We start from the raw sequence: 42,850 nt of genomic DNA, 5'->3' as shown, positions 1-42,850 counted from the left end.
CGGGGCGCCTAAGATCAAAAGCAGATCAAGATCAAGATCAAGAGCGACTCGCTTCGCATCGTAGTTACCGTCGGCTGCTACAACGTACAAAATTGTGTAGATACCTATGCTGCGATAGCGGTAGCTCAGTCAACAACGATGTTGAATGTGCCACCCTCTTCGCAGGCAAGCCAGCTCCCACATTTGCATTCATATTGCTTGTTAGACAGCGTCTCTAGGCAACATCAACCCCAGCGGCAGCCGCACTCGTGCTTCCAACCCACCGCCTTCCCGGTTGCGCAACTCAACATTGCCGCCATGCATCGACGCAATCCGCCGCACAATCGCCAACCCCAACCCGGTGCCCTTGCCACCTCGGGCTCGGTCGCCACGGGTGAAGGGGTTGAAGATACCTTCCAATTCCGCCGGATCGATTCCTGTGCCACGGTCCATCACACTCAGCACCACGTAAGGGGCGGCACTGTCGCCGGAGACGTACGCGGCCACTTCCACATCGGAACCGGCATGGTGCAAGGCGTTGCCAATCAAGTTGTTCAGCAGGCGCTTCATCGACACCCGGCGTAAGGCGAACGGCTGGATCGGCTCCAGGCGCGTGCGCACCTGCTCACCGTTCTGGTTATAGGGCGCAACCACTTCACGCACGAGGTCGGTGAGGTCGACCTCCTCGACCACCTCATCGCGCCCGTCACGGATGAACGCCAGGAACTGGTCCAGGATGGCGTCCATGTCTTCGATGTCGCGCACCATGTCATCGGTGAGGTCGGTATGGTCACCCATCAGTTCCAGGGACAAACGCAATCGCGTCAGCGGCGTGCGCAAGTCATGGGACACGCCCGCCAGCATCAACTCGCGCTCGCGCCCAGCTTGTTCGACGTCTTCCGCCATCTGGTTGAATGCGCCGTACACCTCGGTCATCTCACTGGGCGTGTCGCTGACCGGCAGGCGCACACTGCGCCCCTGGCCCAGTTGGCGAGCGGCAAACACCAGGCGTTTGAGGGGTTGGTTGAGCTGGCGGACGAAAATCCACGCAGACGCCGTTGAGAGCAAGCCAATGGCCAAGAACCAACCCAACACGTTCCAAATTTTTTGCCCGCGCAGCGGGTGCGGATAAAGCGGAACCTTGATCCACGCATCCCCCAGGCTGGGCGCTCGCACCCACAGCGCAGGCGAAACATGCATACGCAGGCGCACCTCGGTGTCGGCGCCCAATTCGGCCTGCATCTGGCGCTGGTAAATCTCGCTGTAGGGCCAATGTTGCTCGCCTTCAGGCACACCGGCGCCGTCAACCCGAGTCAGGGTCGATGCCTTGGCTACCTTTTCGCGGTTCTCAGGGTCTACCGCCCAATAACCACGCAACGTCAGGGCGACGCCATGGCTGTACTGCCGGTCTACCAGCACGTCTTCGTTCATCAGCAGATAAACCAGCGTGAGTGCCTTGGAAAACAGAACGACAATAAGCACCAGCCAGAGGGTGCGGGAGAAGAAACTTTGTGGGAACCACAGCGGGGTTTTCATAGATGAAAGCTGCACACCTTGCAGGAACGAGCGGTGCTCGCAGAATTGCAGACGCCGGGCATCCCGTCGACCTTCATGGGGTCAAACGCCAGGATACCCGCCCCTGCAAATCATCGGTCACTTGGTTGCGGTGCCATCCGGCACAAACACATAACCCACACCCCACACGGTCTGGATATAGCGCGGCTTGGACGGGTCTGGCTCGATCATCCGGCGCAGTCGGGAAATCTGCACATCAATGGAGCGCTCCAGGGCGTCCCATTCCCGGCCACGGGCCAGGTTCATCAGCTTGTCACGGGTCAGCGGCTGGCGAGCGTTCATCACCAAGGCCTTGAGCACTGCGAATTCACCTGTGGTGAGCATGTGCACTTCTTCACCGCGCTTGAGCTCACGGGTGGCCAGCGACAGTTCGTAGTCGCCAAAGGTGACGCTTTCGTCTTCGCTGCCCGGTGCGCCCGGTACCGCCGGTGCCTGGCGACGCAACACGGCCTTGACCCGCGCCATCAGCTCATCGGGGTTGAACGGTTTGGCCAGGTAGTCATCAGCACCCAGTTCCAGGCCTTTGATACGGCTCAGCTCATCGCCCTTGGCGGTGAGCATGATGATCGGGATCTGGTTGTTCGCACCGCGCAGGCGCTTGCACGCGGTAAGGCCGTCTTCGCCGGGCAGCATCAGGTCGAGTACGACCAGGTTGAAGACTTCACGCCCTAACAGGCGATCCATCTGCTCGGTGTTCGGCACCGCGCGGGCACGATAGCCCTTGGAGTTGAAAAAACGCTCCAGCAGGCTGCTCAGCCCCGGATCGTCATCAACGATGAGAATTTTTTCGCCTTCAGCAGTTTGTGCGGTGCTGCTCATTGGATGCTCCTCTTATCTCGGCGCGCATTATGGCGTAGCTGCCGTTATACGCACCGTGTGCATTGTTAGCAGATTTTTCATCTACTGCCAGCGAACCCACGCCCTACAACCTGCGGCGCAGTAGCCCCCAAGGGCAGAACGCTGGTTATAATGCGGCGCCTGCGTGCAGAGCAACGTCAGATCGTTACCGTTTACTGCCGGGCTTTTTTTACCCGCTTGTCGTGAATTTTTCGATTTCGAGGGTCAATAGCCAGCCTCTTGACCCAGGCAGCGGCGCCAGTCGGGCCGCTCAACCAGCCTCGCCGTGCCTTGTTTAACGGGCCGGCGCGCTGATTTTAAGAATTTCAGGTGGTTTTATGGACAGCATCAACAGCCGCATCGCCGAGGAACTCGGCGTACGCCCACAACAGGTCGAAGCGGCCGTCGCTCTACTGGATGAAGGCTCCACGGTGCCTTTCATCGCCCGTTACCGAAAAGAAGTGACCGGCAGCCTCGACGACACCCAACTGCGTCACCTGGAAGAGCGCCTGCGCTACCTGCGAGAACTCGACGAACGGCGTATCAGCATCCTCGCCAGCATCGAGGAACAGGGCAAGTTGACCCCGCAACTGGAACGCGACATCAAGCTCGCCGACACCAAGACCCGCCTCGAAGACCTTTACCTGCCGTACAAACAGAAACGTCGCACAAAGGGCCAGATCGCCCTGGAAGCCGGCCTGGGTGACTTGGCCGATGGCCTGTTCAACGACCCGTCGCTGACGCCAGAAACCGAAGCCGCACGCTTTATCGATGCTGAAAAAGGCGTCGCCGACGTCAAGGCCGCCCTCGAAGGCGCCAAGTACATCCTGATGGAGCGCTTCGCCGAAAACGCCAGCCTCCTGGAAAAACTGCGCACCTACCTCAAGCAAGAAGCCATCCTCAGCGCCCGCGTCATCGCCGGTAAAGAGGAAGAAGGCGCCAAGTTCCGCGACTATTTCGAACACGACGAGCCGCTCAAAAGCATGCCGTCCCACCGCGCCCTGGCGATTTTCCGCGGCCGCAACGAAGGCATTCTCAGCTCCGCATTGAAAGTCGGTGACGAGCTGCCGGGCACCATGCACCCGTGCGAAGGCATGATCGGTCAACAATTCGGCATCCAGAACCAGAACCGCCCGGCTGACAAGTGGCTTGGCGAAGTGGTGCGCTGGACCTGGAAGGTCAAGCTCTATACCCACCTGGAAACCGACCTGCTCGGCGAGTTGCGCGACGGCGCCGAAACCGAGGCGATCAATGTGTTCGCCCACAACCTGCACGACCTGCTGTTGGCCGCACCGGCCGGCCCACGTGCCACCCTGGGCCTCGACCCGGGCCTGCGCACCGGTTGCAAGGTCGCGGTGGTCGATGCCACCGGCAAGCTGCTGGACCACGCCACCGTGTACCCGCACGTTCCGCACAACAAGTGGGACCAGACCCTGGCTATCCTGGCCGCCCTGTGCGCCAAGCACGCGGTGGACCTGATCGCCATCGGCAACGGCACCGCCAGCCGCGAAACCGACAAGCTGGCCGCCGAGCTGATCAAAAAATACCCAGCCATGAAGATGACCAAGGTCATGGTCTCCGAAGCAGGCGCTTCGGTGTACTCGGCGTCGGAGTTGGCCTCCAAGGAATTCCCAGACCTCGACGTGTCGATCCGTGGCGCGGTGTCCATCGCCCGTCGCCTGCAAGACCCGCTGGCCGAACTGGTGAAGATCGACCCTAAATCCATCGGCGTCGGCCAGTACCAGCACGACGTGTCGCAGCTGAAACTGGCACGCGGCCTGGATGCGGTGGTGGAAGACTGCGTAAACGCCGTGGGCGTGGATGTGAACACCGCATCCGTGGCGCTGCTGGCGCGGATCTCCGGCCTCAACGCCACCCTGGCACAGAACATCGTCAGTCACCGCGACGAAAACGGCGCGTTCAAAACCCGCGCCGCGCTGAAAAAGGTCGCACGCCTGGGTGAAAAAACTTTTGAACAGGCTGCTGGTTTCCTGCGCGTAATGAACGGCGACAACCCGCTGGACGCCTCTGCGGTTCACCCGGAAGCCTACCCGCTGGTGCAACGCATTGCCGCCGAGACCGACCGCGATATCCGTTCGTTGATCGGCGATGCCGCGTTCCTCAAGCGCCTGGACCCGAAGAAGTACACCGACGAAACCTTCGGTGTGCCGACCATCACCGATATCCTGCAAGAGCTGGAGAAACCAGGTCGCGACCCGCGCCCCGAGTTCAAGACCGCCGAGTTCCAGGACGGCGTCGAAGACCTCAAGGACCTGCAACCCGGCATGATCCTCGAAGGCGTTGTAACCAACGTGACCAACTTCGGCGCATTCGTGGACATCGGTGTGCATCAGGACGGTTTGGTGCATATCTCCGCGCTTTCGGAGAAGTTCATCAAGGACCCACGTGAAGCGGTGAAAGCTGGTGACGTGGTCAAGGTCAAGGTCATGGAAGTCGATATCCCGCGTAAACGCGTGGGCCTGTCGATGCGCATGAGCGACACCCCCGGCGAGAAAATCGACGGTGCCCGTGGCGCTCGCCCAGGTTCGGCGCCGCGCCAGTCGCAGAACAACGCGCCGCGCAAGGAAACCGCGACTGCCGCGCCGAGCAACAACGCCATGGCGTCGCTGTTTGCCAACGCTAAACAGCTGAAGAAGCGCTGATGCAGATCCCGGCCGGTTTGACCCAGAGCGCCTTCAGCGAACTGATCGGCTGCCGCCTGCAACGCCTGGAAGAGGGCGTTGCCGAGGTGGCCCTGACCCTGGAGCCGCACCTGCGCAACCGCGCGGGCAAGCTCCATGGCGGGGCGATTTTCAGCCTGGTGGACATCACCATGGGCCTGGCATGCTCCAGCGCCCATGGTTTTGACCAGCAGAGCGCCACCATCGAATGCAAGATCAACTATATCCGCGCTGTGGAAGACGGTGAGGTGCTGTGCACCAGCCGGGTGATCCACACCGGTCGCCGCACCCTGGTGGTCGAGGCCGAGGTGTACCAAGGCGAAAGACTTGTCGCAAAAGCGCAGGGCACGTTCGCTGTCCTATAGCTCCCCACCCCCGATTTGAGTTAATTTCGGCGCTGCGATAACAGCGTCGGAATTTTCTCGCTGCGCTGTAGCCCAATTCATGGAGTGAAGTCGGCAAATTCAGAGCGGGTCAAATCGACTCAAAACCAGGCGATCACGCCAGTTTCAACTTCACCCTTGTAGACCGTCCTGCCCACCCCCATATTGGGGCGACTGACGCGTGAAGGAATCCAACTTGAGCGAACTTCTCAACCGCCGCCTGGCCCTGCTCGGCAAGCGCGAACACCTCTCCCTGCTAGAGCAATGCTTGCACGGCATCGAGCGCGAATGCCTGCGTGTCACCAACGAAGGTCGCCTGGCGCAAACGCCGCACCCCGAAGCCTTGGGCGCCGCGCTGACCAATGAACAGATCACCACCGACTACTCGGAATCGCTGCTGGAGTTCATCACCCCAGCCCTGCCGAACCCGGCCGATACTCTGAGCAGCCTGGACAAGATCCATCGCTTTGCCTACTCCAAGCTGGGCAACGAATACCTGTGGAGCCCCTCGATGCCGTGCCCGTTGCCGGCCGAGGAAGATATTCCGATTGCCTACTACGGCACCTCCAATATCGGCCAGCTCAAGTACGTGTACCGCAAGGGCCTGGCCCTGCGTTACGGCAAGACCATGCAGTGCATTGCGGGCATCCACTACAACTTTTCCCTGCCGGAACAGCTGTGGCCGTTGCTCAAGGAAACAGAAGGATTTGTCGGCACTGACCGTGACTATCAGTCCACGGCCTACATCGCGCTGATCCGTAATTTCCGGCGCTACAGCTGGCTGTTGATGTACCTGTTCGGTGCCTCGCCCGCCCTGGACGCCGGCTTCCTGCGCGGGCGCTCGCATCAGCTTGAAGTCCTCGATGCCGACACCCTGTACCTGCCCTACGCCACCAGCCTGCGCATGAGCGACCTGGGTTACCAGAGCAACGCCCAGGCCGGCCTGACGCCGTGCTACAACGATTTGGCCAGCTACACCGACAGCCTGCGCGAAGCGGTGGCAACACCCTACGCGCCGTACGTTGAAGTCGGCACGCACAAGGATGGCGAGTGGGTGCAACTGAACACCAACATCCTGCAGATCGAAAACGAGTACTACTCCAACATCCGCCCCAAGCGTGTGACCTACACCGGCGAGCGGCCGATCCAGGCGCTGATGGCCCGTGGTATTCAGTACATCGAAGTGCGCTGCCTGGACATCAACCCGTTCCTGCCGATGGGTATCGACCTGCCGGAATCACGTTTCCTCGACGCGTTCCTGCTGTACTGCGCACTGAACGACAGCCCGCTGTTCGCCAACAACGAGTGCGGCAACGCCACCTCCAACTTCCTCAGCGTGGTCAAGGAAGGCCGCCGTCCGGGCTTGCAATTGCAGCGTGACGGCCAGCCGGTGGACATGAAAGAGTGGGCGGCAGAGTTGCTGGAGAAGATTGCCCCGCTGGCCGCCCTGCTCGATCAGAGCCATGGCATCACCGAACACAGCGAGGCACTGGACGACCAGTTGGCCAAGGTCAAGGACCCGTCCCTGACCCCCTCGGCCCAGGTGTTGGCAGCCATGGCTGAGCGCAAGGAAAGCTTTGCGCAGTTCTCCCTGCATCAAAGCGAAGTGCATGCCGAGTACTTTCGCAAGGAGCCTTTGGCGGCTGACGAACAAGCGCGCTTTGAAGAGCTGGCCCGTGTGTCGCTGGCGCAACAGGCGGAGCTGGAGCAGAACGAAGTGGGCGATTTCGACGTGTTTGTCGGCTCGTACCAGGCAAGTATCCTCGCCATCAGCAACTAACCTAAGGCTCGCTCCCCTGGGGAGCTGGCTTGTGTGGGAGCTGGCTTGCCTGCGATAGCGGTGGGTCAGCAACCCACCTGTTGACTGATACACCGCTATCGCAGGCAAGCCAGCTCCCACATTATTCTGCCAGCCTGAAAACAGGCTTCGCCATTTACCCTCATAAGCTAATTCGAAAAAGTTATTTATTTTAGAATTCTTAGATCATTTAGTCTCCTCTCACGCCGACCCTCGGCCGCCTGATTGAGGAGCTTCCCCTTGAAACTGCTGACCCCTCTGCGCCTGTTGGCCGCATTGTCCCTGGCCGGTGCCAGCCTGTTTGCCCAGGCGGCGGATGTGACCATTGCGTACCAGACCACCGTGGACCCGGCCAAAGTCGCCCAAGCCGACGGCGCCTATGAAAAGGCGACCAACGCCAAGATCGACTGGCGCAAATTCGACAATGGCGCCGACATTATCGCCGCCATCGCTTCCGGCGACGTACAGATCGGCTACCTCGGTTCCAGCCCGCTGACCGCCGCAATCACCCGCAAAGTCCCGGTGCAAACCTTCCTCGTCGCCACCCAGATCGGCGGCGCCGAAGCCCTGGTGGCGCGTAACGGTTCGGGGATCAACAGCCCTCAGGACCTGATCGGCAAAAAGATCGCCGTGCCCTTCGTTTCCACCGGCCACTACAGCCTGCTCGCCGCGCTGAAACACTGGAACATCGACCCGGCCAAAGTCACCATCCTCAACCTCGCCCCGCCGGCCATCATCGCCGCCTGGAAGCGCGGTGATATCGACGCCACCTACGTGTGGGACCCAGCTCTGGGCGTGGCCAAGGAAACCGGCAAGGTGCTGATCACCTCCGGGGAGCTGGCCAAGTTCGGCGCGCCGACGTTCGATGCCTGGATCGTGCGCAAGGATTTTGCCGAGAAGCACCCGGAGATCGTTACCGCTTTCGCCAAGGTCACTCTGGATGCCTACGCCGCCTACCGAAAAGACCCACAAGCCTGGCTCGCCCATTCCGGCAACGTCGACAAGCTGGTGAAACTCTCCGGTGCCAAGGCCAGCGATATCCCGTTGCTGCTGCAAGGCAACGTCTACCCGCTCGCTGCCGACCAGGTCACCCTGCTGGGCGCACCGACCATCAAGGCCGTCACCAATACCGCTGCGTTCCTCAAGGAGCAGGGCAAGGTCGATGCCGTGCTGCCGGACTACGCCCCTTACGTCAGCGCCCAGTTCATTACCAACTGACCCAGGAGTTCACTGCGATGGCCTTGCTACAGCTGGAGCGCATCAGCGCACAGTACCCAGGCGCCCCGGAACCGGTACTGTCCGATATTTCACTGGAACTAGGGCCCCAGCAATTGCTGGTTGCCCTGGGCCCGTCCGGCAGTGGCAAGACGTCGTTGTTGAACCTGATTGCCGGCTTCGTCGAACCCTCTGCCGGGCGTATCACCCTCGATGGCGTGCCGGTCAAAGGCCCCAGCGCCGAACGCGGCGTGGTGTTCCAGGACGACGCCCTGCTGCCCTGGCAGGACGTGTTGGCCAATGTGGCTTTCGGCCTGGAACTGGCCGGCGTACCCAAGGCGCAGCGCGACGTGCGCGCCCGTGAAATGCTCGCACTGGTGGACCTGGCCGGTTTCGACAGCCGCCGCATCTGGCAACTCTCCGGCGGCCAGAAGCAACGCGTCGGCCTGGCGCGTGCGTTGGCGGCCGACCCGCGCGTATTGCTGATGGACGAACCCTTCGGCGCCCTGGATGCCTTCACCCGTGAACAAATGCAGGAGTTGCTGCTGCAAGTGTGGCGGCGCACGGCCAAGCCGGTGTTCCTGATTACCCACGACATCGAAGAGGCGGTGTTTCTCGCCACCGACCTGATCTTGCTCGCGCCCAACCCCGGCCAGATCGTTGAGCGGTTGCAGCTGGACTTCGGTCATCGGTATGCCGCCGGAGAATCGGCCCGCGCCATCAAGTCCGACCCACGCTTTATCGAAACCCGCGAACACGTGCTGGGCAAAGTGTTCTCCCAACGGCAGGTGTACGCATGAGCAGCTACGAACTTCCCGCCACGGCCACCGAGCCTGCGACACATGCCGTGATCCCGCTGCGCCGGCGCCTGAGCACGCGCTGGATCAGCCTGCTGACCCTGGTGGCCTTGCTCGCCCTCTGGTGGGCCGTCACCGCCACCGGTTTGATCGAGCCCCTGTTCCTGCCGCCACCGTCGGCCGTGCTGCAAAAAGGCTGGCTGTTGGCGACCACCGGTTATATGGATTCCACCTTGTGGCAGCACCTGGGCGCGAGCCTCAGCCGCATCGGCCTGGGCCTGGGCTTTGCGGTACTGTCCGCCGTGCCGGTGGGGATCGCCATCGGTGCCAACCGTATTGCCCGTGGCATTCTCGATCCGCTGATCGAGTTCTACCGGCCGATTCCGCCCCTGGCCTACCTGCCGTTGATCGTGATCTGGTGCGGCATTGGCGAGCTGTCCAAGGTGCTGCTGATCTACCTCGCTATCTTCGCCCCGATTGCCATCGCCACCGCCACGGGCGTGCGCACCGTCGACCCGGCCAAATTGCGCGCGGCGCAGTCGTTGGGCGCCACCCGCGCGCAACTGATTCGCCATGTGATCCTGCCCAGCGCCCTGCCCGATATCCTCACCGGTGTGCGTATCGGCCTGGGTGTGGGCTGGTCGACCCTGGTGGCGGCCGAGTTGATTGCCGCCACCAGCGGCCTGGGGTTCATGGTGCAGTCGGCGGCGCAGTTTCTGGTCACTGATGTGGTGGTGCTGGGCATCCTGGTGATCGCCCTGATCGCCTTCGCCATGGAAATGGGCCTGCGCGCCCTGCAGCGTAAATTAGTGCCCTGGCATGGCCAGGCACACTGAGTGAAGAACCCACAATGAGCAGCCTGACCGTTACCCCATTAAGCACCGCCCTGGGCGCCCAGATCAGTGGCGTCGATATCACCCAGCCGCTGAACCCCGAACAGCGCGACGCGATTGAACAGGCGTTGCTCGACTATTCGGTGTTGTTCTTCCGTGACCAGCCGATCACGCCCCAACAACAGGCACGGTTCGCGGCGAACTTCGGCGACCTGCACATCCACCCGATCTACCCCAACGTGCCGGAACAGCCTGAAGTGCTGATCCTCGACACCGCCGTCACCGACGTGAGAGATAACGCGGTCTGGCATACCGACGTGACCTTCCTGCCCACGCCTGCCCTGGGCGCAGTGCTCAGCGCCAAGCTGCTGCCAGCCTTCGGCGGCGATACCTTGTGGGCCAGTGGGATTGCGGCGTATGAGGCGCTGTCCGAGCCGTTGAAGCGCTTGCTCGATAGGCTCACCGCCACACACGATTTCACCAAGTCGTTCCCGCTGGAACGCTTTGGCAACACCGCCGAAGACCTCGTGCGCTGGGAGGCAACACGCAAGAAAAACCCGCCGCTATCGCACCCAGTCGTGCGCACGCATCCGGTAAGTGGGCGTAAATCGCTGTTCGTCAGCGACGGTTTCACCACCCGAATCAATGAACTGGAACCGGCCGAAAGCGAGGCGATTCTCAAGCTGCTGTTCGCCCACGCCACCCGCCCGGAATTCACCATTCGCTGGCGCTGGCAGGAGAATGACGTGGCGTTCTGGGATAACCGCGTTACCCAGCATTACGCCGTGGATGACTACCGGCCGCAGCGGCGGGTGATGCACCGGGCGACGATTCTTGGGGATGTGCCGTTCTAACGCCAAGCACGATATATCCATCAATGAAAATAAAAATGTGGGAGCGGACTTGCTCGCGAATGCGGTGATTCAGTCACCTATTTACTGACTGACACTCCGCTTTCGCGAGCAAGCCCGCTCCCACATTTTGGTCGCTGGGCGGTAGGTTATTCGGCGGTGGACGGCTTCTCCCACAAGTTGATGCCACCTTCCTGCGCAAACCGATCAATCTCCGCCAGCTCTTCGGCACTGAAGCTCAAGTTCTTCAACGCCCCGACGTTCTCGATAATCTGCTCCGGCCGGCTCGCGCCGATCAGCGCACTGGTCACCCGTGGGTCGCGCAATGTCCACGCCAGCGCCAACTGGGCCAGGCTCTGGCCACGGCGCTTGGCGATTTCATTCAGGCCGCGTACATGGGCGATGTTAGCCTCGGACAGGTGCTGGGCCTGCAACGAGCCACCACCCGGACGGTTCACCCGCGCATCGGCCGGTACGCCGTTGAGGTATTTATCGGTCAACAAACCCTGGGCCAGCGGCGTGAAGGCGATCACCCCGGCGCCGAGTGCTTCAGTGGTGTCCAGCAGGTCTTTTTCCACCCAACGGTTGAGCAGGTTATAGGCCGGCTGGTGGATCAACAGCGGCACTTTCCACTCGTTGAGCAAGGCTGCGATTTCGCGGGTTTTTACCCCGGAGTAAGACGAGATACCGATGTACAACGCCTTGCCTTGTTGCACGGCGGTGGCCAGGGCGCTCGCGGTCTCTTCCAGGGGCGTGTCGGGGTCGAAGCGGTGGGAATAGAAGATATCCACATAGTCGACGCCCAGGCGTTGCAGGCTCTGGTCCAGGCTCGCCAATACGTATTTACGCGAACCGCCACCCTGGCCGTAAGGGCCGGGCCACATGTCCCAACCGGCTTTGCTGGAGATGATCAGTTCGTCGCGATAGTGCTTGAAGTCTTCGCGCAGCAAGCGACCGAAATTGATCTCGGCGCTGCCGTAGGGCGGGCCGTAGTTGTTGGCCAGGTCGAAGTGGTTGATGCCCAGGTCGAACGCCGTGCGCAGCAACGCGCGCTGGGTGTCGATCGGGGTACTGTCGCCAAAGTTGTGCCACAACCCCAGGGACAGTGCTGGCAGCACCAATCCACTGCGGCCTACGCGGCGATAAGGAATAGATTCATAGCGGTTTTCGGCAGCAATGTACGTCATCGAATCCTCTCTTGATCTAGGGCAAATAAGGCCCGGGAATAGGCATATTCCCGGGCCTTATAAGCAGCTGAATCGCTTAAGTCTGCCTCTTCCTTTTACAGCAAAGGCCTACTTGAGAGGAACGCTATCAGCGCACCATGTGCAGAAACTGCAGGTGCCGCTCGTACTGGTCGAGGATGTCATTGATGATCTGCTCCTTGGTGTAGCCCACCAGGTCATAGTCCTGGCTGCCTTCACTCAAGTGCACTTCGGCCCGATAGTAGCGGCGGTTGTTAATCTCTTTCTTGCCGATGCCGCCCAGGGCGAACGACGGCGTGAAGTAGCCGCGCATCTGTACCTGGTAGATGAACGGACGTTCTTCACCATGGCCGATCTCCAAGCTGACACTGTCGTTGGAAGGGTCGGGCTGTGTCACCACCGTAAGGCCCTTCTCGACAAACACTGCGGTCACTTCTTCAATTGCCGGGCGCACCGTGGTGTCGAGGAAACGGTAGACCTCATCGCGGGATGGGAAATGCACCGCCTGGCTCAAACGCTGGCGCCAGCCGCCTCGGCCTTTGCGTGAAGCGGAAATCGGCGCCAGGGAATGCAACTGCGCGATCTGCTTTTGCGACTCCAGGTAGAACGCCTTGTGCAGCCCCCACATCATCAATAGCAGGATCAGCGAGAACGGCAGCGAGGTCAGCACCACCGCAGACTTGAGCGAGTCGATACTGCCGGCGAACAGCAAGGCACTGGTGACCAAGGCGGTCATCGCGCCCCAGAACACACGCAGCCACTTCGGCCCGTCTTCGTCAGCATTGCCGCCTTTGGACGAGAGAGTGGACAGCACCACCGTGCCTGAGTCCGCCGAGGTCACGAAGAACACAAAGCTGATGAACACCGTGACCGCGATCACGGTCTTGCTCCACGGGTAGGTTTCCAGCAGCAGGTAGAGGCTCATCGATGGCTCATCGATCGCCGACTGGCCCAGTGCGGCCATGCCATGGTTGAGCACCTGGTCGATGGCGCTGTTACCGAAGATCGACATCCACGCCAGGGTGAAGCCCAGCGGAATCAGCAGCACGCCAAACACGAATTCGCGGATGGTGCGGCCACGGGAAATACGCGCGATAAACAGGCCCACAAACGGCGACCATGCAATCCACCAGGCCCAATAGAACACCGTCCAGCCGCCCAGCCAGTCGCTCGGCTCGTTGTAGGCGTACACATCAAAACTCTTGGTGGGCAGCGCCCCCAAATAGTCACCGATGTTCTGGATCAAGGTGTTGAGCAGGTGCTGGGTAGGCCCGGCGAACAACACGAACAGCAGCAGCGCACAGGCCAGCAGCATGTTGATGTCGGACATCACCCGCACGCCCTTGTCGACGCCGGCCACGGCCACGATGATCGCCGCGCCCATCATCAGGGTGATCAGGCCCACCTGGATCCACTGGGTATGGGCAATGCCAAACAGGTAGTCCAGGCCAGAATTGAGGTGCAGTACGCCAAAGCCCATGTCGGCGCCAAGGCCGAACACCGTGGCAATGATGCCAAAGCCATCCACGGCGTAACCGATAGGGCCATTGATGCGCTTGCCGATCAGCGGGTACAGCGCCGAGCGCAACGCCAGCGGCAGGTTATGCCGATAGGCGAAATACGCCAGAGCCATGCCGACAAACGCGAACACGCCCCAGCCATGCAGGCCCCAGTGCAGGAACAGCACCTGCATGGCCTGGCGCGCCGCATCGGCGTTCATTGCTTCGCCCTGGGGCGGCTGCACCAAGTGCGTCAGCGGCTCCGAGACACAAAAGAAAAACAGCGTGATGCTGATCCCGGCGGCGAACAACATGCCGGCCCAGGACAGGTAACTGAATTCGGGCTCGTCGTGGTCGGCACCGAGTTTTATCTTGCCGTAGCCCGATAGCGCGGTGACCACCACGAAGACCAGATACAGGGTCATCGCCAGCATGTAGTACCAGCCGACCGTGTTGGCCGCCCAGTTTTGCGCCGCCAGCAGCCAGGCACCGGCCTGTTGCGGGATAGCGATGACCGTGATGCCAAACAGCAGGATGACGGTGGCGGCAAAGTAGAAAACGGGCGCATTCATGCGCACCAGGCCGCTGGATGAGGTAGACGATGCACTCATGAACGGTGCACCTCAAGGTTGCGGGATATGGCTGTAAAAAACGGACTCAGCAAAGGTAAGCCTCCTGTTGTGAGCGGGCAGCGAACCACCGGTTTAACTTGAACGAACGTTCAAGTTAAACATGAATAGGCGGTCTTGGACTAATCGCAGGGCCGAGTGGTAGGTGTTTCCTACACTAGCTCAGGGATTGGTATGACGGATGAAGGAGGCAAATCGTTCAGCGATATAACTTTGAAATGGGGATAAAAATGTGGGAGCGGGCTTGCTCGCGAAGGCGGTGTGTCAGCCAACACATGCTTGAACTGACACGCAGCCTTCGCGAGCAAGCCCGCTCCCACAGGGGGTGTGCGACCTTCGGCTACTTCTGCGCCCCATCATCATGCTGCAAGTTCGCCTGGGTAATGTTCGCCCCGGCCGGCACGCTGCGGGTCAGCCACACATTGCCGCCAATGGTCGAACCCTGGCCAATGGTGATCCGCCCCAGGATCGTCGCCCCGGCGTAGATCACCACATCATCTTCAACAATAGGGTGACGCGGGTGGCCTTTCTGCAATTGCCCATCTTCATCCGCCGGAAAGCGTTTGGCCCCCAGTGTCACAGCCTGATAGATGCGTACCCGCTCGCCGATGATCGCCGTCTCGCCAATCACCACGCCCGTGCCGTGGTCGATAAAGAAACTCGGGCCGATCTGCGCGCCGGGGTGGATATCAATGCCGGTGGCCGAGTGGGCGATTTCTGCACTGATCCGCGCCAGCAGCGGCAGGCCGGCGCGGTACAGGTGGTGGGCCAGGCGATGATGGATCACCGCCAGGATGCCCGGGTAGCACAGCAGCACCTCATCCACACTGCGGGCGGCCGGGTCGCCGTGGTAGGCGGCGAGTACATCGGTGTCCAGCAGGCTGCGCAAAGATGGCAGCGCCAGGGCGAAATCCTGGATCAGGCGAATGGCGTGGGCGTTGACCTCACTGTCATCCTCACCGCTCTGGCGTGCGGCATAGCGCAGCTCCAGGCGCGCCTGGGCGAGCAGGGCGTTGAGCGCGACGTCGAGGGTATGGCCCACGTAGAAGTCTTCGCTTTCTTCGCGCAGGTCCGCCGGGCCCAGACGCATCGGAAACAGGGCGCCGCACAAGGCCTCAAGAATCTGCGCCACTGCCTCGCGGGACGGCAATTCGCGGCCACCATGCTCGCCACTCAAGCGCCCATTGCGCGTTCGCCACTGGTCGCGGGCGCCGCGCAGTTGGCTGACGATGGTCTGCAATTGCCAATGACTGGAACGCTCACTCACGGTATTCACTCCTGACGAAATGGCCATCACTTTACGGTATGCACCCGGGCAGCTCTTAAGAACCAATGGTGCGAGCCTAAGAACCTTTCGTCATAAGCGATTGACGGTTGCCCGATGAAAAGTGCCTGCCTATAGTCCCCCCATCACTCAGCCACCGTGCGTAACCATGATCAAACAACAGCTCGACCGTTTTGACCGCCTGGACCTACTGGGCAATGCCACCGCCCTGGAAAAACTCGAGCGACTGTCGGCCTGGCTGGGCAGGGACGTCTACGTCAAACGCGATGACACCACGCCGCTGGCCATGGGCGGCAACAAGCTGCGCAAACTTGAATACCTGGCTGCCGACGCGCTTGCCCAGGGCGCCGACACCTTGGTCACCGCTGGCGCGATCCAGTCCAACCATGTGCGCCAGACCGCTGGGCTGGCCGCCAAACTCGGCCTGGGCTGTGTGGCCCTGCTGGAAAACCCTACCGGTACTGAAGACCCCAACTACCTCGGCAACGGCAATCGCCTGCTGCTGGAGCTGTTCGACGCCAAAGTGGAATTGGTGGAAAACCTCGACAACGTCGACGACCAACTCAACGCCCTCGCCGACCGCCTGCGCAGTAACGGCAAGAAGCCGTACCTGGTGCCTATCGGCGGCTCCAACGCCCTCGGCGCATTGGGTTACGTGCGCGCCGGGCTGGAGTTGGCCGCGCAGATTGAAGACAGCGGCATTGAATTCGCCGCCGTGGTGCTCGCCTCTGGCAGCGCCGGCACCCACAGCGGCTTGGCCCTGGCCTTGAGCGAAGCATTGCCGCAGTTACCGGTGATCGGCATCACGGTGTCGCGCACCGAGCAAGCGCAATTGCCCAAGGTGCAGGGCCTGGCCGAACGCACTGCCGAGTTGCTCGGTGTGGCTATTCCCGACGCCTTCAAAGTCACCCTGTGGGACGAGTATTTCGGGCCGCGTTATGGCGAGCCAAACGCTGGCACGCTCTCGGCGATCAAACTTTTGGCCAGCCAGGAAGGTCTGTTGCTGGACCCGGTGTATACCGGCAAGGCCATGGCCGGTTTGCTCGACGGTATCGGGCGCCAGCGCTTTGAAGAAGGGCCGATCATTTTCCTGCATACCGGCGGGGCGCCGGCGTTGTTTGCCTATGACTCAGTATTCAACTGATTGAATAGGGTCATATTCAAAAATAGAATATGAAATTGTATTTTTATTATTTTCAAGACTTAAAAACCCACCTTATCATCGCGCCGAAGGCGAAGACGCGCTTCGCACTTTAGGGCAGGATACGACTACCGCGTCACCTGCTTCGCTCACCATAAAAACACAGGGGCTCTCCATGACTATTTCTGCATTTCGTCGCACGCTGCTGGTTGGCACATTGGGCCTGGCGCTTGGCGCTGGCTGGCTGGGCCAGGCCGTTGCCGGCGAGCAGTTGAACACCATCAAGAAGGCCGGCGAGATCAAGATCGGCCTGGAAGGCACCTACCCGCCGTTCAGCTTTGTCGATGAAAGCGGCAAGCTCAGCGGTTTCGAAGTGGAACTGTCCGAGGCACTGGCCAAGGAGCTGGGCGTCAAGGTCAAGCTGCAAGCCACGCCATGGGACGGCATCCTCGCCGCGCTGGAATCCAAGCGCCTGGACGCCGTGGTCAACCAGGTAACCATCTCCGAAGAGCGTAAGAAAAAATACGATTTCTCCACGCCTTACACCGTGTCCGGCATCCAGGCCCTGGTCCTGAAGAAGAACGTCGACTCGATTAAGAAAGCCGACGACCTGGCCGGCAAGAAAGTCGGTGTAGGCCTGGGCACCAACTACGAACAATGGCTCAAGGACAACCAACCCAAAGCCATTATCAAGACCTACAACGACGACCCAACCAAATTCCAGGACCTGCGCATCGGCCGTATCGACGCCATCCTGATCGACCGTCTGGCCGCCCTGGAATACGCCAAGAAAGCCCCCGACACCGCCGCTGCCGGCGACGCCTTCTCCCGTCAGGAATCCGGTATCGCCCTGCGCAAAGGCGAGCCCGAGCTGCTCGACGCGGTGAACAAGGCTCTGGACAAACTGCGCGCCGACGGCACCTTGAAGACGCTGTCCGAGAAGTACTTCAACGCTGACGTCACGCAATAATGGAAGCAGGTTTCCAACTCGCGCTGGACTCCGCGCCCTTTCTGCTCAAGGGCGCGTACTACACGGTAATCCTCAGCCTGGGCGGGATGTTTTTCGGCCTGCTGCTGGGCTTCGGCCTGGCCTTGATGCGCCTGTCGCGCTTCAAGCTCTTGAGCTGGACGGCTCGGGTCTACGTGTCGTTCTTTCGCGGCACGCCGTTGCTGGTGCAGCTGTTCCTGATCTACTACGGCTTGCCGCAAGTGGGCATCGAGCTGGACCCTATCCCGGCCGCCATGATCGGCTTTTCGCTGAATATGGCCGCCTATGCCTGTGAAATCCTGCGGGCCGCCATCGCCTCCATCGAGCGTGGCCAGTGGGAAGCCGCTGCCAGTATCGGTATGACCCGTGCGCAAACGCTGCGCCGGGCCATCCTGCCCCAGGCGATGCGCACGGCGTTGCCACCTTTGGGCAACAGCTTTATTTCGCTGGTCAAGGACACGGCGCTGGCCGCCACCATCCAAGTGCCCGAGCTGTTTCGCCAGGCCCAACTGGTGTCGGCACGTACCTTCGAAATCTTCACCATGTATCTGTCCGCAGCCCTGATCTACTGGATCCTGGCGAGCATCCTGGCGCATCTGCAAAATCGTCTGGAAGACCGGGTCAACCGGCATGACCTGGAGTCTTGAAGCATGATCGTGGTTGAAAAACTGACCAAACAATTCAACGGTCAGGTGGTGCTCAACGGCATAGACCTTGAGGTCAAGGAAGGCGAAGTGGTCGCCATCATCGGCCCCAGCGGTTCGGGCAAGACCACCTTCCTGCGCTGCCTGAACTTCCTCGAAGAGCCCACCAGCGGCCGTATCAAGGTGGGTGACATCGAGATCGACAGCAGCAGGCCGCTCAACCAGCAACAGGGCCTGGTGCGGCGCCTGCGCCAGCATGTGGGCTTTGTGTTCCAGAACTTCAACCTGTTCCCCCACCGCACCGCGCTGGAAAACGTCATCGAAGGCCCGATCGTGGTCAAGAAGATGCCACGGGAAGCGGCGGCCGAACTGGGGCGCAAGCTGTTGGCCAGGGTGGGCCTGGCGGGCAAGGAAGCGTCCTACCCAAGGCGGTTGTCCGGCGGCCAGCAGCAGCGTGTGGCGATTGCCCGCGCATTGGCCATGGAGCCGGAGGTGATCCTGTTCGACGAACCCACCTCGGCCCTCGACCCGGAACTGGTGGGCGAAGTTCTGGCAACCATCCGCAGCCTGGCCGAAGAAAACCGCACCATGGTCATTGTCACCCACGAGATGAGCTTTGCGCGGGACGTGGCCAACCGGGTGATCTTTTTCGACAAGGGCGTGATCGTCGAACAGGGCGAAGCCAAGGCGCTGTTTGCCAACCCCAGGGAAGAACGCACCAAGCAGTTCCTGAGCAAATTCCTCGCCCACTGACACCTCCCGATGTAGGAGCGAGCTTGCTGCGAAGAACGTTAACGATAACGCGGTGAATCAGATTGACCGAGTTGCCTGGACGTTCTTCGCGAGCAAGCTCGCTCCTACAACGGGTTGCAGGTTGAGCGTGTAAAAGCCCCCCTCGCAAGCGCCTTAAAATCCCCCTCCCCGTCAGACCCTTCTGAATCTCTCCAAACCCGCCGTTTAGCCCTTTGCCTCCATTGACGCTCCCCGGCCAACCCTCTTATCTAGCGCCTTGAGGATTGGATCCTATCCCGGCTACTGACTGAATCGTGTCTTTCGACCCCCTTGCGCCTGTGCGTCGAGGTTTCGGAACGATTGCTGCTGGCTGCATCAAGGAGATTACTTATGACACACACTCAAACCCCGGCCACGCTCCGTGCCCCAAGGCTGCCCCAAGCTATTGGAAACGGCATCAGCGCCCTGGCTTCCGCCCATTTGCAGGTCGACATTTCACCCTACCCGAGCATGGAGGAAGGCGACCTGATTGAACTGTTCTGGAACAACTGCTTTGCTGCCTCGCGCAAGGTGACGGCGTGCAAGATCGGCACGTATACCCACCTGTGCGTCCCGGAGAGCTTTGTGCAGGATGGCCCGGCACGCGTCCATTACCAGGTCTTGCAGATCGGCCATGGCCCGATGCGCTCGGCGGTGACCCTGGTGCGGGTCAAGACCAACTACCCCGGCGGTCAGCCTTTGCCGCGCCTGAACCCTGAAGGCGGCGACGAAAACCAGAACCTGGCGCCCGTGAACCTGCCCGAGACGATCCGCCGCCATGGCGTCAACAGCAGCCAGGTAAGGCGCGGCATTCCACTGACCATCGAGCCTTACCTGAACATGAGCACGGGCGACGCCATCACCTTGCGCTGGGGCGATGTACGCTTGGACCTGCCCCGCATCCAGGCTCAGGGCGTCGGCCTGGCGGTGCAGGTGTGGGTGCCGCCCCACGTGATTATCGAAGCAGGCGACGACTGCCGATTGGAGGTCACCTACTGCATTCTCGACCGCGTGGGTAACAACTCCCGCTGGGCGCCCGCCCGTACGCTGCGCATCGCCGCCTGCACACCGCCCTGCCCAGCCTCGTCCGCGCCGGGCTATCAACCGCGTCGCTTCGGATCACCCTGTGAACCGGGGTGACAGCCCTTCTATGCATATTCCTAAAAGTTAGTTTATTTAAATAATTAACACGCTTAGGGTATATGCACCGGACCACCGGACATTCCTGATTTTTCTGTTTATTTCATTGAATGCGAGGTCGGTATGGTCAGAATTACCCCGGTGCACAACGCCAGGGCATTGCGTGCAGCCAAGGAGCGGCGCTGATGTCTAACTTGGCTCTAACATCCCCCCAGAGTGATCTGGACGTAGCCCCCCTGCTGTTGCCCGCCACGGTGCTGCGCAACGACGCCCAGGCGCTGAGCGCCGCCCACGAACTGGCCCAGGCTGCGCGCGCGCAGGCCGCCCAGCGCGACCAGCAGCGCAAACTGCCCTGGGCGCAGCTCGAACAGTTCACCCGCAGCGGCTTGGGCAGTATTTCCATTCCCCGTGAATACGGCGGGCCCCAGGTGTCGTTTGTGACCCTGGCCGAAGTCTTCGCGATCATCAGCGCGGCCGACCCAGCCCTCGGGCAGATCCCGCAAAACCATTTCGGCATCCTGCATGTGTTGCAGGGCACCGCCACCGAGCGCCAGAAAAAGCAGCTGTTCCAGAGCGTGCTCGACGGCTGGCGCATCGGCAACGGCGGCCCCGAACGCGGCACCAAAAACACCCTGGAGCTCAAGGCGCGCCTCACGGCCGAAGGTGCCGGGTTCGTGGTCAGCGGGCAAAAGTTCTACTCCACTGGAGCCTTGTTTGCCCACTGGGTGGCAATCAAGGCCCTGAACGATGACGGCAAGCAGGTCATGGCTTTTGTACGTCGCGGTAGCGAAGGGCTGCGCATCGTTGATGACTGGTCCGGCTTTGGCCAACGCACCACCGCCAGCGGCACCGTCTTGCTTGACCGCGTGGCCGTGGAGCCGGAACTGGTCATCGACAACTGGCGCCTGGGCGAAACCCCGAATATCCAGGGGGCCGTGTCGCAGTTGATTCAGGCCGCCATCGACGCCGGCATCGCCCGCGGCGCCCTCGACGATGCCATTGCTTTCGTGCGTGAACGTTCACGCCCGTGGATCGACGCCAAGGTCGAGCGAGCCAGCGACGACCTGTATGTAATCGCCGATATCGGCAAGTTGAAGATCGAACTGCACGCCGCCGAAGCCCTGCTGCGTAAGGCCGGCCAGGTGCTCGACCAGGTCAGCGCCGCGCCGATCACCGCGCAGTCCGCCGCCCACGCCTCGATTGCCGTGGCCGAGGCCAAGGTGCTGACCACCGAAGTGGCGCTGCAGGTCACCGAGAAGCTCTTCGAACTGGCGGGCAGCCGCGCCACCCTGGCCGAATTCAACCTTGACCGTCACTGGCGCAACGCCCGGGTGCACACCCTGCACGACCCGGTGCGCTGGAAGTACCACGCCATCGGCGCCTATCGACTCAACGGCACCTTGCCGGCTCGTCATTCCTGGATTTAACCAACCAGAACACTTTTTCCACGAGCTTCTGGAGAAACTCATGACCCTTTCTCACCCCGTCGCAGTCATCACCAGCGACGAACAAGCGCTTATCGTCGCCAGCGACCTTGCTGAAGACTTGCGCCGCGACAGCGCTCAACGCGACCGCGAACGCCGCCTGCCATTGCCCGAGCTGGACGTGTTTTCCCGCTCTGGCCTGTGGGGCATCAGCGTGCCCAAGGCCTACGGCGGCGCGGGCGTGTCCAACGTCACCCTGGCCAAGGTCATCACACTGATCGCCCAGGCCGATGGCTCGTTGGGCCAGATTCCGCAAAACCATTTCTATGCCCTCGAAGTACTGCGCGTGAACGGCAGCCCCGAGCAGCAGCAACGCCTGTACGCCGAGGTATTGGCCGGCCAACGCTTTGGCAACGCCTTGGCGGAACTGGGCACCAAGACCGCCCATGACCGCATCACCAGCCTCACTCGCGACGGCGATGGTTTTCGCATCAGCGGGCGCAAGTTCTACGCCACCGGGGCGATCTACGCCCAGCGCATCCCCACCTCGGTAGTGGATGCACACGGCGTGCAGCAACTGGCCTTCGTGCCGCGTGACAGCGCGGGCCTGACGGTGATCGACGACTGGAGCGGCTTCGGCCAGCGCACCACCGGCAGCGGCTCGGTGGTGTTCGACAACGTGTGGGTGGCAGCGCAAGACGTGGTGCCGTTCCAGAGCGCCTTCGAACGCCCGACTACCGTTGGCCCGCTGGCGCAGATCCTCCATGCGGCCATCGACACCGGCATCGCCCGTGCGGCCTTTGAGGACGCCTTGCATTTTGTGCGCACCAAGACCCGCCCGTGGATCGACGCCGGCAACGACAAGGCCACCGAAGACCCGCTGACTCTCAAGAGCTTCGGCCACTTGAGCAGCCGCCTGCACGCCGCCGAAGCCTTGCTGGAGCGCGCAGGGGAATTCCTCGACCGCGCCCAGGCCGACAGCAATGCCCAAACGGTTGCTGCTGCCTCCATCGCCGTCGCCGAAGTGCGCGCCCTGAGCACCGAGATCTCCCTGGCGGCCGGCAGCACCCTGTTCGAACTGGCCGGCAGCCAGGCGACCCTGGCCGAGCATGGCCTGGACCGCCACTGGCGCAACGCCCGGGTGCACACCCTGCACGACCCGGTCCGCTGGAAATACCATGCGGTCGGCAACTACTACCTCAACGATGAAAACCCGCCGCTGCGGGGGACCATCTGATGAGCAAAAAAAAGATCCTGCTCAATGCCTTCAACATGAACTGCATCGGGCACATCAACCACGGTTTGTGGACCCACCCACGGGACACGTCCACCCACTACAACACCCTCGAATACTGGACTGAACTGGCGCAAATCCTGGAGCGCGGGCTGTTCGACGGTTTGTTCATCGCCGATATCGTCGGTGTGTATGACGTGTACCAGGACTCCATCGACGTGCCGCTCAAGGAGTCGATCCAGTTACCGGTCAACGACCCTCTGCTGCTGGTGTCGGCCATGGCCGCTGTCACCAAGCACTTGGGCTTCGGCCTTACCGCCAACCTCACCTATGAGCCGCCGTACCTGTTCGCCCGGCGCATGTCGACGCTGGATCACCTGACCCGTGGCCGGGTGGGTTGGAACATTGTCACCGGCTACCTCGACAGCGCCGCCAAGGCCATGGGCCTCACCGAACAGGTCGAGCATGACCGGCGCTACGACCAGGCCGATGAATACTTGCAGGTGTTGTACAAGCTCTGGGAAGGCAGTTGGGAAGACGACGCGGTGCGCAACGATCGCCAAGCGCGGGTGTATGCGCAACCGGGCAAGGTGCACAAGGTTGCGCACCACGGCGAGTTTTATCAGGTGGAGGGTTACCACCTGTGCGAGCCATCGCCGCAGCGTACGCCCGTGCTGTTCCAGGCCGGCAGTTCCGAGCGTGGCTTGCTGTTCGCCGGGCGGCATGCCGAGTGCGTGTTTATCAGCGGGCAAAACAAACCCGCGACCAAGCGCCAGGTGGACAAGGTGCGCGCCAGCGCGGTGGAGGCTGGGCGCAACCCGGATGACATCAAGGTGTTCATGGGCCTTAACGTGATCGTGGGCGCCACCGAAGAGCTGGCGTGGGCCAAGCACGCCGAGTACCTCAGCTACGCCAGCGCGGAAGCCGGCGTGGCGCATTTCTCGGCCTCGACCGGGATTGATTTTGCCCAATACGGGCTGGACGAACCGATCCAGTACGTCAAGAGCAACGCGATCCAGTCCGCGACCCAGAACCTGCAGAACAACGACTGGACCCGGCGCAAATTGCTCGACCAGCACGCCCTGGGCGGGCGCTATATCACCTTGGTGGGCTCGCCTGAACAGGTGGCCGATGAGCTGGAATCCTGGATCAGCGAAACGGGGCTGGATGGTTTCAACCTGACGCGCATTGTGACGCCGGAGAGCTATGTGGATTTCATTGAGCTGGTGATACCGGAGTTACAACGACGGGGCTCGTACAAGACCGAATATGCGCCGGGAACGCTGCGGGAAAAAGTCTTCCACGACACGGCCCGCTTACCCAAGCAACACACCGGCTCTACCTACCGCCACCACGCCCTGTAGGAGCGAGCTTGCTCGCGAAGACCGTCAACGATAACGCGGGCCGCCTGGTATGCCGAGGCGCCCTCCAGTTTTTCGCGAGCAAGCTCGCTCCTACAATGGAAATCGACTATGAAAAAGACATTGCTCAACAACCCAGTCAAAGCACTGGCTCTGGCCCTTGGCTTATTCAGCTCGGCGGTATTTGCCGCCGACGCCCCGCTGAAAATCGGCACCACCGCCGCCTTCGCCATTCCGCTGGAAGCCGCCGTACAAGAAGCCGGCAAGCAGGGCCTGAAGGTCGAACTGGTGGAGTTCACCGACTGGATCGCGCCCAACGTCAGCCTCGCCGCCGGCGATATCGACGTGAACTACTTCCAGCACATCCCCTTCCTGGAAAACGCCAAGGCCGCCGCCGGGTTTGACCTGGTGCCGTACGCGCCGGGCATCATCAACAACGTCGGGCTGTATTCGAAAAAATACAAAAGCGTTAACGAGCTGCCCGAAGGCGCCAGCGTGGCGATTGCCAACGACCCGATCAACAGCGGTCGCGGCCTGCAACTGCTGGCCAAGGCCGGGCTGATCACCCTCAAGCCGGGCGTGGGCTACAAGGCCACCGAAGAAGACATCGTCGCCAACCCGAAAAACATCAAGATCCTGCAAGTGGAAGCGGTGCAACTGGTGCGCGCCTATGACGACGCCGATCTGGTGCAGGGCTACCCCGCGTATATCCGCCTGTCCAAGACCTTCGATGCCGAGTCGGCGCTGCTGTTCGACGGCCTCGACCACCCGGAATACGTGATTCAGTTCGTGATCCAGCCCAAGAGCAAAACCGACCCACGGGTGATCAAGTTCGTCGATATCTACCAGCACTCTCCGGTAGTGCGTGCGGCCTTGGACAAGTCCCTCGGCAAGCTCTACCAGGTCGGCTGGGAAGCTAAACCATGAGTGCCGCCAACGCCCGCTTGCGCGACCTGGAGCACGCGCCCAGCCACGCCGAACAGACTGAACTGCACCCGGACTTGAACCGCGCCCACGTGCGGTTCATCAACCTGGGCAAAACCTATGACGGCACGGTGCATGCGCTGCAAGGCATTGACCTGGCGATCCAGCGTGGCGAAGTGTTCGGCATCATCGGCCGTAGCGGAGCCGGCAAGTCGTCGCTGATCCGCACCATCAACCGTCTGGAACAACCCAGCAGCGGACGCGTGCTGATCGACCAGGTAGACATCGGCGGCTTCGATGAGGACCACTTGGTGGCGCTGCGCCGACGCATCGGCATGATCTTCCAGCACTTCAACCTGATGTCGGCCAAGACCGTGTGGCAGAACGTCGAGTTGCCGCTCAAGGTCGCCGGTGTGCCCCAGGCACAACGCGCGCGAAAGGTGCGTGAACTGCTGGAACTGGTAGGCCTGCAAGACAAACACAAGGCATACCCGGCGCAGCTGTCCGGCGGGCAGAAACAGCGCGTCGGCATCGCCCGCGCGCTGGTGCACGACCCCGAGATTCTGCTGTGCGACGAAGCCACTTCGGCCCTCGACCCGGAAACCACCCAGTCGATCCTCGGCCTGCTGCGCGAAATCAACCAGCGCCTGGGCCTGACCATCGTGCTGATCACCCATGAGATGGCGGTGATCCGCGACATCTGCGAGCGCGTGGTGGTACTCGAACACGGGCGTATCGTCGAGCAAGGCCCGGTGTGGCAGGTGTTTGGCGATCCGCAACATGAGGTCAGCAAGACCCTGCTCGCCCCCCTGCAACACGGCTTGCCGCCAGAGTTGCAAAGCCGCCTGCAACCCACGCCCGCCTCGGCCGACGCCGCACTGGTGCTGCGCTTGCAGTTCACCGGCAGCGACAGCCTGGAGCCAGACCTCGCGGCGCTGTTCAGCGCCCTCGGTGGCCGCGTGCGCTTGCTGCAAGGCGGCGTGGAACGCATCCAGGGGCATGCCTTGGGGCAACTGCTGCTGGCAGTGAATGCATCGCCGCACAACGGCGAAGAACTGCGCAAACGCGCGGCCAATTGGGCACAACAGGTGGAGGTGCTGGGCTATGTGGCTTGATCGTTTAGTGCAGGGCGCCATCGACACCTTGTTGATGGTGGGGGTGTCGTCGCTGATCGCGTTGCTGGTGGGTATTCCGCTGGCAGTGTTCCTGGTCACCAGTGACAAGGGCGGCATCTACCAGGCACCGGCCCTTAACCGCGTGCTGGGAGCGTTCGTGAATCTGTTCCGCTCCATTCCGTTCCTGATCCTGATGGTGGCGCTGATCCCGTTCACGCGCCTGATCGTCGGCACCACCTATGGCGTCTGGGCGGCAGTGGTACCGCTGACCATCGCCGCCACGCCGTTCTTTGCACGCATCGCCGAAGTGAGCCTACGCGAAGTCGACCATGGCCTGATCGAAGCCGCGCAGGCCATGGGTTGCCGCCGCTGGCACATCATCTGGCATGTGCTGCTGCCCGAGGCGTTGCCCGGCATCGTCGGCGGCTTCACCATCACCCTGGTGACCATGATCAACTCATCGGCCATGGCCGGGGCGATTGGTGCCGGTGGCCTGGGCGATATTGCCTACCGCTATGGCTACCAGCGCTTCGATACGCAGATCATGCTCACGGTGATTGTGCTGCTGGTGGCGCTGGTGGCGGTGATCCAACTGAGCGGGGATCGACTGGCGCGGACATTGAACAAGCGCTGAGTGCGCGTTCATACCTGTCAACTATGACAGTTGTTGACCATGTTCTTTGTATATCTAATCAGACCGTGAATGTTTCCCCAAGGACGGACTGATGATGAAAGCACACCTAATGAAAATTGCGGGTAGCCTGTTGGCGAGTGTACTTGCATTGACGGCCAATGCTGCCCAGTACGTCAAATTGGGGCCTATGGCTGGGCAGTGCGAAACCACCAGCATCAACGACAACGCTATTGCTGTCGGCAACTGCTCTCCCCCCAGCTCCAGCGCCAACAATATTCCCTGGGTGTCGAACGTGAACACAGCAGATTCACAGGTGGCGTTGGCGTCACTGGTTGCGGGCCAACCCTGTTACGCCAACGCTGTCTCCAACGGCAGCTGGATTAGTGGCACCTATAAGAATGCCAATAATGGCGTCACAGCCGTAACGTGGAACGTCACCACACCGGGCAGTGCGACAGCGCTCGCACCGCTTCCTGGCACATTGTTACGCGCTGCTGATGTGCAGACCATCATTACCGCGTTCAATCAGCGTGGCGATATGGTTGGATCAAGCATCAGTAGCAACGGCAAGGAGTTCTCCACCATTGTGTGGCTCGCTGGAACCGACACGCCCAAGCGAGTTTACTCATCGCTGATTGGACTGGCTGGATACAACGACGGATGTTCCCCGGTGGACATCAACAATGTTCTCATGAGTGGCTACCCTAGCATTGCCATGAATTGTCCAGGCAACGACGGCATTCCCATTCCTAAAATAGCGCAGGCTAACGCCACTGGTTATACCGTGACATCCTTGCCCCTCGCTACCGGGGCCAACCATTGCGTGGTCACTGGCCTCAATAACGCCCTACAATCCATAGGCTTTTGCGAGTATCCCAACACCAATGCCAACCCGGCCCGAACAGCAGTCTGGAATACACCCACGTCGGCTCCGCTGACTCTGAATCTGGCAATCGGCACCATGAACTATGGACGCGCAATCAATAGCAACGGAATTGCCCTGGTAGAGCGCAAGGATAACGACGGCAGGACCAGCTATTTCACGTGGATTCCTCCTGCCGGAATATTGGGTATCCAGCTGATTGAGCCTCCACCGAAAACATGGACCCAGGCATTCAGCATTGCTGACAACAACACGGTGGCTCTGAACAGGACTAATGATGCTCAGTACACAGTCGGATGTATCTGGCATCCTGCCTCCGGTGAAAATCCTGCCAAATACAACTGCCTTGAAGCAATTGAAGGTGGCCGAAACAGTGCGCTCAAGGCCGTTTCCCAAAGCGGGAATTATGCCGCTGGTCAGAACGTTGATAGCGAGCAGGACGTTCAAGCTGTGGCGGTAAAACTTTACTGAAAGGGATGCTTACGAGCTCAAACACCATTTAATACTCGACACATTCGACCTAGGAGATTCAGCACATGCCAAACCTCATGACTTCCAGCGGCTTCGTGTCGGCCGTCTTCGTGCTGTTCGCTACCGTAAACGAAAATGCAGCAGCCACACCCATTTCTTCTGCACCGACATTCGTTGTGCCACAGAACTTCGCAGTCGTTGTCCGAGCCGGGGAAAACGGTTTTTCTTGGGTCAGCTCTCGAACCGATAACCGTTCGATGCAGGAGGTGAGGCCAGTGGGCTCTGCCCGCCTGGAAACCCGCTAGCTCACGGGCACTCATCCAGCTGGGCAACGCTGGCGCGGGGCACGAAGGTGATGGTTTTGTCCTTGGCCTGCCAGGGCCGCACGATGTAGCTGCCATCCGAGTCGGCCATCACCCGCAGTTTCACGCTGCGCTTGGGGCTGTCGGCGTCTACCAGCACGCTGGGGACCTTGGCCTCTGCCGCCCAGGTCATCAACGTACAAACGCGCCCTCCCGAGGCGGAGCCTTGCAGCGGCAGGCCGCCCAACTTGGCCCCACTCGCCGGGATCAGCCCGAGTAAAACGATGAGGGCAAAGGCCACCAATGAGGCGAACGCCACCGGGTTTTTCTGAACGCGCATGCGCACCACCAGGCAGGCGGCGCTCCCCTGAATCAGAAACAGCACGGCCATTTCGGCGGCCATGAACGGCGCAAAGAACACGGCGCTGTCGGAGTACTCGCTGAAGGCGCGGGAGACCGGCACCGTCACCATCAAAATGACCACCATTTGAACCACCCCGGCACCAGCACTGGCCAGCCAGAACTCGCCGGACAACTCACGCAGGGCAACATGGGCGGGCCGGGCGCGAATGATGATGCCGACATAGGCCACTACCGCCGCCATGATCGCCACGATCCAACTGAGCGTCAGCAACAGCCCACTTTCGGCGTTCACGGACAGGTACACGGCGGACATCCAGAATACAAACATCACCAACAGGCTGGCCGCCCAATGCCCCAGTAACCGCCGGTGCTGGGCCGTCTCTTGCGGCGACTGCGGGCTGAGATTGAGTTGATCACTCAGGCGCACACCGGTGCCGTTCAGGCGCGTGAACAAGATGAACGTGGGCACCAGGATCGACGCGCCCATCATGCCGATCACAAATACCAACATGGCGAACATCGCCGGCAATGCGGTGAACGCCGATGCCGACAAGATACTCAGCGGCACCTTTTCCATCTGGATGTACTGGTACAGGTACAGGCCGGCCACCGAGAGAATCCCCACCGTCAGCGGCCAGGCACGCTCATTGAGCCAGAGCAAGCCATTGCTCAATCTCGTGGCGTATTGGTCGACCTTGTTCGGTGCGGTGTCGTTGCCAACGGGTGAACGTTTTTCCTCTTCCATGGATGTATAACCCTCTGCAAATGAGGGCCGAATCTTACCCACAATTTCCCGTGGCGGTCTGTCGGATGCGCGCACTGCGACCGCCGTGAAGCGCCCTACAGCGGATACACGGTTTTCAACTCAAGAGTGGGCCGGGGTATAGTCCCCCTACCTCAGCCGCAGCCGTGCGCCATGCCATGAAACTTGCTCCCGACGACCTCAACCAGATCACCGCCGCCACCCTGGGCCATTACAACAAGGTGGCCGAAGACTTTCGTGAAGGCACCCGCGATCACGATGTGAGCCAGAACATCGACGCGCTGCTGCGGCATATCCAGGGCACGCCGCCGTTTACCGTGCTGGATTTCGGCTGTGGGCCGGGGCGGGATTTGCAGACGTTTACGCGCATGGGGCATATCGCCGTGGGCCTGGATGGCTCCGAGCGTTTTGCGCAGATGGCCCGCGAAGACAGCGGCTGTGAAGTGTTGCAACAGGACTTTCTCAAGCTGGACCTGCCCGCCGAACGCTTCGATGGAGTGTTTGCCAATGCGGTGCTGTTTCATATTCCCAAGCAGGAACTGCCACGAGTGCTCAAAGAGCTGCACGGCGCGTTGAAGCCTGGGGGCGTGCTGTTCAGCTCCAACCCTCGGGGCGAGAACCAAGAGGGCTGGAATGGGCCGCGGTATGGGTCTTATCACGACCTGCAGGCGTGGCAGGCCTTGCTGATTGCGGCCGGGTTTGAAGAGCTGGAGCATTACTACCGGCCGGCCGGGTTGCCGCGGGAACAGCAGCCTTGGTTGGCGAGTGTGTGGCGTAAAGTTTAGTGCTGTGTTGTTCGGGCTGACGCCTTCGCGAGCAAGCCCGCTCCCACATTTTGGAATGCGATCCCCTGTGGGAGCGGGCTTGCTCGCGAAGACCTCACAGACGCTACCGATTCACCTGATACACCACCGGCTCCTCCCCCTCCGCCAGTACCGTGATACTGCGCCCGGCATACCCCTGTTTTTCCTCCGCCGAGAAATTCGCCACCAACCGCGTCCCGTCAGCAAAGGTTGTTTGCTGCACCTGCTTGTCTGCGCTCAGCCAGCGAAAATCAGTCATCGCCTGGGTCGCCAAGCGCTGGTGCAACGGCCGGAAAAAACGGTCCTGACGCTGAATAATCGGCAGCCGCGCCTTGAGCGTCGCCGCACTGAGGTGATACAGCGGCGGCACGTTGTAGAGCAGTTGGGTCAGTTCATTGTCGCCCCGCACATTGCTCAGCTTGAGGCTGTCGAACAGCCAATGATGGGTGGTGATCACCGAGCCATGGAACACCGCCTGGTATAACGGCAGGCGCATCGTCGGCTCGAAATACACCGTGCGAAACGGCTCCTTCAACGGCACTGATTTGAAGAACACCGCCGGTTGCTCGGTTGGGTACCAGTTGCCGACGAAGTACGGCGACTGCGGGTCCTGGGTCATCTCGCGGTCGCCCCAGCCGATCACCGGGGTCTGCATGCCGTGGGCGAACAGGATGCCCTGGGCGGTGATGGCGTTGCCGTCTTCGGAGCCTGTGACCAGCTTCGGCACGGTGTTGATCCAGCGAGAGGCGTCGATATTGCCCTCGGCGTTTTGCGCCTGGGTCATGCTGGCGTCGCTGCGGTAGCTGTCGAACAGCATGCTGGTGGCGTAGGCATCGAGAAACCAGGCATTGAAGCCAGCCTTGGCGTGTACCGCCTTCACCCGCGCCTCCAGCAGCGGCCGTACACAACGCGGGTCGGTGTAATGGCCGGACTTCTGGAAGCCGGTTTTCAGCTTGCCGTCTTTCAGCACGATCGCGCAGTCACGATAGGCCTTGGCGCCCAGGTGGGCAGTGGTCCAATCGGGATTTTCGGTGGCGGACAGGGCCGTTTCATAGGAGTCGTAAGGCGCCATCAGAAAGCCGGCTTCCACCCCGGCGCGAATCGCCTCGGGATGCCACAGGCCACCCTCCCAACCTTCGCCCAAGGTCAGCAGCAGACGCTGCAGCCCAGCGTCGCGCAGGGTTTGAATGGCGCTACTGCCCCAGGTTTGCGGGCTGTCACTCAAGGCCCCCGCAAAGTCCACGGCCAGTTCACTGCGCAGCTCGCCATAGCGGGCGGCAAGGCGGGTCATGTCTGGCTCTTGCACTTGCCAGGCCTGCCGGGCCTTGGTGTTGATCGCCGCATTGAGGCCGCGCAGCAGCACGGTTTGCTCATAGAGATTCAATGCAGTGGGCTTCGCCAGCAGCTGTGCGCTCTCTTTGTCCATCAGCGTCTTGAGTTTATGGCTGCGCAGCCGTTTGATCAGTGTTGGCCAATCACGCACATCGCCCAAAGCCAGCAGGCCGTTGTCCCAGAGGTACACATGGCTGGCGCCCAGCAGTTTCTGGGCTTCGGGTGTTTGCCGCAGCTTGTCCGCCAACGGTTCATAGCGGCCCTGCTCCACCAGCCACTGGCGGTAGCGCTTGGCGCCGGCCATCGGGTCGGCATCGCCCAGGTACAGGCGCAGCGTCATCGGCGCGTCAGGCGCCAGCGGGGTGAACTCATGGGACGCGGAGAGGGCCAGGCCGTTGCCGTCGGCGTGCCATTGCAAGCGGTTGTTGTAGGGGTTGGTCAATAACCAGTTCAACGTGAAGCCAGCGTGATCCAAGCCCCACAGCGGCAGGCTCAGGTCCTGGGTGGTATTGAGCTCATCGCGCTCCAGCAGAAACGCCTTCCAGAGGGCATTGCCGGCAGGCACGTAATGCCCCTCGGCCAAGGGCCAGATCAACCCTTGCCCCATGGCCTCAGCGGGCTGGCGCAGCAGGGCCAGCTCACCGGGCGCGCGGGCGTTGATGGTCAAGGCCAGGTCGCGCTGTTCCAGGCGGGCGCTCAGGCGATAGGCGCCGTTGTCCCATTGCCAAGTGGCCTGGTCGGGGGTGTTCTGCAATTGGCTGACGGCATGCGCCGCCACACCGCTGGAGGCCTGCACCGAGGCTTGGCCTGCGGGTGTCACGCGCAGCGCCAGGGTGGCGGGGTCGACTTCGACGCGCCATAAGGCGTTTTCCAGTACGGTGGCGGCGAAGGCAGGCGATGCAAGGAGCAACGCGCAAAACAGCAAGGTGAAACGCAGGCACTGCATGAGGATCGACCTGGGTCTGGAATGAGGACCAGAGGGTACAGCATGCAGTAGTGAGCCAGGACGACATGGGGATTTTTCAGAAGCTTCACACAGCCTCAACCAGAATGAAGATCCAAGTGTGGGAGCTGGCTTGCCTGCGAAAGCGACAGTTCAGTCACAGATGCTGCGACTGACGCACCGCCTTCGCGGGCAAGCCCGCTCCCACAGGGGATCTGCGCTTAACTGACAGTCCTCTCTCAGAATTAATCCTGTTGTGGCTGATGTTCCTGTTTCGGCTCGCGGATCTTGTACCAGGCCACATACAGCGCCGGCAGAAACAGCAACGTCAGCAACGTCGCAATGATGATCCCACCAATCATCGCGTAGGCCATCGGCCCCCAGAACACTTCCCGCGCAATCGGGATCATGCCCAGGCTCGCGGCGGCGGCCGTCAGCAGGATCGGTCGACGCCGGTGTTCGGTGGCTTCCACCACCGCATCCCACGGCGTGTAGCCGGCCTCTTCGTACTCGTGGATCTGTGTGACCAGAATCACCGAGTTGCGGATGATGATGCCGATCAACGCCAGGATCCCCAGGATCGCCACAAAGCCCATGGGCGTGCCCGTGGGGATCAACGCCAGTACCACGCCGATCAGCCCCAAGGGCGCGACGCTGGCTACCAGGAACATCTTCTGCACGCTGTGCAACTGGATCATCAGGAAGGTGGCCATCAGGAACAGCATCAACGGCACCACCTTGGCGATCGGCCCCTGGGCTTTGCCGCTTTCCTCCACGGTGCCGCCAGTGGCGACTTTGTAGCCCACCGGCAAGCCTTCGCTGAATTTCTCGATGGTCGGCGCCAACTGCTTGACCAGGTCGGTCGGCTGCATCTCATCGCGCACGGCGGCCTTGATAGTGATGGTCGGCTTGCGGTCACGGCGCCACACCAGCGGCTGCTCCAGCTCGTAACGCACGGTGGCAAACGCCAGCAGTGGAATCGAGGTGCCGTTGGGCGTGACGATCTGCAGGTTCTGCAAGGTTTCCGGGGTGCCCCGCTCGGCATCTTCGGCGCGGCCGACCACGTTGATCAGGTAGATATCGTCGTGCACCTGGGTCACCGCCGCGCCGCTGACCACGCTGTTCATCAACTGCGCCACGTCTTCCGACGACAGCCCCAATTGCCGCGCCTTGTCCTGGGCGATGTCCACCCGCAGCACTTTGCCCGGCTCGTTCCAGTCGTAGATGATCTCGCCCAGGTGGGTGTTCTGATCCAGCAAGGTCGCCAGTTCAATGGCGTGCTTGCGCACCTGGTCGATGTCTTTGCCGGACACGCGGTACTGGATCGGCCGCCCGACCGGCGGGCCCATTTCCAGCGGCTGCACGTAGCTGCCGATGCCGACAAAATCATCGCGCAGACGCTGTTGCAGGCGGGCGATCAGGGCGCCACGCTCTTCCAGGCCTTTGCTCACAATCACCAGTTGCGCGTAGTAGGGATTTTCCAGCTGCTGGTCCAGCGGCAGGTAGAAACGAATCGCGCCCTGGCCGATGTAGGTGCTCCAACGGGCGATGTCCGGGTCGTCCTTGATGATCGCTTCGAGGCGGTCAACGGCCTTGCGCGTCTCGTTGATCGAGGCGTTTTGCGGCAGGTTCAGGTCGACGAGAATTTCCGGACGGTCCGACGACGGGAAGAACTGATTCTGCACAAACTGCATGGAAAACACCGAAGCCACGAACAGCGCCACGGTGATGCCAATCGCCCACCAACGGTTGCGCATGGCCCACAGCATGCCGCCATTGAAGGCACGGCCAATGCGCCCCGGCTCGGCGTTGTGCGGTTTCACATTGGCGCTGAGGATATGCACGCCGATCACCGGCGCAAACAGCACCGCCACCACCCACGACACCAGCATCGCCACGGCAATCACCGCGAACAGGGTAAAGGTGTACTCGCCCGCCGAACTGGCGTTGAGGCCAATCGGCACGAAGCCGGCCACGGTCACCAGGGTGCCGGTGAGCATCGGGAACGCCGTGGAGGTATAGGCGTAAGTCGCCGCCTGCTCCTTGGTTTCGCCTTTTTCCAGGCGCGTGATCATCATCTCCACGGTGATCATCGCGTCATCCACCAACAGGCCGAGGGCGATGATCAACGCGCCCAGCGACACGCGTTGCATGGTGATGCCGCTGTATTCCATGAACACGAATACCAGCGCCAGCACCAACGGGATCGAGCACGCCACCACCAACCCGGCGCGCATGCCGAGGCTGATAAAGCTCACCACCAGCACGATGATCACCGCCTCGAACAATGCGCTGGTGAAGCCGCCGACGGCCTCTTCCACCACTTCGGCCTGGTCGGAGACCTTGTGCACGCCGACGCCCACCGGCAGGTCGGCGGTCAGCTCGTCCATGCGCCCGTGCAGGGCCTTGCCGAACGACTGGATATTGCCGCCCTTCTGCATGGCGATGGCCAAGCCAATCGCCGGTTTGCCGTTGAAGCGGAACATCGGCCGCGCCGGGTCCACATAGCCACGGCTGATGTCCGCGATGTCCGCCAGCCGATAGAAACGGTCATTGAGGCGCAGGTTGACGTTGGCCAGGTCTTTCTCCGAGGCGAACTGCCCGGAGGTGCGCACGGAGATGCGTTCGGGCCCTGCCTCGATCACCCCGGCGGGGGTCACGGCGTTTTGCGATTGCAGGCTTTGCACGACCTGGCGCTGGTCAATCCCCAATGCCGCGAGTTTGCGCGTGGAGAAATTCAGGTAAATCACTTCGTCTTGCTGGCCGATCATCTCGACCTTGCCCAGCCCCGGCACCGAGCGGATCTCGGCGCGGACTTGCTCTACGTAGTCACGCAGCTGGCGCATCGACAGGCCATCGCCGGTAAAGGCATACACCGAGCCGAACACGTCACCGAATTCATCGTTGAACGACGGCCCCTGCAAGCCCTGGGGGAAGGTGCCGCGAATGTCATCGATCTTCTTGCGAACCTGGTACCAGATTTCCGGAATGGCCTTGGCGCTGGTGGTGTCCTTGAGGAACACGAACACCGTGGACTCGCCCGGCCGGGTGTAGCTTTTCACGTAGTCGAGGGAGTCGAGTTCCTCGAGTTTTTTCTCGATGCGGTCGGTGACCTGCTTGAGGGTTTCTTCCTGGGTCGCACCCGGCCAGCGGGTCTGGATCACCATGGTCTTGATGGTGAACGAGGGGTCTTCTTCACGGCCCAGGTTCATGTACGAGAACACGCCCATCAGCAGCGCGACGAACATCAGGTACCAGACGAAGGACTGATGCTTGAGGGCCCAGTCGGATAAGTTGAAGCTCCCTTTCATCGCGGGCTGTCCTCGTCGATTTTGACTTTTTGCCCGGGTTTCAGGCTGTTCACGCCGGCAGTGACAATGCGCTCGCCGGGTTTGACGCTGCCATTGAGCAAGGCGCTGTGGGCATCACGGCTGATGACCGTGACCTCACGCGGTTGCACGGTCTGGCTCTGGGTGTCGAGCAGCCAGATGCGGGTCTTGCCATCGACTTCCTGCAAGGCGCTCAGGGGCAGTTCGATGCGCGGGGCGATGGCGGTGCTCAACGTCACGCTGATTGCCGTGCCCAGGCGGAACGCGGGCGGGGTTTCGGCCAGGCTCAGGCGTGCGCGACGGGTGCGCGTGGCGCTTTGGGCCTGAGGCTCGATCTCACGCACCACGGCGGTGGTGTGCACGCTGGGGTCCAATTGCCCGGCGACCAGGAACACCACATCGGCAGGCAGACGTTCAGCCAGGCCTGCGGGCAAGTCGATCACGGCTTCCTTGATGTCCGGACGGGCCAGGGTCACCACTTGCTGGCCGGCGCTGACCACCTGGCCGGCCTCGGCATTCCAGGCGGTGACGATGCCGGCGTGGTCGGTGCGCAGTTCGGCGTAGTTGAGCTGGTCCTTGGCTTGATTGACCGAGGCGCGGGCCTGGTCGAGGGTCGCCTGGGTGGTTTTCAGGTCGGTCTGGGCCACATCCAATTGTGCCTGTGCGCCGACGCCACGGTTGAACAGTTCCTGTTGCCGCCGAGCGTTGGCCTGGGCGTTGATGAACTGCGCCTGTACCCGCGCCAGATCGCCCTGGGCGGCACGTAATTGGTTCTGCTGGTCGGTGGGGTCAAGCACGGCGAGCAAGGCGCCCTTCTCCACTTCGGCACCGACATCCACGGCGCGGCGGGCGATGCGGCCAGGCACGCGGAAACCCAGGTTGCTTTCATAGCGGGCCTGGATGGTGCCGGCGAAACGACCGAGGTTTTCCTGATCTTCAGCCTTCACTTCCATGGACAGCACGGGCCGTATGGGTTCGGGCGGCGCCTCTTCCTTGGAGCAGGCCACCAGCAACAGGCTGGCGGCGACAATGAGCGTCAGTTGCTTCATGGCTGCGCTCCGGGTTGGGCGATCTCGACGACCATGCCGGGGTGCAGCAATTGCCCACCGGCTATCACGACTTTTTCACCGCCGTTGAGGCCCTCGCCGATGATCACCTTGCCGGTGAGGTAGCGCGCCACGGTGACCTTGTGCAACTGCGCCTTGCCTTCACCGTCCACCAACCACACGGCTGGCTCGTTGAGGTCTTTGGTCAGCGCCGACCAGGGCAGCTCGATGCTCGCCTTGGCCGGGCCATTGGCGGTGGCGCTGACCACCGAGCCCAGCTCCATGCCCTTGGGCAGGCTTTGCAGGGCGATCTTCACTTGCACGGTGCCGGTAGTGGCGGCCACGGCGGGCGTGACTTCGCGGACTTTGCCCACGGCCTTGATGCTCGGGTTGTCCAGCAGGCTGACGGTAATCGGCGCGTCGGGCGGCGGCTCCACCAGCAAGGACTCATACACGTTGAACACGGCGTCACGCTCGCCATCGCGGGCCAGGCTGAAGATCGGCACGGTAGCTTGTACCACTTGGCCGACTTCGGCCTGGCGCGCCGTGATGATCCCCGGTGCATCGGCGATCAACGCGGTGTAGCCCAATTGTTCGCGGGCATTGGCCAACTGCGCCTGGGCAGCGGCCAGGGCACTTTGGCTGCTGCGCAGCGCGGCCTGGGCGGCGTCGTATTCGCTGCGGCTGGTATAACCTTTGGGCAAGAGTTTTTCCTGGCGCACGAAGGCGGCGGCGGTCTGCTTGACCCGCGCCTGTTCAGCCACAACCTGAGCCTGGGCGGAATCGACATTGGTTTGCAGGTCCTTAGGATCGAGCTTGGCCAGCACTTGCCTGGCCGTTACTCGGTCGCCCACGTCGACCATGCGCTGGATGATCTTGCCTCCCACGCGAAAGGACAGATCGGTTTGCACCCGCGCCTGGATATCACCGGTCAACGTGACCGCCGCGGCAAAATCCGCCGACTGCACCGTTTGCACGAACACCCGTGAATGCTGCTTGGGCTCGGCCTTGTCTTGGCCACAGCCACTGAGCAGCGCCAGGAGGCCAAGGCTGAAAATAAATGTCGAGGTGCGACCGCCCATGCAGGCTCCTTTTGCGTGATGCCGACGTTCAAGTGTGTATGCGACTGTGAGCTTAGATCAGGGTTCCTTATCTGCATGGAGGATCCCATACTCCAATGGTTCCCACGCTGACTAAATACACATGCTTAAAACCCTCGCGGTGGCCAATTACCGCTCGATCAACAAATTGGTGGTGCCCCTGGACCGGCTGAACCTGGTGACCGGGCCCAATGGCAGCGGCAAGTCCAACCTGTATCGCGCCCTGCGCCTGTTGGCCGAAACCGCCCAGGGCGGGGTGATCAATGCGCTGGCCCGTGAAGGCGGGCTGGATTCCACATTCTGGGCCGGGCCGGAAAACATCAGCCGGCGCATGCGCAATGGCGAAGTACCGGTGGAGGCCGTGGTTGCCCAAGGCGTCAAACGCTTGCGCCTGGGCTTTGCCGGGGAGGACTTCAGCTACGCCATCTCCCTGGGCATGCCCATCCCGGTTCCCGGCAGCGAGTTCAAACTGGACCCGGAAATTAAAAAGGAATGTATATGGGCCGGCCCCCTCTACCGCCCGGCCAGCCTGTTGGTGCAGCGTTCGGGCCCGATGGTACGCGCCCGTGATGGCCGCGCCTGGGACGTACTGGCCCAGCACACGCCCAACTATCACAGCCTGTTCGATCAGGTCGGCAGCCTGCGCGGTTCGCCGGAAGTGTTGCTGCTGCGCGAAAGCATCCGTGGCTGGCGTTTTTATGATCACTTTCGCAGCGATGTGGATGCGCCGGTACGCCAGCCGCAATTAGGCACGCGCACGCCGGTACTGCATCACGATGGTCGGGACTTGGCGGCCGCGTTACAGACGATTCGCGAAGTGGGCGATGTCGAGGCGTTGCAGCACGCGGTCAGTGATGCCTTCCCCGGCGCACGGTTGCATATCGAACCCTTGCAGGGCGGACGCTTTGCCATTGAGTTCTATCAGGAAGGCTTACTGCGCCCGTTGTCGGCGGCGGAACTGTCGGACGGCACCCTGCGCTACCTGCTGCTGATCGCCGCGCTGCTGACGCCAAGGCCGCCGACCATGATGGTGCTGAACGAGCCGGAGACCAGCCTGCACCCGGACTTGTTACCGGCACTGGCGCGCTTGATTATCCAGGCCTCGAAGCAGTGCCAGGTATGGGTGGTGAGCCATGCCAGCCGATTGATTGCGGCGTTGCAGCAGGATGAAGAATGTAATTCGATTGTGTTGGAGAAGGTGATGGGGGAAACGCGGATTGTGGGGCAGGGCATTTTGGATGCGCCGGCGTGGCATTGGCCGGAGTAGGCGGTGACTGTACTGGCCTCTTCGCGAGCAAGCCCGCTCCCACATTTTGATGTGTGAATACATTCAAAGGTGGGAGCTGGCTTGCCTGCGATAGCGATCTCAGCCCTGCCACTTACCGCCTTCAACAATCACATTCTCAGGCTTGGTGTCGTCGCTCAGCTCTTTACGCACATATTGGTCATAAAGCTTGAGCAGAAACTTCTCCTCGCCCAACTTCGCCAGCTCGGCATTCACCCAGTCACGCAGCTCGGTATTGCCCTTCTTCACCGCCGGGGCAATCGGCGCTTCATCCCCCAGCTTCTCTTCCAGCACGCGGTAGCCTGGGTTCTGCTTGGCCCAGCTGAACAACACCAGATTATCCTGCGCATACGCATCACCACGGCCCGCCGACAGCGCCTGCAGCGACTCGGAGTTCTTCTCGAACTTGAGCAGTTTCCAGTCCGGGTGGTTCTTGGTCAGCCAGATATCCGCCGTGGTGCCGGTGGTGACGATGGTGGTGCGGGTTGCCAGGTCGTCCAGGCTTTTCACCGCACTGTCATTCGGCACCAAGGCCTGCACCGCGACTTTCAGGTTGGGGTTGGTGAAGTCCACCGCTTCCTTGCGTTCAGGCGTCACGGTCATGTTGGCGAGAATCAGGTCGACCTTGTCGCTTTGCAGGAAGGGAATGCGGCTGGCCGGTTCCACGGCGACAAATTCCACCTTGTTTTCGTCGCCCAACAGGTCCTTGGCGAATTGCCGGCCAATGTCGGTATCGAAGCCGACATAGCGACCGGCTTCGTCCACAAAACCGAACGGCGGCTTGTCGGTAAACACGCCGACAATCAGCTTGTCCCGCGCTTTGATTTTGTCGATGTAGCTCACAGCCGCGGGTTTTACCGGTTCTTCGGCCTTTTTATCGCAGCCGGCCAGCAAGGCGACGGCAAACAGTGGCAGCAGTAACTTTTTCATATCAGCTCCAGTTCCTTGATCTTTTTGGGCAGTGTTGAAACAAAGGAGAACTTCTCCAGGAACTGCTGCGCGCGTGCGGTCTGCGGGTTCGTAAAGAATGCCTCGGGGGTGTTGTGTTCGAGGATGCGACCAGCCTCCATGAACACCACGCGGTCGGCGACGGCGCGGGCGAAGGCCATTTCGTGGGTGACGATCAGCAGGGTCATGCCATCGCGGGCCAGGTCCTGGATCACTTCCAGCACTTCCTTGACCATCTCCGGGTCGAGGGCCGCGGTGACTTCGTCAAACAGCATGACCTGGGGGTTCATGCACAATGAGCGCACGATAGCGATGCGTTGTTGCTGGCCGCCGGAAAGCTGGCGTGGGAAGGCGTCGCGCTTGTCGGCCAGGCCCACGCGCTCCAGCAGTTTTTGCGCCTGCTCACGGGCCTCGCGGGGGTCGCGCTTTTGCACTTTCAGCGGGCCGAGCAGGATGTTGTCGAGCACGCTCATGTGCGGGAACAGGTGGTAGCTCTGGAACACCATGCCGATGTCCTGGCGTACCTGGCGCCAGTCGGTGGTTTTATCCAACAGCTCAAGGCTTGCAAACCGCAGACTGCCGCTGTGGGCCACCTCCAACCCGTTCAAACAACGCAGCAAGGTGCTTTTGCCACAACCGCTGGGGCCGAGGATCACCACTACCTCGCCGCTTTGCACGCTCAGGTCGATGCCCTTGAGCACCTGCGTCTCGCCGAAGAATTTGTTGAAACCCTGGAACTCGATCAATGCGCTCATGCTTGGGCCCAGCGCCGTTCCAGCACCTTGGAGGCGGCTGACAACGGGTAGCAGATAAAGAAGAAAAACAGGAACAGCGCGCCGTAGATCAACACCGACTCATAGGTACGCTCGATGATTTGCTGGCCGACCTTGATCACATCCACCACGCCGATCAGCACCGCCAGGGAGCTGGTCTTGATGATGCGCGTGTACACGTTGATGGTCGGCGGCGTCATGCGCTTGAGGGCCTGGGGCAGCAGTACATAGCCGTACAACTGTGGGCCGGACAGGCCAATCGACAGGCCCGCTTCGCGCTGCCCACGGGGCAATGAATGCAGCGCGCCACGCACCACTTCGCCCACCTCGCTGGCGCCCCACAACGACAGCACCAGCACCGCGCACCAGAAACTCGGGATGCTCAGGCCGAAGAAGATCGGCGCGCCAAAAAACAGCAGGTACAACCACACCAGCACCGGAATGGCGCGGAACAGTTCCAGGTAGACCCGCAGCACGCCGTTGATCGCATTGTTATTCAAGGTGCGCAGCACGCCGTAGAGCACGCCGCCCACCGTACTGAAGGCGATGCTCAAAAACGAAATCGACAGGGTTTGCGCAGCGCCCTTGCCCAGTTGCGGCAACGACACCCAAAGCAACTCAAGACCCGAACTGGCCATGCTGGAGCCTCCTTTCCAGGCGGCTGAGCAACAGCGACAACGGCAGGAACAACAGCATGCAAATCAGCGTCAGCACGGCGAGCATTTCGTAGGTCTTGTAGTAGAGAGCGATGTAGCTCTTGGTGGTGTAGAGAATCTCCGGCACCGCCACGGCGGAAACCACCGTGGTTTCCTTGAGCAGAAAAATGAAATTGGCGAACAACGCCGGCAAGCTGAGGATGCCGGCCTGAGGCAGAATCACATGGCGCAGCAGCTGCCAGTCGGACAGGCCAATGGACTTGCCCGACTCGATCTGCGCCAGCGGCACCGCTTCCACACCGGCGCGCAGCACCTCGGTGAGGTAGGCGCCACCCAGAAAGGTCATGGTGATAATTGCCGCCCAGAACCCGGAAATATTGAACCCCAGGGCCGGCAGCGCGAAGTAGACGAAGAACAGTTGGATCAACAGCGGCGTGTTACGCGCCAGCTCCACATACAGCGCTACCAGACGCGACAGGTACGGCGTGCGAAACACCAGCAGCGCGGCGTTGATCAGCGCCACCATCAAAGACGTGGCAATAGCGATCAAGCCGACTTGCAGCGTCACACCCACGGCCTTGAGAAACGCCGGCAAGGTGCTGAGGATAAAAGCGAAATCGAAGGTCATGTGCAGTCCATATCGCCGCATGGGTAATGCCGCGAGCGCAGTCCGTGCCGACGTGGATAACGTCAGCTAGCGCGAACTTTAAAGGTATAAAAATCAAATTTTAAATACCAAAATAGCATATTGATATCACTCAAAAACCTAACCTCTGTGGAAGCTGGCTTGCCTGCGATGGTCATAGGTATCTACACAACTGTGCAGTTCGCCGCACCCACCGGTAACCACGATGCGAAGCGAGTCGCTCTTGATCTTGATCTGCTTGTGATCTTGATCTCAGGCGCCCCG

The 42,850-nt window shown here is 61.3% G+C and carries 35 protein-coding genes; 21 read left to right on the top strand and 14 right to left on the bottom strand.

Annotated features, from left to right (window positions below):
• Positions 1-201: 201 nt before the first annotated feature.
• Both A7K61_RS17865 and ompR read right to left on the bottom strand, forming a co-directional pair.
• A complete protein-coding gene (locus A7K61_RS17865; protein ID WP_003187671.1) occupies positions 202-1,515 on the bottom strand; it encodes an ATP-binding protein in 1,314 nt (437 codons plus the stop codon).
• Between the two features lie 117 nt (positions 1,516-1,632).
• Positions 1,633-2,373: a two-component system response regulator OmpR gene (ompR, locus tag A7K61_RS17860; RefSeq protein WP_003187669.1), complete on the bottom strand. Its 741-nt coding sequence runs from the start codon at positions 2,371-2,373 to the stop codon at positions 1,633-1,635.
• 356 nt (positions 2,374-2,729) lie between these two features.
• Here ompR and A7K61_RS17855 point away from each other — a divergent pair, with 356 nt between their 5' ends.
• The 7 genes from A7K61_RS17855 to tauD all read left to right on the top strand — a co-directional run bounded on the left by A7K61_RS17855 (position 2,730) and on the right by tauD (position 10,952).
• Positions 2,730-5,054: a Tex family protein gene (locus A7K61_RS17855; protein ID WP_014716472.1), complete on the top strand. Its 2,325-nt coding sequence runs from the start codon at positions 2,730-2,732 to the stop codon at positions 5,052-5,054.
• Positions 5,054-5,437 carry a PaaI family thioesterase gene (locus A7K61_RS17850; RefSeq protein WP_044270474.1) on the top strand — a complete coding sequence of 128 codons (384 nt, stop codon included), beginning with the start codon at positions 5,054-5,056 and terminating at the stop codon, positions 5,435-5,437. The genes A7K61_RS17855 and A7K61_RS17850 overlap by 1 nt, the downstream gene beginning before the upstream one ends.
• A gap of 214 nt (positions 5,438-5,651) precedes the next feature.
• Positions 5,652-7,235: a glutamate--cysteine ligase gene (gene gshA / locus A7K61_RS17845; RefSeq protein ID WP_069558057.1), complete on the top strand. Its 1,584-nt coding sequence runs from the start codon at positions 5,652-5,654 to the stop codon at positions 7,233-7,235.
• Between the two features lie 258 nt (positions 7,236-7,493).
• A complete protein-coding gene (tauA, locus tag A7K61_RS17840; RefSeq protein WP_069558056.1) occupies positions 7,494-8,471 on the top strand; it encodes a taurine ABC transporter substrate-binding protein in 978 nt (325 codons plus the stop codon).
• A 17-nt stretch (positions 8,472-8,488) separates the two neighbouring features.
• A complete protein-coding gene (gene tauB / locus A7K61_RS17835; RefSeq protein ID WP_069558055.1) occupies positions 8,489-9,268 on the top strand; it encodes a taurine ABC transporter ATP-binding subunit in 780 nt (259 codons plus the stop codon).
• Positions 9,265-10,101, top strand: a complete 837-nt coding sequence (gene tauC, locus A7K61_RS17830) for a taurine ABC transporter permease TauC (RefSeq protein ID WP_069558054.1) — start codon at positions 9,265-9,267, stop codon at positions 10,099-10,101. The genes tauB and tauC overlap by 4 nt, the downstream gene beginning before the upstream one ends.
• 14 nt (positions 10,102-10,115) lie before the next feature.
• Positions 10,116-10,952 carry a taurine dioxygenase gene (gene tauD, locus A7K61_RS17825; RefSeq protein WP_069558053.1) on the top strand — a complete coding sequence of 279 codons (837 nt, stop codon included), beginning with the start codon at positions 10,116-10,118 and terminating at the stop codon, positions 10,950-10,952.
• Between the two features lie 146 nt (positions 10,953-11,098).
• On the opposite strand, the gene mgrA is transcribed toward tauD, so the two are convergent.
• From mgrA to epsC, 3 genes are all read right to left on the bottom strand, one after another.
• Complete coding sequence (mgrA, locus tag A7K61_RS17820; protein WP_069558052.1) at positions 11,099-12,136, bottom strand: L-glyceraldehyde 3-phosphate reductase; 1,038 nt, start codon at positions 12,134-12,136, stop codon at positions 11,099-11,101.
• 127 nt (positions 12,137-12,263) lie between these two features.
• A complete protein-coding gene (gene betT / locus A7K61_RS17815) occupies positions 12,264-14,225 on the bottom strand; it encodes a choline transporter BetT (protein WP_171905481.1) in 1,962 nt (653 codons plus the stop codon).
• A gap of 397 nt (positions 14,226-14,622) precedes the next feature.
• Positions 14,623-15,549, bottom strand: coding sequence for a serine O-acetyltransferase EpsC (epsC, locus tag A7K61_RS17810; RefSeq protein WP_014716464.1), 927 nt, complete (start codon positions 15,547-15,549; stop codon positions 14,623-14,625).
• Positions 15,550-15,715: 166 nt separating this feature from the next.
• Here epsC and A7K61_RS17805 point away from each other — a divergent pair, with 166 nt between their 5' ends.
• The 12 genes from A7K61_RS17805 to A7K61_RS17750 all read left to right on the top strand — a co-directional run bounded on the left by A7K61_RS17805 (position 15,716) and on the right by A7K61_RS17750 (position 28,297).
• Complete coding sequence (locus A7K61_RS17805; RefSeq protein ID WP_069558051.1) at positions 15,716-16,711, top strand: D-cysteine desulfhydrase; 996 nt, start codon at positions 15,716-15,718, stop codon at positions 16,709-16,711.
• Positions 16,712-16,883: 172 nt separating this feature from the next.
• Positions 16,884-17,678, top strand: a complete 795-nt coding sequence (gene tcyJ / locus A7K61_RS17800) for a cystine ABC transporter substrate-binding protein (RefSeq protein ID WP_044270458.1) — start codon at positions 16,884-16,886, stop codon at positions 17,676-17,678.
• A complete protein-coding gene (gene tcyL / locus A7K61_RS17795) occupies positions 17,678-18,343 on the top strand; it encodes a cystine ABC transporter permease (RefSeq protein WP_003187646.1) in 666 nt (221 codons plus the stop codon). Before tcyJ ends, tcyL begins: the two co-directional genes overlap by 1 nt.
• A gap of 3 nt (positions 18,344-18,346) precedes the next feature.
• Positions 18,347-19,093 carry an L-cystine ABC transporter ATP-binding protein TcyN gene (gene tcyN, locus A7K61_RS17790; RefSeq protein WP_014716461.1) on the top strand — a complete coding sequence of 249 codons (747 nt, stop codon included), beginning with the start codon at positions 18,347-18,349 and terminating at the stop codon, positions 19,091-19,093.
• 369 nt (positions 19,094-19,462) lie between these two features.
• On the top strand, positions 19,463-20,251 hold the full coding sequence (locus A7K61_RS17785; RefSeq protein WP_069558050.1) for a hypothetical protein: 789 nt from the start codon (positions 19,463-19,465) through the stop codon (positions 20,249-20,251).
• 185 nt (positions 20,252-20,436) lie between these two features.
• On the top strand, positions 20,437-21,678 hold the full coding sequence (locus A7K61_RS17780) for an SfnB family sulfur acquisition oxidoreductase (protein ID WP_069558049.1): 1,242 nt from the start codon (positions 20,437-20,439) through the stop codon (positions 21,676-21,678).
• Between the two features lie 40 nt (positions 21,679-21,718).
• Complete coding sequence (locus tag A7K61_RS17775; protein ID WP_047712331.1) at positions 21,719-22,912, top strand: SfnB family sulfur acquisition oxidoreductase; 1,194 nt, start codon at positions 21,719-21,721, stop codon at positions 22,910-22,912.
• On the top strand, positions 22,912-24,273 hold the full coding sequence (locus A7K61_RS17770) for an LLM class flavin-dependent oxidoreductase (protein ID WP_069558048.1): 1,362 nt from the start codon (positions 22,912-22,914) through the stop codon (positions 24,271-24,273). The genes A7K61_RS17775 and A7K61_RS17770 overlap by 1 nt, the downstream gene beginning before the upstream one ends.
• A 108-nt stretch (positions 24,274-24,381) precedes the next feature.
• Positions 24,382-25,197 carry a MetQ/NlpA family ABC transporter substrate-binding protein gene (locus A7K61_RS17765; protein WP_044270449.1) on the top strand — a complete coding sequence of 272 codons (816 nt, stop codon included), beginning with the start codon at positions 24,382-24,384 and terminating at the stop codon, positions 25,195-25,197.
• Positions 25,194-26,309: a methionine ABC transporter ATP-binding protein gene (locus A7K61_RS17760; protein ID WP_069558047.1), complete on the top strand. Its 1,116-nt coding sequence runs from the start codon at positions 25,194-25,196 to the stop codon at positions 26,307-26,309. The genes A7K61_RS17765 and A7K61_RS17760 overlap by 4 nt, the downstream gene beginning before the upstream one ends.
• The gene (locus A7K61_RS17755) at positions 26,299-26,943 is read left to right on the top strand and encodes a methionine ABC transporter permease (RefSeq protein WP_069558046.1); all 645 of its coding nucleotides are present in this window, start codon (positions 26,299-26,301) and stop codon (positions 26,941-26,943) included. The genes A7K61_RS17760 and A7K61_RS17755 overlap by 11 nt, the downstream gene beginning before the upstream one ends.
• Positions 26,944-27,034: 91 nt before the next feature.
• On the top strand, positions 27,035-28,297 hold the full coding sequence (locus tag A7K61_RS17750; protein WP_069558045.1) for a hypothetical protein: 1,263 nt from the start codon (positions 27,035-27,037) through the stop codon (positions 28,295-28,297).
• A gap of 306 nt (positions 28,298-28,603) precedes the next feature.
• Here A7K61_RS17750 and A7K61_RS17740 read toward each other — a convergent pair whose 3' ends face one another.
• Positions 28,604-29,707 (bottom strand): hypothetical protein, encoded by a 1,104-nt coding sequence (locus A7K61_RS17740; RefSeq protein ID WP_069558044.1) that lies wholly within the window; start codon positions 29,705-29,707, stop codon positions 28,604-28,606.
• A 176-nt stretch (positions 29,708-29,883) separates the two neighbouring features.
• Between A7K61_RS17740 and A7K61_RS17735 the strand changes: the two genes are divergently transcribed.
• Complete coding sequence (locus A7K61_RS17735; RefSeq protein WP_069558043.1) at positions 29,884-30,510, top strand: bifunctional 2-polyprenyl-6-hydroxyphenol methylase/3-demethylubiquinol 3-O-methyltransferase UbiG; 627 nt, start codon at positions 29,884-29,886, stop codon at positions 30,508-30,510.
• Positions 30,511-30,613: 103 nt separating this feature from the next.
• Here the strand turns inward: A7K61_RS17735 and A7K61_RS17730 are convergent, their stop codons facing one another.
• The 4 genes from A7K61_RS17730 to A7K61_RS17715 all read right to left on the bottom strand — a co-directional run bounded on the left by A7K61_RS17730 (position 30,614) and on the right by A7K61_RS17715 (position 38,260).
• Positions 30,614-32,806, bottom strand: a complete 2,193-nt coding sequence (locus A7K61_RS17730) for a glycoside hydrolase (RefSeq protein ID WP_069558042.1) — start codon at positions 32,804-32,806, stop codon at positions 30,614-30,616.
• A 242-nt stretch (positions 32,807-33,048) separates the two neighbouring features.
• Positions 33,049-36,114: an efflux RND transporter permease subunit gene (locus A7K61_RS17725; RefSeq protein WP_032894148.1), complete on the bottom strand. Its 3,066-nt coding sequence runs from the start codon at positions 36,112-36,114 to the stop codon at positions 33,049-33,051.
• Positions 36,111-37,181: an efflux RND transporter periplasmic adaptor subunit gene (locus tag A7K61_RS17720; protein WP_044270439.1), complete on the bottom strand. Its 1,071-nt coding sequence runs from the start codon at positions 37,179-37,181 to the stop codon at positions 36,111-36,113. The genes A7K61_RS17725 and A7K61_RS17720 overlap by 4 nt, the downstream gene beginning before the upstream one ends.
• Positions 37,178-38,260 (bottom strand): efflux RND transporter periplasmic adaptor subunit, encoded by a 1,083-nt coding sequence (locus A7K61_RS17715; RefSeq protein ID WP_069558041.1) that lies wholly within the window; start codon positions 38,258-38,260, stop codon positions 37,178-37,180. The genes A7K61_RS17720 and A7K61_RS17715 overlap by 4 nt, the downstream gene beginning before the upstream one ends.
• A 121-nt stretch (positions 38,261-38,381) precedes the next feature.
• On the opposite strand from A7K61_RS17715, the gene A7K61_RS17710 reads away from it, so the two are divergent.
• The gene (locus A7K61_RS17710; protein WP_003187620.1) at positions 38,382-39,545 is read left to right on the top strand and encodes an AAA family ATPase; all 1,164 of its coding nucleotides are present in this window, start codon (positions 38,382-38,384) and stop codon (positions 39,543-39,545) included.
• Between the two features lie 99 nt (positions 39,546-39,644).
• On the opposite strand, the gene A7K61_RS17705 is transcribed toward A7K61_RS17710, so the two are convergent.
• From A7K61_RS17705 to A7K61_RS17690, 4 genes are read right to left on the bottom strand one after another with little or no spacing between them, the layout of a single operon-like run.
• Positions 39,645-40,493: a transporter substrate-binding domain-containing protein gene (locus A7K61_RS17705; protein WP_069558040.1), complete on the bottom strand. Its 849-nt coding sequence runs from the start codon at positions 40,491-40,493 to the stop codon at positions 39,645-39,647.
• A complete protein-coding gene (locus A7K61_RS17700) occupies positions 40,490-41,266 on the bottom strand; it encodes an amino acid ABC transporter ATP-binding protein (RefSeq protein WP_069558039.1) in 777 nt (258 codons plus the stop codon). Before A7K61_RS17700 ends, A7K61_RS17705 begins: the two co-directional genes overlap by 4 nt.
• Positions 41,263-41,922 (bottom strand): amino acid ABC transporter permease, encoded by a 660-nt coding sequence (locus tag A7K61_RS17695; protein ID WP_069558038.1) that lies wholly within the window; start codon positions 41,920-41,922, stop codon positions 41,263-41,265. The genes A7K61_RS17700 and A7K61_RS17695 overlap by 4 nt, the downstream gene beginning before the upstream one ends.
• Positions 41,903-42,568, bottom strand: coding sequence for an amino acid ABC transporter permease (locus tag A7K61_RS17690; RefSeq protein WP_069558037.1), 666 nt, complete (start codon positions 42,566-42,568; stop codon positions 41,903-41,905). The genes A7K61_RS17695 and A7K61_RS17690 overlap by 20 nt, the downstream gene beginning before the upstream one ends.
• Between the last annotated feature and the right edge of the window lie 282 nt (positions 42,569-42,850).

Origin of the sequence: Pseudomonas sp. AP42 (assembly GCF_001728935.1) — a bacterium.
GTDB classification, from domain to species: Bacteria; Pseudomonadota; Gammaproteobacteria; order Pseudomonadales; family Pseudomonadaceae; genus Aquipseudomonas; species Aquipseudomonas lactis.
This window is presented reverse-complemented; position numbering and strand designations above follow the sequence as displayed.

Coding starts and splice junctions, on each gene's coding strand:
- A7K61_RS17865 (WP_003187671.1), bottom strand. CDS start 1,515: ATGAAAACCCCGCTGTGGTTCCCACAAAGTTTCTTCTCCCGCACCCTC.
- ompR (WP_003187669.1), bottom strand. CDS start 2,373: ATGAGCAGCACCGCACAAACTGCTGAAGGCGAAAAAATTCTCATCGTT.
- A7K61_RS17855 (WP_014716472.1), top strand. CDS start 2,730: ATGGACAGCATCAACAGCCGCATCGCCGAGGAACTCGGCGTACGCCCA.
- A7K61_RS17850 (WP_044270474.1), top strand. CDS start 5,054: ATGCAGATCCCGGCCGGTTTGACCCAGAGCGCCTTCAGCGAACTGATC.
- tauB (WP_069558055.1), top strand. CDS start 8,489: ATGGCCTTGCTACAGCTGGAGCGCATCAGCGCACAGTACCCAGGCGCC.
- tauC (WP_069558054.1), top strand. CDS start 9,265: ATGAGCAGCTACGAACTTCCCGCCACGGCCACCGAGCCTGCGACACAT.
- tauD (WP_069558053.1), top strand. CDS start 10,116: ATGAGCAGCCTGACCGTTACCCCATTAAGCACCGCCCTGGGCGCCCAG.
- mgrA (WP_069558052.1), bottom strand. CDS start 12,136: ATGACGTACATTGCTGCCGAAAACCGCTATGAATCTATTCCTTATCGC.
- betT (WP_171905481.1), bottom strand. CDS start 14,225: ATGAATGCGCCCGTTTTCTACTTTGCCGCCACCGTCATCCTGCTGTTT.
- A7K61_RS17805 (WP_069558051.1), top strand. CDS start 15,716: ATGATCAAACAACAGCTCGACCGTTTTGACCGCCTGGACCTACTGGGC.
- tcyJ (WP_044270458.1), top strand. CDS start 16,884: ATGACTATTTCTGCATTTCGTCGCACGCTGCTGGTTGGCACATTGGGC.
- tcyL (WP_003187646.1), top strand. CDS start 17,678: ATGGAAGCAGGTTTCCAACTCGCGCTGGACTCCGCGCCCTTTCTGCTC.
- tcyN (WP_014716461.1), top strand. CDS start 18,347: ATGATCGTGGTTGAAAAACTGACCAAACAATTCAACGGTCAGGTGGTG.
- A7K61_RS17785 (WP_069558050.1), top strand. CDS start 19,463: ATGACACACACTCAAACCCCGGCCACGCTCCGTGCCCCAAGGCTGCCC.
- A7K61_RS17780 (WP_069558049.1), top strand. CDS start 20,437: ATGTCTAACTTGGCTCTAACATCCCCCCAGAGTGATCTGGACGTAGCC.
- A7K61_RS17775 (WP_047712331.1), top strand. CDS start 21,719: ATGACCCTTTCTCACCCCGTCGCAGTCATCACCAGCGACGAACAAGCG.
- A7K61_RS17770 (WP_069558048.1), top strand. CDS start 22,912: ATGAGCAAAAAAAAGATCCTGCTCAATGCCTTCAACATGAACTGCATC.
- A7K61_RS17765 (WP_044270449.1), top strand. CDS start 24,382: ATGAAAAAGACATTGCTCAACAACCCAGTCAAAGCACTGGCTCTGGCC.
- A7K61_RS17760 (WP_069558047.1), top strand. CDS start 25,194: ATGAGTGCCGCCAACGCCCGCTTGCGCGACCTGGAGCACGCGCCCAGC.
- A7K61_RS17755 (WP_069558046.1), top strand. CDS start 26,299: ATGTGGCTTGATCGTTTAGTGCAGGGCGCCATCGACACCTTGTTGATG.
- A7K61_RS17750 (WP_069558045.1), top strand. CDS start 27,035: ATGATGAAAGCACACCTAATGAAAATTGCGGGTAGCCTGTTGGCGAGT.
- A7K61_RS17740 (WP_069558044.1), bottom strand. CDS start 29,707: ATGGAAGAGGAAAAACGTTCACCCGTTGGCAACGACACCGCACCGAAC.
- A7K61_RS17735 (WP_069558043.1), top strand. CDS start 29,884: ATGAAACTTGCTCCCGACGACCTCAACCAGATCACCGCCGCCACCCTG.
- A7K61_RS17730 (WP_069558042.1), bottom strand. CDS start 32,806: ATGCAGTGCCTGCGTTTCACCTTGCTGTTTTGCGCGTTGCTCCTTGCA.
- A7K61_RS17725 (WP_032894148.1), bottom strand. CDS start 36,114: ATGAAAGGGAGCTTCAACTTATCCGACTGGGCCCTCAAGCATCAGTCC.
- A7K61_RS17720 (WP_044270439.1), bottom strand. CDS start 37,181: ATGAAGCAACTGACGCTCATTGTCGCCGCCAGCCTGTTGCTGGTGGCC.
- A7K61_RS17715 (WP_069558041.1), bottom strand. CDS start 38,260: ATGGGCGGTCGCACCTCGACATTTATTTTCAGCCTTGGCCTCCTGGCG.
- A7K61_RS17710 (WP_003187620.1), top strand. CDS start 38,382: ATGCTTAAAACCCTCGCGGTGGCCAATTACCGCTCGATCAACAAATTG.
- A7K61_RS17705 (WP_069558040.1), bottom strand. CDS start 40,493: ATGAAAAAGTTACTGCTGCCACTGTTTGCCGTCGCCTTGCTGGCCGGC.
- A7K61_RS17700 (WP_069558039.1), bottom strand. CDS start 41,266: ATGAGCGCATTGATCGAGTTCCAGGGTTTCAACAAATTCTTCGGCGAG.
- A7K61_RS17695 (WP_069558038.1), bottom strand. CDS start 41,922: ATGGCCAGTTCGGGTCTTGAGTTGCTTTGGGTGTCGTTGCCGCAACTG.
- A7K61_RS17690 (WP_069558037.1), bottom strand. CDS start 42,568: ATGACCTTCGATTTCGCTTTTATCCTCAGCACCTTGCCGGCGTTTCTC.